Genomic DNA, 56,364 nt, shown 5'->3' on the forward strand with positions numbered 1-56,364 from the left:
CATAAAAGTGACAAAATTGTTAGAAGGTGTTCCGCCTTCGTTTATATTTCCACTATTTGTGATGTGTTTCACTTTTTTATTCTTTTGGCTGCTATATAGTGAAGGAAAGCAGAGGAATGAAGGAGTGGAAAAAATGAAGTTATTCTTACCGAAACAACATGGCGCGTGGGCAATGACCATTATCCCGTTCTGGCTTGGTGTAATCGATGGAGGATTTTTGTGGCAGCATATTCCATTTTTTATTGGCTGGATATTCCTATACTTAGCCACCTATCCCATGCTCCTGTTATTTAAAAAGAAAAAAATTCAATTTTATAAAAAGTGGACGATCATTTATCTGGTACCTGCTTTATTATTTCTGCTATTTCCGCTTTTAAAAATGCCTTCGATTATCATGTTCGGACTAGTAATGGTTCCGTTTTTTGCAATGAATGCTTACTATACTTCAATTAATAAAACCATGATTCGTGAGAAAATGAATCTTCAATTTAAATGGATCTCATGGGGATATCATACGTTATTGATTATCATCTGCTTAGTTTTTGGCTGCTCGATCTTGGCCATCGCATTCCTGCCAAGTATAATTAGAGCGATCATTTTTTATGGAAAACCCCTATCCCCTATGAAGATTGGCATTTACGAAATCATAAATTCAGCTATATTTTTCACACTGATGATTATACAAATCATTTTATTTAGTCTATTTTACAGATCTCTGGAGAACAGTCTTCACAATCAATTTCATTCTTTAGATAATCTAAGTCATGTATCGTAATGGAGCCTTTATCAATAGAGATAATTCCAGCTTTTCTTAAATCACTTAGCAATCGGTTGACTACCTCACGTGAAGTCCCGCAAAAATTAGCCAGTTCTTGATTCGTTAACGGTAATTCAATAAGAATTCCTTGGTTGGTTTTTATACCGTAGCTGTTAGTAATTCGAATGAGCGTAGAATATAATGCACCTTTCTTACCATGAAGAACCAAGTCTCGAAATTTGGTTTGGGTTTTCCGATACTGCTGGCTCATCCATTTCATGAATTCAAGTGACAGTTCATGGTTCTTTGCAAGCTTCTCCTCGAGAACATCCTTCATAATAACTGCTGCTTCGCCGCTTTCAGCCACGCGGGCGCTTAACAAATACTTAGGTGCAGGAGAAAACAGATCCAGTTCCCCAATAAAGTCTCCACTTGAACACATTCTTAATGTAAGCTCCCGGCCATCTGGAATAATCTTGCTGATTTGAATGATTCCGCTTTGGATAATATATAATTCATTTGCAGTTGAACCTTCCTGGAATAGAAAAGTGCCTTTTTCAATTTTCTTGATATGGTGAACGGTATCAAACAGTTGTGTTAACTTTACAGGTATTTCTTTTATTGACTGCATAAGAATAACCACCTTAAAGGGGCGAAATCAATCGCTAATTTGCTTTCCTAAATAAATGACAGTCAAGGTTTGATTTACTAGATAATATTATAATTATATTGTTAACAACGCTTATATATCAATAATTGTGGCATAAGTTCATACAATCGTCAAAATATATCCTCATCACTCATAGGCTGATTTTATTACATAATAATTCCTTAAATGTCCCTAGAGCAAATGGAAATAATAAAATCGTACAGGAAAAGGAGGGACAGAAAAAATGGGCCAAAGTCGTCATTTTAAATCTGGACAAAAAGCACCAAATAATGGTGTATATGTAGAAATTGGTGATACAGAGTCAAACGTCAATAATCCAAAGAAGATAAAGCTTAAAGCAGGAGACAGGTTTCCTGAAACGTCAAATGATGAACGTGTTTGGACTTACCAGCATAAACCTTAATCATTCGAAAAAGTCATCCCCGAGGATGGCTTTTATTTTATATTTCATTACATATTCGTATATAATAAAATCAAATAGGTCAAAAATGGTCAAAGGGGTGAAAAAGATGGATTTAAATCGAATGACAGAGAGGCTTCAAAAGGGTATTTTAGATGCCCAGTCTTTAGCAGTAAAAAGTAATCATCAAGAGGTAGATGAACCCCATTTATTCTTAACACTACTTCGTCAAGAGGATAGTTTATTAAAAGCGATTTTAACGAAAGCAGATATCCGTACGGAAAGCGTTGAAAGAGCATTGCAGTCTGTCCTTGAAAAAAAACCACAAGTGACAGGAAGTGGTGCTGAGCAAGGGAAGTTATATATTACATCCAAGCTGCAGCGGCTTTTTGTTAGTGCTGAGGATTTTGCTTCCAAGTTTACTGATGACTTTATTTCAATAGAGCATATATTATTAGCTGCTTCCTACGCAAAAGATTCTGAAATGCAAAAGATACTTAAGTCAAATGGAAAAACTGCTGAGTATATTTTAGCGGCAATAAAGGAAATAAGGGGGAACCAGAGAGTGACATCACAAAATCCAGAAGCCGTTTACGATGCGCTTAATAAATATGGAAGAGATCTTGTAGCCGAAGTGAAAGCAGGCAGACTCGACCCTGTTATTGGCAGGGACACTGAAATACGTCATGTCATTAGAATTCTTTCTAGAAAGACCAAAAATAATCCTGTATTAATTGGTGAACCGGGAGTAGGGAAAACGGCAATTGTTGAGGGGCTTGCGCAGCGGATTGTCAGGAAAGATGTTCCAGAAGGTTTAAAAGATAAAACGATTTTCTCGTTAGATATGAGTGCATTGATTGCAGGGGCTAAGTTCAGAGGTGAATTCGAGGAAAGATTAAAGGCAGTATTGAATGAAGTGAAAAAAAGTGAAGGACGGATCTTGATATTTATTGATGAGCTTCACACCATTGTCGGGGCAGGAAAAACGGATGGAGCTATGGATGCAGGGAATATGCTGAAACCTATGCTCGCTCGTGGAGAGCTTCATTGTATTGGGGCAACAACCCTCGATGAACATCGTAAATATATTGAAAAGGACCCTGCTCTAGAACGAAGATTTCAGCAGGTACTTGTTCAAGAGCCTAATGTCGAGGACACAATTTCCATCTTACGTGGGTTAAAAGAGAGATTTGAGGTTCACCATGGGGTAAAAATCCATGATCATGCTCTCGTAGCAGCTACCACGTTATCTGACCGGTATATCACTGATCGCTTCCTGCCGGACAAAGCCATTGATCTCGTCGATGAAGCATGTGCCCTTATTCGAACTGAAATTGATTCTATGCCTACAGAGCTTGATGAGGTAACGCGTCGAGTAATGCAGTTGGAAATAGAAGAAGCAGCCCTGAGAAAGGAACAAGATGAGGCAAGTAAAAAAAGGCTTGAGTCCCTGTTAAAGGAGCTCGCAGAATTAAAAGACCAAGCAAACAGCATGAAAGCTCAGTGGCTTCATGAAAAACAAGGAATCCAAAAATTGCAGGAGAAAAGGGAACAACTTGAGAAACTTCGAAGAGAATTACAGCAAGCTGAGGATAAATATGATTTAAACCGTGCTGCAGAGCTGCGTCATGGTCAGATTCCATTGGCCGAAAAAGAGTTGAAAGAGCTTGAATCTCAAACAGCGAAAAATGAACGGTTACTTCGAGAGGAAGTTACAGGAGAGGAGATATCAAATATTGTCTCAAGGTGGACAGGTATTCCACTAGCTAAGCTGGTTGAAGGTGAAAGGGAGAAACTTCTCAGATTAGAAACATTGCTGCAAGAACGAGTAATCGGGCAAAATGAAGCCGTACAATTAGTTGCCGACGCGGTATTACGAGCACGTGCCGGAATCAAGGATCCCAACAGACCGATCGGATCATTCCTGTTTTTAGGACCAACAGGTGTAGGAAAGACTGAACTTGCTAAAGCACTTGCAGAGGCGTTGTTTGATAGTGAAGAGCAAATGATTCGAATCGATATGTCGGAGTATATGGAGAAGCATGCCGTTTCAAGGCTGATTGGAGCCCCTCCAGGGTATGTCGGCTATGAAGAAGGCGGCCAGCTAACAGAAGCTGTCAAAAGAAGGCCATATTCGGTTATCCTGATGGATGAAATTGAAAAAGCGCATCCAGAGGTATTTAATATTCTCCTGCAGGCACTTGATGATGGCAGAATAACGGATTCACAAGGACGAATAGTCGATTTTAAAAATACAGTCATTATCATGACCTCCAATATTGGTTCCCATTACTTATTGGAACGAAATGAGGATGAAATTGAAATTTCAGAGACCACAAGGGAAAAGGTTCTAGGACAATTAAAGAGTCATTTCCGGCCTGAATTTTTAAATAGAATAGATGAAACGATTCTTTTTAAACCGTTATCGTTAACAGAAATAAAAAATATTGTTGTAAAAATGATGAAGGAGCTTCAAAGCAGGCTGAAGGAACAGGATATTGAGGTAACTATTACGGACAATGCGAAAGAGTTCATCGCAGTAAATGGCTTCGACCCTATATATGGTGCAAGACCATTAAAACGGTTTATTCAACGTAATATCGAGACAAAACTTGCAAGGGCCATTATTGCGGGTAATGTTCACGACCATTCCGTCATCAGCGTAACAACTGAAAATGGGGAATTAACCATCTCTATTGAGTAAGGAAACCAAAAAGGTCACCCAGTTTTAATGGATGACCTTTCTTCACTTTATTTAGTGTTTTTCAACAGGATCATTAGGAAGTACTGCCGTCGCAATAACAATCAAAATGAAAACGCCCACTGAAACAATGGCGCCAGACTGGAAGTTGAAAACTCCGCCTTCTGTCATTGAACTAACTACATATGAAAGCATTTGCACTAAAACAAACACCCAAAAAAAAGTCCAAAAGTATCGCACTATCTTTCACCTCTACCCTATTTATCATCTCTAATAATATTACCATATGCTATTGAAATAATAAAAGTAAAAATTGAAATCCCCCGCAGATAGCGAAGCGCGCCTGAGTGGAAAGACTCCACTTCTAACAATAAAAACACTGGTGTATGACTGTCCAATAGGCTATATTCCCTTTCATCTTATGTGAAATCACATACAATATTTTGAGGAAATATGTAAAAGGAGATTTAGCGATGGAGAACCGGAATTTTCAGATGGATACCCAGTGGAATATCATCCATTACCCTGAAAAGCCCACAGGTTTTGGAATTTTAATAATTGGAGATGAAAGGCATTTTGTTGACGAAAGCAAATGCTTTTGGACTCAGAATGAAGGTAAACTGTCCATTATCAACCAATTGAAAGAATCAGGATATACTATTTTTTCCTCAAATTTGTATGGGCGAAACTGGGGAAGTGACCATGCTGTAGAGCTTGCGCAAAGGCTTTACCAGCAAGTAATAAGAAGTGAAATCCTTAATAATAAAGTTCATCTAATAGCTGAGGGCATGGGGGCTCTTGTCGCTGTTAGATTAATGGAAAAAATGCAGGGGCAATTAAGATCAGTGGTTTTATTAAATCCCATTCTTTCTTTAAAAAAACATATCGAACTTGAAAAGGAACACAAGTTTTTCTATAAAAAGCTAATGAGAGAATTGACTGCTGCCCATAAGATGGATCAAATCACACTTGAGCATAAGCTTCAAGGTATGGAAGATGAAGTTAAATTGGATAGGGGTATTCCAATAAAGATTATCCATGTTATGTCCAGTGGTAAATCCTATAACCAATCTAAACAGCTGCAACAATTACTCGCTAATACGAATATTAGTCCCACATATATTGTTCCAGAAAAGAAGCAGCAGCTCGGAAATATGATGAAAAAGTTTTTCAATCAGTTTGAAAAGGTACTATAAATACCTTCCTCTCCCTATAGATAGATATAATTCTTCATGAATTCGCATAGGATTCACTAATGAAGCTTGGGGAGGAAGGAATTGTAATGGACAAGGTCGTTATTGTCGGCGTATTTGACTTTGTGAATTTTCATGTATGCAAAGCATTTCTTGATAAAGGGATTGAGGTAAGGGGAGTACAGCTTGAGACTGAAGAAAACGAGGATATGGTAATCGAAAAAAGATTAGAAATTGGGAGAAACGCTAACTTTTCTGAGGTTTCATTAGGGGATATATCAAATCAATCTTCCGATAATGATACAATTGTACTCTCTGTTTTTGACCTATATATGCGATATAAGGAAGATTACTTACTTAAAGAGGATTTGATCAGCAATCTAAACAGTCTGAACAAATGGGAAAACATTGTCATACTGGTGCCAAGTCAATTGTTAAAAAATATGATTGATTTAAAAGCTCAAGTTGTCATCGAGGACTTCCTAAAAAGAATTAAAGCTCAAAATATAAGTCTCCAGTTACTCTATTTACCAACTGTATTTGGACCGTGGCAGCCAGAAACTTTTATATTTCAATCCTCTATTTTAACGGATTTGAATAGAGGAAAACCGTTTAAAGGGATGCGGGAGGAGACGAATGACGCCCTGTTTGTCGATGATACTGTGAAGGCCATTATAGAAATAATTGAAAACAAGGAGCCAGGAAGATACCTGTTCCAAAGTGGAAAGAGCAATCAATGGGATTTATGTGCAGCACTGCTTCAAATAAACGAACATGGTTTAAACAATCGAAAAGAAGAAATAAACGAAGAGGATTTATCCAAAATAATCGTTCAAAGTAACGTTCCATTATCTGTTGCGTTGACTAGGCAGATAGAACATGCTCACCGTATAAATACAAATGAATAAAAGAGCTGCCGTATAGCACGGCAGCTTATTTTTTCTTTAAAAAACTTTCTACAAAGGGATAAACCATTTGAAGTAATGGTTTTAGGTTTTGGGAGGAATCCCTTAATTTGCTTATGTTTTCTATTATTGATTCAATATCAAGTGAAGATGGATTCGACTGAGGAAAACTATGATGTTTGCCCCGTATACTTTCTCTTCGATCCCCAAACATCATTCTTGAAAATGGATCTTCCCGATGACTTTCTTTTCCCATCTTTCTGTACCCCCTGCTTATTGTTAGATTCTCTTTTAGATTATGAAGTCTATGAACAATTGGTATGGACAAAAGCGGGGATGGTTTATTTAATTGTTGCTTAACTATACTTTTATTTGATAAAATTAGTACCAAGTCATAATAATTGATAATAATAAAGGCTTTTTTCGTAGAGATTGTTGTTAAAATCCTAGATTAATTATATAAGGGGATGATTCCTTGAACGCTGGAATTGTTGGAATTGGAAGGTATTTGCCAGAAAAGATTGTTACCAATGCAGATTTAGAAAAAATAATGGATACATCAGATGAATGGATTCGAACACGAACAGGCATTGAAGAACGCCGTATCGCAGATGATAACACTAACACTTCTGATATGGGGTTTGCCGCTGCTCAGAAAGCTATCCAAGATGCAGGAATCACACCAGAGGATATCGATTTAATTTTGGTTGCGACTGTAACGCCAGATCAGCCATTCCCCTCTGTTGCATGTATGCTTCAAGAACGGTTAGGTGCCAAAAAAGCTGCTGCAATGGACGTTAGTGCAGCTTGTGCTGGCTTTATGTACGGTATTGTTACGGGGAAGCAGTTTGTTGAAGCCGGAGTTTATAAGCATGTTTTGGTAGTGGGTGTTGAGAAACTATCAAAGATAACCGACTGGAATGATCGAAACACTGCAGTCCTTTTTGGCGACGGTGCAGGTGCAGTAATCATTGGAGAGGTATCTGAAAATAGAGGGATTCTTTCGTTTGAATTGGGTGCAGATGGCACTGGTGCTAAGCATTTATATCAAGATGAGTATATTATCATGAATGGACGGGAAGTCTTTAAGTTTGCTGTGCGCCAGATGGGTGAAAGCTGTATTAATGTTCTCGAAAAAGCTGGGCTGACAAAAGAGGATGTAGATTTTCTTATCCCTCATCAAGCCAATATCCGTATTATGGAGGCTTCTAGACAAAGACTTGAGCTTCCGGTAGAAAAAATGTCCAAGACGGTTCAAAAATACGGGAATACTTCAGCGGCATCTATTCCGATTTCTATTGTTGAAGAAATAGAGGCAGGAAGAATTAAAGACGATGACCTTATTGTTATGGTTGGTTTCGGTGGCGGACTAACGTGGGGCGCCATTGCGATTAGATGGGGTAAATAAAGGGAATTAGTTAAATATATAACGAAGTGTATTAAAGGAGATGTCTTATATGGATAAGCGCAGGGTTGTGGTTACAGGTTTAGGAGCGGTTACCCCGCTTGGAAACGATGTTGAAACAACATGGAAAGGGATTATTGAAGGAAAGTCTGGGATCGGCCCTTTAACAAGAGTGAATGCAGAAGAGTATCCTGCAAAAGTTGCCGCACAGATTAATGATTTTAATCCTGAATCCTTTATGGATAGAAAAGATGCAAGAAAAATGGACCGTTTTACTCAGTATGCCGTTGCATCAGCATTAATGGCTGTTGAGGATGCAAAACTTACCATTACTGATGAAAATGCGCACCGTATTGGAGTGTGGATTGGTTCTGGTATTGGCGGAATGGAAACATTTGAAGAACAATATGAAATCTTTCAAAAAAGAGGTTACCGCAGGGTAAGCCCATTCTTTGTACCAATGCTGATTCCTGATATGGCAACTGGTCAAGTTTCCATTACACTGGGTGCAAAAGGATTTAATTCTTGTACCGTCACAGCATGTGCAACGGGTACGAATTCAATTGGTGACGCCTTTAAAGTCATTCAGCGTGGTGACGCTGATGCGATGATTACAGGTGGAGCAGAAGCGCCGATTACAAAAATGTCGGTAGCTGGCTTCTGTGCGAATACAGCTCTTTCGACAAATCCCGATCCAAAGACTGCCAGCCGACCTTTTGATAAAAATCGTGATGGCTTTGTTATCGGTGAAGGTGCTGGTATCATTGTTTTAGAAGAATTAGAATACGCATTAGCACGCGGTGCAAAAATATATGCTGAGATTGTTGGCTATGGTGCGACCGGTGATGCGTATCATATTACAGCACCAGCCCCTGGTGGTGAAGGCGGTGCGCGCGCGATGAAAATGGCCATTAACGACGCCGGACTAAATATTGAAGAGATCGATTATATTAATGCTCATGGAACTAGTACTGAGTATAACGATAAATTTGAGACGCTTGCAGTAAAAGAGGTTTTTGGGGTCCATGCATACAAGCTGGCGATCAGTTCAACCAAATCAATGACTGGTCATCTTCTTGGCGCAGCAGGCGGGGTTGAAGCAATCTTTACTGTACTTGCGATGAAAGACAGCATTCTCCCTCCAACTATTAATTACGAAACGGCAGACCCAGAATGTGATTTAGACTATGTCCCGAATAAGGCGCGTCAAAAAGAAATAAAAGCCGCAATGAGTAACTCTCTCGGCTTTGGCGGCCACAATGCAACAATTGTCTTCAAAAAATATGAAAAATAAGAGCCTGACCAGGATCCCACCTGGTCGGCTTTTTCTTTTATGAGGACAACCAACACCCGAACCACTTTTCATACCATTCATAAAATGTAACTAAAAGATATGGTATGGAGTGAGGAAATGGGCATCATTCGAACAGATAAGTGGCTGGAGGAAGAGTTTAATCGTCCAATAAAACTATGCGAAAAGCTGCTCCACGTTTTCAAGGGGCAAAGTGCTTCAAAAGTCTATAATCAATTAACTGATTTCGGGATGTACCGAGCCTCTCGGAGGACCGAGGAAATTTTTTATTCGATGAAGGAAAAAATGGTTTGGGAAGAAGTGGAAGGTTTTTTTCAGGAATATAAAAGGAAATGGGGAGGACCAGATATACCTATCTACCTGTTTCCAATTGGACAAAATAGAAGCTTCTTTTTTAGACAAGAAGAAAAGATAAAGGGTGGGGTCTCCTATCCGGATAAAATGTTTTTATTTCTTTCCGACAGAATAACTTCAAAAGAGTTGGAAGCTCTATTTGTCCATGAATACCATCACATTTGCAGGTTAAATAAACAAACTAAAAGATTTAATGATTATACCTTGCTGGATTCAATCATTATTGAAGGGCTCGCAGAATACGCTGTTCTCGTTCATTGCGGGAGAAACTATTTAGCCGATTGGTGTACGATGTATTCAGGAGCTGAATTAGATGATTATTGGGAGGAATTTATAGAAGGCAATTTAGACATAAAAAAGAGCGAAAGCAGACATGATGATTTACTGTATGGAACAGGAAGAATTCCCAAATTACTTGGATACGCGGCTGGCTTTAAAATGGTTGAAGATTATTATCGCCATAATCATTATTCTACAAAACTATCCTTTACTCTGCCTGCTAAGAAGTATTTATTAACTGACCATAGCTATACTAAAAAAGGCCGAAAAAAATAGGCTTTTTTTTGTGTGCTCATCAAAGAGTATTTGGTTCTTCAGGAATAAATTAACTTATGTCTGCCCATACTGATTGACAAACAGTTTCTTGAAGTGAGGGGTTGTACAATGTTGTATCTTCATGATGTTTGGGTAAATTGGTTTGAAGGTGAAGAAAACGGATATAATGTGTGCCACTTTCATGAATGGCGCAAAGATGACGGTGTAGAGCTGTTAGACCAAGCTCCTTTGTTAAAAGTAGAACCGATTCTCTTTAACTATATCGAGAACGATCTCTCAGAATTACCTCAACAGCTTCTAGATGATATTTTTCAAAAGGCTTATTTAAGAAAAAACCATGAAAGAGTGCAGCTTGATTATTGCTTTGTGGTTACAGATGGGGTTGGAATATTAGCAGTTGATACAATCGGTTATTCCATACCGATTAGAAAGAGCAGGCTCATACCGAGACAGGAGCAGCTTGTCTACGAAATGATTGCAAATCATGATGCAAAAAACTATCATTTTCAACAGAATTCAGTGGATAAGGATTTTCATATTTTATCACCTGAGCCTGAATTAATGACTGGATTAACCCGAAAAGAGCGTCAGCTAAAACAGTTATTATTTATGGCCCTTGATCAATTACATACATCTAAGAACGAAGCAGAAGTGCGTTATTGGTTCACTGAATGGTGTCCAGAGCGATACTCGGCGATACAGGAATTGAATTTTGAGAAAGCATGGGAGCAGTTGTTTGAGGAAACGAAATACGGTTGGTCTAAACGGCATGAAACATTTTGTGAGAATCTAATAAAAGGTCAGCCATTTTTTGAAAAGCTATGGGAAATGGAGCACGGTCCAAAAGTAAATTAAAAAACAGGTCACGTAAAGTTAAAAACTTTCGTGACCTGTTTATTTGTTGGCTGTGTTAAATTTGTCTGTTGATTTGCGCTCCACTAAGGAATGCTTCTTGGAATAATCATCGCAGGGACAGGCGGTCTCTGCCTGTCCCGAGGCACTTCGCTTTCCGCGGGCGGTTCGGGGAGCCTCCTCGGCGCTGAAGCGCCTGCGGGGTCTCCCCTGTCCCGTCCTCCCGCAGGAGTCTTCGTGCCTTCCGCGCAAATCAACAGAGTGCAAATTTCCATTTAGCGTTACACAGCCTTGTCATTTTATCTTCTTTTTCTGCCTAATCCCATTGCATTTTCCATTTTCTTGAGGGTTTTGCTGGCTACTTGGTTTGCTTTTTCTGCGCCTTCGTCCAAGATTCTGTCTAGTTCCGTTGATTCCATTAGGTTATTATATTTTTCTTGAATTGGTTCAAATACGTCTACTACTACTTGTGCTAAATCGCCTTTGAAGTCGCCATATCCTTTACCATGATACATTTCTTCAAGCTCTGGTATGGTTTTGTTACTGAGAATGGAATAAATAGAGAGCAAGTTAGAGATTCCAGGCTTGTTGATTTTGTCAAATTTAACAATCCCCTCAGAATCGGTAACCGCACTTTTTATTTTCTTCACAATTTGTTTTGGATCATCTAAAGGTGTGATAAACGCTTTATTATTAGGGTCGGATTTGCTCATTTTCTTTGTAGGTTCCTGTAATGACATAATCCGTGCTCCAACTTCAGGAATACGAATATCGGGGATGGTTAAAACCTCCCCATATTTTTTATTAAATCTTTCAGCTAAGTCACGCGTTAATTCCATATGCTGCTTCTGATCTTCCCCAACCGGAACAAGATCAGTATTGTATAAAAGGATGTCAGCGGCCATTAATGGCGGGTAAGTTAATAAGCTTGCAGAAACCGCGTCTTTACCAGCTGACTTATCTTTAAATTGAGTCATTCTTTCCAATTCACCAATATAAGAAATACATTGCATCATCCATCCTGCTTGAGCGTGGGCGGGAACTTCTGACTGGATAAATAAGGTTGCTTTCTCTGGATCAATCCCAACAGCTAGGTAAAGGGCCGCTAAGCTGCGGGTATTTTTTCGAAGCTCTAAGCGATCCTGCGGGACCGTTATCGCATGTTGGTCGACGATGCAAAAGTAGCAATTATAATCATTTTGCAGCTCAACAAATTGCATCATTGCCCCAATATAGTTTCCAAGTGTAATGGTGCCACTTGGCTGAATTCCTGAAAAAATTGTTTTCATGACCGAAATCCTCCTAATTATATATATAAATAAAAAAAACCATTCATCCCCAAAAACGATAGGGACGAATGGTTCGCGGTACCACCCTAAATTACTCAAAAGAGTCACTCAATTCCAGAACTATCTTGAATGGATAGTCTGGTATCCTTTTAACGCAAGGTAAACGTCTTTTCCTACTGATCATTAAGAAGTTCAGAAAGAAGCTCAAAAGTCCATTCGGTATTTTTCCGTGTTTGTTTTCACCAGCCACAAACTCTCTGAATCGGTTAAAAATACGTACTACTCTTTGTCATCGCTAAAGCAAATAATTTAATTATTCCTATTATAAATAAATGTATATGGAGAATCAAGTCAAGGAAGGATTACTTCTTTTTCCCGCCAACGCTTTTCCATCCTGTTTGGAATCTCGCGCTTTGGTCAACGAATTCAGAACGTTTTTTTCCTCCGAAAACCTTTTCACCGAAACCATTTGTCATTACACCCATAAATGCAGTAATTCCAATAATTAAAATAGCAACCATCGATAAATCAGCTATGTATCCAGCCATGAAAATACCTCCATATTTCAATTCAAAAGTTATAATCAACTGTTTGTATTGTGTAAATCCCCTCATGTATATTTTAAAAGAACTTGGGTGTTATTGAAAGAGGTAAAGCAATAAAAACATTAAAAGTTGCACAAAAATGAAGGCGTTTTCATTAATTGAGGTTTAATTGAGAATATTTCCGGGTATAGAAAGGATGAAACCTTTTCCTAATTGATTCGTCTAATATAATGAAAAGAAAAAAATAGGCTAAAAGTTTGACATTCAATAAATTTTGAAAAAGGGATACCTTTTTTAGAAACAGTGGTGTATAATTAATGATATAAATTACTTATTTATAATAATTTTAATCAAGAAACATAAATTTTGATAGATTTACTATAGAACTGGATAGTAATTAAAAGAGGAGTGTGGAGACGAATGGTAACATTATACACTTCACCAAGTTGTACATCATGCCGGAAAGCAAAATCATGGTTAGAAGAACATGAAATTCCATATACTGAACGAAATATTTTTTCTGAGCCATTATCAATCGAAGAAATTAAAGAAATTCTTCGAATGACTGAGGATGGTACGGATGAGATTATCTCTACAAGATCAAAGACTTTCCAAAAATTAGATGTTAATTTAGATACAATGCCGCTTCAGGATTTATTTGAATTAATTAAAGCAAATCCTGGATTATTACGTCGTCCTATCATTATTGACGAAAAGCGTCTGCAGGTTGGATATAATGAGGACGAAATTCGTCGGTTTCTACCGAGAAGAGTGCGTACCTTCCAATTAAGAGAAGCACAGCGTATGGTAAATTAAACTAATAAGACAAAGCCTTCAAACTGAAGGCTTTTTTTGCACCTCTTTTAGTTTGAGATTTCGGTGTCATTTTGTTACAATGTAAGGAATATCTAATTAATAGGCAAATTAATGGTTTTTGCAATTAGGGGTAAATTTATTTCCCAATTTAATACTTTTGTCATAAAATGAAAGTACAAGGATTATATTCTTTTTTTACATTACAATAATAGATCCTTTATACTTGGGTAATTGCTAAAAAGCATTGTCTGCTGGGGGTATTTTGTCCCTTCAATAAGGAAACGGAAGGGAGAGGTAACGATGGAAATCGAACGAATTAATGAGAATACAGTAAAGTTTTACATCTCTTATGGTGATATAGAAGAACGAGGCTTTGATCGCGAAGAAATTTGGTACAATCGGGAGCGAAGTGAGGAGCTTTTCTGGGAAATGATGGATGAAGTTCATCAAGAGGAAGAGTTTGTTGTTGAAGGTCCGCTATGGATTCAAGTGCAGGCGTTAGAGAAAGGGCTAGAGATTCTTGTAACCAAAGCACAGGTATCAAAAGATGGACAAAAGTTTGAGCTGCCAATTCCAAATGAGAAATTAAAGGATCTGCCTGTTGATGGCAATATTGAAGATATCTTGGATCACCATTTCAACCCTGGACATCGCGATGATGATGATCTTTTACTTGAAGAAGAGTCTTTAGAGTTTTTGATTGCTTTTAAAGATTTTGAAGATGTCATTATGCTGTCAAATCGGGGCGGACTTGATGATTTAATCACTGTGTTGTACAACTTTGATAATAAATATTATTTATATACTGAGTTTCCTGAAGATTTGTTTGAAGAGGACGAAATTGATGATATTCTAAGTATCCTGCTCGAATATGGTTATGAAACACAGTTAACTATCCATCGTATTCAGGAGTATGGTAAAAAGATAATTTCTGAGAATGTTTTTTCTGAAATAAGAAAACATTTTAAATAAACGTGCCGATTTCGAAATTGAAATCGGTATTTTTTACATAGGTTAATCTTTGTTTGAGGGTGATGAGACTGAAAAACACAGTAAGGGTTGTCTTGTTTTTACTGGTTCTATCCGTACTTATGTTTTTCTTTAAGGAGTATTTAAATGATGGGATCTTTGGTTTTCTCAGCCTTTTAATAACGTTGTCTGTTATTTTTATTGGATTCGTTATTTTTTTGGAGAACCGGCATCCAACACAAACTATTACCTGGCTGGTTGTTTTGGGGAGCTTTCCACTAGTTGGTTTCTTTTTCTATTTACTTTTCGGAAGAAATTATCGTAAGGAGAAAATGTATCGGAAGAAATATTTTCTTGATAAACAAGCTTTTTTGGCAGTGGAGGGTGAAAATGACCCGCGAAGTGAAGAGAAACTTGGACTAATGGCCGAGCACCAGGCAAGGCTATTTACTTTGGCACAAAAATTGGGTAATAGTCCGATTTCCTTTGATACTGCTACGAAGGTACTAACCAACGGGGAGGAAACCTTTCATCATATTCTAGAGCAATTGAATAGAGCCAGGCATCACATCCATATCGAGTATTATATTGTCCGCGATGATAGGATTGGACAAGAAATTAAAGAGATATTAATTGATAAGGCTGCACAAGGGGTTAAAATCCGATTCCTATATGACGCAGTAGGTTCTTGGAAGTTATCCAAAAAGTATATCAACGACCTAAAAAACGCTGGTGTAGAAACGGTTTGTTTCGGTCCTGTTAAGCTGCCATTTTTAAATAATAAATTTAATTTTAGAAATCACCGTAAAATTATTGTCATTGATGGGATGATAGGGTTTGTGGGCGGCCTAAATATTGGTGATGAATATTTAGGAAGAAATCACACATATGGCTTTTGGCGGGACACCCACTTAATGTTACGTGGAGAGGCTGTAAGGTCGCTGCAGTTAATTTTTTTACAAGATTGGTATTATATGACGAACCATAGCTTTTTAACAGCAGAATATTTGTCACCGCAGATCGATGAAAAAAATCATGGCGGCGTTCAATTAATTGCCGGCGGTCCGGACAATGAATGGAGCGTTATTAAGAATATCTTTTTCTCGATGATTACGTCGGCAAAGGAATCTGTTTGGATTGCTTCACCATACTTTATCCCTGATGAAGATATATTTTCAGCGATAAAAGTGGCGGCTCTTAGCGGCATTGATGTAAGATTACTTGTGCCTAACCGCCCAGATAAGCGTATAGTCTTTCATGCTTCAAGATCCTATTTTCCTGAGCTTTTGGAAGCTGGTGTAAAGGTCTATGAATATGAACGCGGGTTTATGCATAGTAAAATTGTGATTGTCGATCATGAACTTGCTTCAATTGGAACTTCAAACATGGATATGCGCAGTTTTCATTTGAATTTTGAGGTAAATGCTTTTTTATTTCGTACAAAAAGTACTCAAAAACTAGTGGAAGAGTATCTTAATGATCTAGAATATGCCAAACAGTTGGAATTAATCTCTTTTGGGAAAAGACATATTGGATTACGGCTCATTGAGTCTACTGCAAGGTTACTATCACCGATGCTTTAAGTTCACAAACTCGTCATAATGGCGGGTTTTCTTTTTATTTAATAAAGGATTTTTTATAAGGTAACACGAATGTATGGAAGAAAAGGAGGTAGATAACCATTGCTGACAGCACAAACAAAATCAGGTACCATATTTAGCTTAGGTAAGGAATATAAGAAGGAGACGCTAGTATTTATAAGGAAAAATGAGGAATTTTTCTGTCCAGCTTGTGGGGAGCGAGTCTCTCTTAAATTGGGAACTCAAAGAATTAACCATTTTGCCCATCGAAGCGGTACGGTTTGCAGGGATTTCTATGAAGGTGAAACGCTTTATCATATGGAAGGAAAACTTCAGCTTTATCAATGGCTTGAAAAACAAGGAATTCCTGCAGTGTTAGAATATTATGATTCTGTAATAAAACAACGCCCTGATATCGTGTTTCTTTACGGCGGAAACAAATACGCTTTGGAATACCAGTGTTCGCCGATTTCAGAAGAAATATTTTTCAAGCGAACAGCGGCCTATTATCAACAGAATTACATTCCTCTCTGGATAATGGGCAGTAAACGTTTGAAAGCAAAAAGGAGTAATGTCATCTCTTTGTCGAACTTTGATTATTTCTTTTTCAGAAAAACAAAGGACAACCACTTGATACTCCCTTCTTATTGCCCCGATGAAAAACAATTTAAAATCCTCAGTTCGGTTTATCCTTATTCAATAAAAAATGCAATCGCAAACATCACCCATCATTCTATCCAAAAAACTGGAATTGAAGAAATTTTAGCACCCAAAATAAACCATTACTTAAGCTTTGCTAAATGGTCAATGGAATTGGAGAAATTCACAATGAACTGGTCACTCCATCCGAGTCCCGACCTAAATCGATTTCTTCGTGAGATTTATCACCATAACCTCAACTTATATTTGCTTCCTCCAGAAATCGGATTACCTGTCGGTCATTCACTATTCATTCAAACACCTTCAATTATTTGGCAGACTTATTTGTATTTAGATGTTTTGCAGGATAAAACACCTAAAGACCTAATTGACTTGAGGGAAGTAGAAAGACATTACAATAAGAGATTAATGAAAAACGAAATTATCAACAGGAATATACCGCAGCTTCCAAGTGAAAAACCCTTTCATTCGGTGAAGGAATATTTTTTCCAGTTAGAGAGACTTGGAATACTCATGAAAAAAAGCGAAACTGTTTTTCAACTCCAAACTAAAATTTTCATCCCAAAATCTAATCGGGAAAAGGAAGAACGCAGGAATGAATTTTGTCAAAAAAATAAGTTCATCCTGGCAAAAAAATAAATGAAATAAAACTTTAGGGCATAATATATTGGGTAAAACAAAAAAATTAAAGGAAATAACATGAAAAAAGGAGAATAATTAACAGGGTTAAAAATTTTTTCGTAATCCGAATATTTTTTGAATGGAGGAAGAAAAATGGCAAACGAAGCTGCGGTAAAGGCGTTGCCTTCAAGAAGTGAAATACCTGTTGAAGATACATGGAGATTGGAAGATATCTTTGCTAGTGATAAAGAGTGGGAAAATGAATTTCAAGATGTGAAAAGCCAAATATCTGGAATCAAAGAGTTTGAAGGGAAACTTGGGGAAAGTGCCGATACTCTTTATAATGCTCTCCAATTTCAAGATAAGCTGCTTGAAAGAATTGGCAAGCTTTATACATACGCGCATATGCGTTATGACCAGGATACAACGAATTCCTTTTACCAGGGATTAGACGACAGGATGAAAAATCTATATTCACAGGCTGGAAGTCAATTAGCTTTTATTGTTCCTGAAATTCTTTCATTAGAGGAAAGTAAGGTTAATGGATTTATAAATGAAAAACCTGAATTAAAGCTATATGAACATGCAATTGAGGAGATTAATCTTCAGAGACCACACGTTTTGTCAGCAGAAGCGGAAGCGTTATTAGCAGAAGCTGGCGAAGTAATGGACGCTTCCAGCAATACCTTCGGAATGTTAAATAATGCAGATTTAAAGTTCCCTTCCGTAAAAAATGAAAATGGTGAAGAGGTTGAGATTACTCACGGCCGATATATCCGTTTTCTCGAAAGTGTCGATCAAAGAGTTCGCCGTGATGCCTTTAAAGCGGTTTACGACACGTATGGAAAGTTCCGCAATACTTTTGCAAGCACAATCAGCGGGAATGTAAAAAAGGATAATTTTAATGCAAGAATCAGAAAATATGATTCTGCCAGGCATGCAGCACTGTCTGCCAATAATATTCCTGAAAGCGTGTATGATAATTTAGTAAACACGGTAAATGATCACTTACACTTATTGCACCGTTACGTGAAACTCCGTAAAAAAGTTTTAGGGGTAGACGAACTGCATATGTACGATCTTTACACTCCTCTTGTAAAAGATGTCAAGATGGAAATTCCTTATAAGCAAGCAGAAGAGCTTGTGATAAAAGGGCTTGCACCATTAGGGGAGGAATATTCACAGATTCTAAAAGAGGGCTTTGAGAATCGCTGGGTAGATGTACACGAAAATAAAGGAAAGCGAAGCGGGGCTTATTCTTCAGGAGCATATGGAACAAATCCTTATATTCTTATGAATTGGCAGGATAATGTGAATAACTTATTTACTTTGGCTCATGAATTTGGCCACTCCGTCCATAGCTACTATACAAGAAAAAATCAGCCTTATCCTTACGGGAACTATTCTATCTTCGTAGCGGAAGTGGCCTCAACTTGTAATGAAGCACTATTAAACGATTATTTATTAAAAACGATTGACGATGAGCAAAAAAGAATCTATTTATTAAATCATTATTTAGAAGGCTTCAGGGGCACTGTATTCCGTCAAACGATGTTTGCTGAATATGAACATTTAATTCATCAAAAAGCTCAAAATAATGAGGCCTTAACAGCAGATTCATTAACCAGTGAATACTATGCTCTAAATAAGAAGTATTTTGGTGAAGAAGATATCGTAATCGATGAGGAAATCGGCTTAGAATGGGCTAGAATTCCACATTTCTATTACAATTATTATGTATATCAATATGCAACCGGCTTTAGTGCAGCAACTGCGTTAAGCAAACAGATTCTAGAGGAAGGCGAGCCGGCGGTTAAACGCTATATCGATTTCTTAAGCTCTGGAAGCTCTGATTACCCAATTGAAGTACTAAAGAAAGCCGGTGTAGATATGACAAGCGCCGACCCAATCAGAGACGCATGTAAAGTATTTGAAGAGAAACTAAATGAATTAGAGCAATTATTAACTTAAAGGGATGTGTAAAGCTAATTTCTGATATTAGCACTCTGTTGATTGGAGCGGAAGGCACGAAGACTCCTGCGGGAGGACGGGGCAGGGGAGACCCCGCAGGCGCTTAAGCGCCGAGGAGGTCCCCGGACCGCCCGCGGAAAGCGAAGTGCCTCGTGACAGGCAGAAACCGCCTGTCCCTGCGGTGATTATTCGAAGAAGCTTTCCTTAGTGGAGAGGAAATCAACAGACAACATTAACACAGCCAAATAGTTAAAGGGAGAGTATCGAATTGTACTCTCCCTTTAAAACCCTTTAAATCTTTTTCTATCATTCAGGTAAAAAAGAAACATAAAAATTCCAATAAAAAAAATTGGAATACTAATGATCAAAGGAAAGACCTTCATTAACGCAAGGATATGGAGAGAAAATCCGAAAAAAAGAAAGAGAATCATTAAGATAACAGGTAAATTCTTCATTGGACATGCCACCTTATTTTTGGTATCAACTAGTACTAGTGTATTGTCCAAAATAGAATAATATGATATTTTGACAATTATGTGAAATAACGCACAATCACATTGTCAATTGGTTCCCTCGCATGGTATATTCTATACGTGAAGTTAATCACAACAAACATATACCCCTTTGTTTGACCGTGAAAAATTTCTCCCATCCCCTTTGTTCGTATTAATAGAAAAAGACCTTGCAGTTATAAGCTGCAAGGTCTTTTCATGTTCAATCTTCAACATACCGCCAAAAGGTCCCGTATTTAGCTGGAAGCTGTTCAACCTTTTGAAGTAATAGCAATTTTTTCATTTCCCGTTCAACCTGAGAAATGGACATGTTATAAACGACTGCAATTTCCTTAGAGGCCACTAGTTTAAAATACTTCAAAAATGTCTCTAATGGCGGGGGTTGATTTTTTACGGGCTGTTCAGATAGCATTTCTTCAAGAATTTGCACATAGACTTCATACGGATAGGAACCAGTAATTTTTATCCCTTCATCTTCTACATTCTCGTTAAAAAATACAAGAGTCGGAATTTCTTGTACCTCCATTTCGGTAGTGATTTTTAAGTCACACTGAAAGGCTTTAGCTGAACTTTCAGAATGGAAATCAGAAATGAATTCCTCGACATCTAATCCCGCACTCTTAGCACAAGATTTTAATACCTCAAAATGGGAGATGTTTTGTTTATCAATAAAGAGTTTTTCTTGTACCTTGCGGAGAAACCGTATACCTGCTCGTCTGCCTTGCAGTTCTGCTGCTTTTATTGCAACAGAAGCAATGTACGGGGAAGCTACAGGGTTTTCTAACCAAAGGCTCCCATCACAGGACATTCCTGATCTGCTTGCTGTCTTTTCCCATAATTCTGCAATCACTTCATAATTTTTCTTTTTGCTTACATTTAAATTTGCGATGCGCCCGCTTAAAACGTGTTTAATGGAAAAATAACGGCCATATTCAATGTGCAGTTTTTTTAAGATTGGCTCGAGTGCCCAGCACTCTGGGCATAAAGGATCGATGAACATATATATTTCAAGTGGCTTCTTGTCATTATTGTAGACTTGCTGCTTTGAAGTGAACCAAGGGTTACTCACGAATTTTCACCTGTTATCTCATTTTCATCTGGCTTATTAATCATATGTTGTGCTGTAAGATAGAGCCTAGAATAAAATTCATCCCTTATCGGACCCTCTATTCCAGTCTTGTCCATTGCTTGTTTCATGCAAGATAACCATGCTTTTGCACGGATAGGAGTAATAGGAAAAGGCAAATGACGTGCACGCATCATCGGATGACCATGCTCTTCAGAATACAATGCTGGTCCCCCTAAATATTGTGTTAAAAATTGCTTTTGTTTCCGGGCAATTTCAGAAAATTCATTTGGAAAGATAGGTGCAAGATCAGGATGTTGTGCAACTAGACCATAAAAAGTATCCACTAGGCGGTGTAAAGTATCTTCGCCAATGGCCTCATATGGAGTAGGCTTTTTCTCATTCATGTTGACAACTCCTTTAAATATGTTTGTATTATTATTTTATCAATGCATTTTTCATATCTCAAATAAACCGCTTATATTTTTTTCTGATAAAACCGTGCAATCTTATTTGGTGTTTTTCGTAAGGGTATACGATATTGTTCGAGCAGCTCCTTGAATGCAAGCTGACCACGTTGAAAATCTTCCACTTCGTATTCTACCTCGTAGTCTTCAGTATCTAGATATAAGCTATGATCCAATACTAGGAGACCTTCCTTGTAAGCAAATTCAGCCCTTTTGGTTGTGAGAGAACCGAAATATTCTAAAAGGACAAACGATATATCTAATTGTTCCAATCGCTCGTGTACGATTCCTTTAGGGAGAATTCCATTTTTTATCGCAGCCAGGAATTCATCTTTAGATAAATATTGTGTGGTTTCTAACAGACCAACATCAGCTGGCTGCTTTAATGTCATTTCATAGTGATCATTTTTTTCCCTGATCCTTAAAGCTGAACCTAAATCCTTTAATGTAAAACCGGGTGTGTCAAAATAATGATTTCTTTGGCTGATGATTTGTTCATCCTTTACTTTAAATGCATGAAGCAGTTTTTCATACTCCGCTTTTGTGAGCAGGTTTTTAAATTCTATTTCAATAGTCTCTGACATCCTTAGTCCATTCCTTTCTTTTCGTCCTTTTATTTTATCTTATCATTTGACCGAACCGCAATTCTTGGGAGAAATGGATAGATTATGCTAAAATAGTAGGCATGTGGAGGTAAAAATGATGAATAAAAGAATATTAATTAGCAAGGCAGACATTACGAATAATAAAGTAAGATTACAAGCAAATGAGCCAATTACCGGGTTGACCCCAGCAGAACAAATTCTTGTTGATTCTAAGCAATTTTCTTTTGTTTATTTAATGGAGAATCAAGAGGGATATACATATATCGACATTCCTGAACCCATTTGGCCATTATTAAAAGACACATTAACAAAACATATTCCAGTATGGATTCACTTTGAAGAGGAAGAATTGGAGTTAACTAATTTTAATGAGGAATTTGTTGAACTTATCAACAACATAAGAGGAAATAGTAATTATGGTGAAGAAATGGTCACAAAAGTAGAAGGGATCTTTTGAACAAATTATAGTTTCTTATTGAGGTGGAATCATGAAGCATTGGGACCAATTCTTAGCTCCATATAAACAAGCAGTATCAGAGTTGAAAATAAAATTAAAGGGCATGAGAGGACAATTTGAGTTAGACTCCAGCCATTCACCGATTGAATTTGTGACTGGCCGAGTGAAGCCGATTGCAAGTATCCTTGATAAGGCAAATCAAAAAGGTATTCCACTTGATAAATTGGAAGAGGAAATGCAGGACATTGCCGGTATGCGTATCATGTGTCAATTTGTCGATGATATACATCATGTTGTCAGCTTATTAAGGAATCGAAATGACCTTGAAATTGTCGAGGAAAGGGATTATATTTCACATAAAAAGACGAGCGGATATCGTTCTTACCATGTTGTGATACGTTATCCGGTACAAACGATCCATGGAGAAAAGAAAATACTGGCTGAAATTCAAATCAGGACATTGGCAATGAACTTCTGGGCGACAATAGAACACACGTTAAATTATAAATACAAAGGAATTTTCCCTGCTGATATTAAAATGAGGCTGCAAAGTGCAGCAGAGGCAGCGTTTCGTCTTGATGAGGAAATGTCCTTAATCCGTGGTGAGATTCAAGAGGCTCAAGCTTTTTTTACAAGAAATAAGGAGTTTAAGCAAGAAGAGAAAAGCTGATAAAGGCATTGTAAGTATTTCAGTACAAGGAGAAAACATTTATGAAATTTGCGATTACATCCAAAGGAGATCAAAAATCGAATATCTTAATGCATAAAATGCGCACTTATTTACTTGATTTTGATCTTATATACGATGAGGATCAACCGGATATTGTCGTTTCGATTGGCGGAGACGGAACACTTCTTTATGCTTTTCACCGTTACAGCAGCCGCTTGGATAAAACTGCCTTCGTCGGAATACATACAGGCCATCTTGGCTTTTATGCGGACTGGACACCTGATGAAATAGAAAAACTGGTGATTGCAATCGCCAAAACTCCCTATCAGGTTGTTGAATATCCTTTAATAGAAGTCATCATTCGTTATCAGCATGCTGGAAAGGAATCTCGATATCTAGCGCTAAATGAATCAACCGTCAAAAGTGTCGAGGGCACATTGGTTATGGATGTCGAAATCCGCGGACAGCATTTTGAACGCTTTCGGGGTGATGGTCTATGTGTCTCCACACCCTCCGGCAGTACGGCATACAATAAAGCGCTTGGCGGGGCGATTATCCATCCTTCGATATCGGCACTACAGGTTGCGGAGATGGCTTCGATTAATAACCGAGTCTTTCGTACAGTTGGTTCACCGCTCATTCTGCCGTCCCATCATACTTGTATGTTAAAACCCGTTAATCGCCTGGATTTTCAGGTAACCGTAGATCATCTAACTTTACTTCATAAGGATGTAAAATCGATTCAATTTAGGGTTCCAGATGAAAAAATTCGCTTTGCTCGTTTCCGGCCATTTCCTTTCTGGAAGAGAGTTCACGACTCCTTTATATCAGATTCGGACTAATCATCATGCGGAGGACGCCACGTGAAACCAAATTTTGAATTGCAATGGACTATTAATGAAGATCATGAAGGTCGAATGATCAAGGAGTTCCTGAAAGAAAAGGAAATATCTAGGATTGCTTTAACGGATATAAAATTCAAAGGCGGTAAAATTCTGGTTAATAACATGGAAGTGAATGTCCGCTATATGTTAAAAGCAGATGATATCGTAACCGTTATTTTTCCTCCTGAATACCCAAGCGAAGGTGTTATCGGGGAAAAAATCAAATTAGAAATCCTTTTTGAAGATCCATTTATCCTGGTTGTTAATAAACCAGCGAGGATGAGTACCATTCCATCTAGGGAACATCCTAATGGAAGTTTGGCAAATGCTTTGGTTGGATACTACGAAGAAATTGGTATTAGAGCCACCTCCCATATTGTTACCCGTTTAGACCGGGATACCTCAGGGATTGTTTTAATTGCAAAACATAGGCATGTCCATCATTTATTAAGTAAGCAACAGCAAAACGGTCATGTTAAAAGAACGTATGAAGCATTTGCTGAGGGTAGTTTAAAGCTTGAAAGGGGCTCAATTGAAGAACCGATTGGCAGGAAGACTGACAGTATAATAGAGAGAGAAGTCCGTAATGATGGACAATATGCCTGCACCCATTACAAAGTGTTAAAAAGGTATAAAAAGTTCAGCCATGTTGAGCTGCAGCTAGAGACTGGCAGAACTCATCAAATACGGGTGCATATGTCATATATTGGTCACCCGTTACTGGGAGATGATTTATATGGGGGAGATCTTTTTCTAATTGAGCGACAGGCCCTGCATTGTAAAAAAATCCACTTCATACACCCTTTTAACGGCATGGAAATGAATTTCACTACACCTCTTCCTTTAGATATGGAAGAAATAAAAAAGGCTGCCCTATAAAAGGGCAGTCTTTATTGCGTTTTTTGATGATTTCCTAGGAAATTTGTCGATGTACTTAGGATTATTTTCCCTATTTTTAACTAAAGTCTTTAAACTTCTCTTTAACATATGGCATAGTAGACTCTACAGAAACCATTTCCAACTCAGGGTAACGAAGGGCTGTTAACTTACCGCCAAAAACAGCACCAGTATCAATATTATATGTATTATTGATTACTCTTGGTTCTTTTACTGGGGTATGCCCATATACGATAATTGCATTACCTGTATATTGTTTGGCCCAATCTCTTCTAACTGGGGAACCATCAGGATGTTTTTCACCCGTTATATCTCCATAAAGGACAAAGGTCTTAACTTTAGAATTTGTTTTTCCGATAAATTCTTCTTTTATTCCAGCGTGAGCGATAACTAACTGTTTTTGATCTAATACTAAATGAAGCGGTGATTTTTCATAAAGGTCGACGAATTTATTTCGAATGGACTGCTGATCTTTTTTAGGTAGTGACTTATATTCTGCTACGGTGGTTTCAAGTCCATGTGTTTCCTGGACCTTATTCCCAATGAAGTAACGGTAAAGCTTATTGCAATGGTTCCCTGGCGTATAAAATGCCTGTTTCTGTTCGATTACAAGGCGCCAGACTATTTCTGCAACTTTTAAGGAAGCTGGACCTCGGTCCGTTAAATCCCCAACAAAGGCTAAGCGCCTGTCTTCTGGGTGTACTGGGATTCCTTGCTTCCATTCGTAACCGCATTTTCTTGTTAAGGCTTCAAATTCGGGTAAACACCCATGTATATCACCGATGATATCAATTTTCATTGAAATGATTCCCCCTTTATATTATTTTTTGTAGATTTGGTGATTTTTATAAAAGAAACGAAGGAGGACGTCTTATGGAACAGCATGCGTCTGTAATTTCTTTATTAGTGGTCGTGACAGTTGCCTTTGTAACCCCTATTTTACTCCACAGGTTAAGAATAAATTTTATCCCTGTTGTAGTTGCAGAAATAATTATGGGGCTGGTGATTGGGAAAAGCGGTTTTAATGTGGTCCATGAGGATATGTGGCTATCTACTCTTTCTACACTGGGATTTATTTTCTTGATGTTTCTTAGCGGATTAGAGATTGATTTTACTGTTTTCACTGGGAGCAAGAAACCTGCCACACTTCCGAGTGGTAAAAAAGAACCGAATACCTTCATAGTCTCATCTTTGATTTTTACAGGAATATTTATCTTTTCATTAGGTTTATCCTTTTTGTTTATCATTGCAGGTTTTATTGAAAATGCCTTTTTAATGACACTCATTATTTCAACGATTTCTTTAGGAGTCGTTGTTCCAACCTTAAAAGAAGCACACCTAATGAAGACAAATATAGGTCAAATTATTTTATTGGTCGCCGTTGTGGCGGATTTAGTGACCATGATTCTCTTGGCCATCTTTGTGTCTATCTATGACCCAGGACAGGGGAATACATGGCTGTTACTAATATTGTTTGCAGCCGGTGTTGTTTTGTATTTTGTGGGCAAACGGTTTAAGAATCGTCCTTTACTAGAGTCACTGTCAAAAGGGACCGTACAAATTGGGACTCGTGCGGTTTTTATGCTCATTATCGTGTTAGTCGGGCTCTCTGAAACGGTAGGGGCGGAAAATATTCTAGGAGCCTTCCTTGCCGGTGTATTAGTTTCTCTTCTTTCACCAAACCAGGAACTGGTCCATAAACTAGATTCCTTCGGCTATGGATTCTTAATACCAATCTTTTTTGTAATGATTGGTGTGGAACTAGATATTTGGTCACTTTTTGCAGATAAAAAGCTATTGTTATTAATCCCATTATTATTATTGGGCCTTTTACTTTCAAAGGTTGTCCCGGTTTATTTACTTAAAATCTGGTACGATACCAAGACCGTACTAGCTTCGGGCTTTTTACTCACATCTACCCTATCCTTAGTAATTGCTGCAGCTGCCATTGGGGAGCGGATGGAGGTTATTACTCCGGAGATGAGTGGGACACTGATTCTAGTTGCCGTCATAACTTCTATTTTTACACCGATTGCATTTAAAAAATTATTCCCATTAGAAGTGGCGGCGGACCCAAAAGTAAGAATTGCCTTTTTAGGGGCAAACCAAGTAACACTGCCTGTTTCACGAGAACTTAAGTCGGGTCTATACGAACCGGTATTATATCATACGAAAATGGAAAAATCCGATATAATGATATCAAATTCATTGTTTGATATAGTCGAAATCGTTGATTATTCGTTGGAAACAATTGAAAAAAATAAAATTTTTCAAAATGAAATCATTGTTATTTCTACCGGTCATGAACAGACAAACGCAGATTTAGCTATAAAAGCCAAGGAAATGGGTGTATCGAGGGTAATAGCGCGTATTGAAGGTCCCGAACTTGAGCAAAGCTTGAGAGAAAAGGATATTGAGGTTTTCTCATCCTTCATGTCAACCAAAACACTGCTCCGGGCCTTAATTGAAACACCTAGTGTTATTAACATTTTAACAAATCAAGAAACATCACTACATGAAATAAGAATGCAAAATGAACAGTTTGATGGTATGACATTAAGGAGATTCCCGTTTACAGGTGATGTAATCTTTGTACGAATTTTCCGGGGCAAAGACTCCATTGTTCCTCATGGGGACACTGACTTGCTCTTAAATGACCGTTTGATCGTTACTGGATCAAAGGAATATGTGGATGAATTGAAGAGGGAGCTCGAGTTCTAGATGTTATTAACTTTTCATTTTTTAGTAAATAGTGTAATATTAGTACCAAGTACTAATAACTAATATAAATGTTTAAGTAGGGGGACTATTTCTATATGAATCTTTCTTTAGCAGGAAAAACATATGTTGTAATGGGTGTTGCAAATAAACGTAGTATCGCATGGGGAATTGCGCGTTCGCTGAACAATGCAGGAGCTCGATTAATCTTTACCTATGCAGGTCAAAGACTTGAAAGCAGTGTAAGAGAATTGGCGGAATCATTAGAAGCAGAAGGTACACTTGTACTGCCATGTGATGTAACAAAGGATGAGGAAGTGGCGAAGTGCTTCACTGAAATTAAGGAAGCCGTAGGTACCATCCACGGTGTTGCACACTGTATTGCTTTTGCTAATAAAGAAGAATTAAGCGGAGAATATTTGAACACAACAAGAGAAGGCTTCTTGCTGGCGCATAATATTAGCTCTTATTCTTTAACTGCTGTGGCAAAAGAGGCTAGAGGGTTAATGACAGAAGGTGGAAGTATTGTCACATTAACCTATTTAGGCGGCGAAAGAGTCATTCAGAATTATAATGTCATGGGTGTTGCAAAGGCTTCTCTTGATGCCAGTGTTCGTTATTTGGCTGAAGACCTTGGAAAAGAAGGTATTCGTGTCAATTCAATCTCTGCTGGTCCAATTAGGACATTGTCAGCAAAAGGTATTAGTGATTTTAATCTTATTACAAAGGTGATTGAAGAAAAAGCACCTTTACGTAGAGCTACAACTCCAGAAGAAGTCGGTGATACCGCACTATTCCTATTCAGCGATCTGTCTCGTGGTATTACGGGAGAAAACATTCACGTCGATTCAGGTTTTCACATTTTATAATTGTCATTAGCCCGCTATCTAAATAGCGGGCTTTTACTATGTATATTTTTTAAGAACGAGTATAGGCAATTTGCATACATATAGAGTGTAGGGCTAGGTAAATGGAGGTGAATTGGATGGAGAAAAAGGCAAAACGTGGACCGTTACTTTACGTCTCACAGACCTTTTTAAATACACCTGTAAAAAACATGCAGGAAATTTTTACAAACCGGCAGGAGGTTCAACTGCCGATTGAGGAACTACAGCTAGAGGAGGAAAGCAGCAAGAAAGGCCTTGAGGTCTCACTGGCTAAGACTGACTTACCAAAACAGTCCAAAGTAAAAGAAGTGAAGCAGGAGGAAAAATCCCAAAATAATCAGGAAAAAAAACGTACATTTAATCGTGTAAAAGGCTTTAAGGAAATGAATCTTATTGAGCGGCTAGAATACCTGGACAATTTCCCTAAAGCATTACCACCTGTTCCATGTGTCTTTTATACCGAAGAAAAGAACTACCAAGGCTATTTAGTCGAGTATAACGAACAAGATGTAACCATTCGATTTCCAGATCAAACAACTGAAACTATACCTTTCGAGAGTCTGAAAAATGTCATGATGATAGGAATAAAACGATAAACAAAAAAGCCAGCCGGGTTTAATCGACTGGCTCATTTTATTACAAAGTATTAGTCACAAATACCAAGATCTACATCGGCAATACACTGTATCGCACAGAAACAATTTAAATCAACTGTAATACAGTCATTGGTTGCTCTGAAGCGATTAACCTGACAGACTCTTTCAAGGTTAATACAGCATCTGTCTCCGCCTGCAACGAGATTAACCGGCATAAATCTACCATCATCGCTGCGTCCTGGAATGAGGACACGAAGTGTTGCACAACAGTTATCAAATACGTCTTCCACGCGGAAGAAGATTGATACGCAAGCATTGTTTTCACCGCTAAAGAACGCGTGGAATGGCGAGCCATCAGCGTTTTTTAATACAAATACACGAGTATCAGCACGATCTCTCCTTGCCGGTGAAACTAATGAACCAAGCGGCTCCAAGAAACAACTTGGACAATCTACGCACTCATCATCTAATACCGCATTATCCTGGATGTCTTTAATTGCACGTACTACATCGCATACGCAGCCGCTATTACTGCGAGAGTCACTATTTCTGCCACAACCCATTAATTACTCCTCCTTAATCCGTGATATTTATCTTACATTACTAACATATTTAAACAGGACCATTTGGGTAACGGACAAACGCCTTTTTGAAGAAAATTAGGCTATTATATGGAAAGGACGGAAAAGATGAACATTGATTTATTAAATTTTACTATATTGGCATTGGCCTCATTCCGATTAACCCGGCTCATTGTATTTGATAAAATCACAGAATTTCTCCGTGATCCGTTCTTTGATGAGGTCGAAGAAGAAAATGAAGAAGGGACAATGGAGGTATATTACCTTCCGAAGGGAACGCCAATAAAAAAATTTATTGGGGAGCTGCTTAGCTGTTATTGGTGTACAGGAGTTTGGGTTTCAGCGGCAGTGGTCGTTGGATACCTGCTTTTACCTATTGTTTTCGTGCCATTTATTCTCGTGTTTGCTGTTGCAGGTTTAGCGGCCATACTGGAATCCATTGTTTAGCTTTGGATTTAGGATAAATAAGCTAAAATAGTTGTCCGCCCGAGACAAGTTCTTAACTTCTTTCATATCTTATAAGTAGGACTAAGTATGGGAGTGGTGAAAAGTGAATCAGGGGAATAAGAAAACACAATCCACAAAAAAATCTCAAACAAAAAAATCTGCAAAGAAAAAAGGCTGTGGCTGCGGCAAAAAAACTCAAAGATAATCGTTAAACTGCCCGTTTTATGACGGCAGTTTTTTTGTCCAATTAGGAACTAAATACAAAAATTATCCTAACCTTGTCATAATTTCCGATAATCTCGAAAAAACTACTATGTAGTGAAATCTATAATTTGAAAAAGGGAAGGGAAAGAAATGGTCTACATAATTCGAGTAATAACAATAGTTTGCGTAACATTATTGGTCTCGTGCAGTCAGGAGCAAACAGAAAAGAAAAGCCAATTGGCTCTCATGAAAACGACCAATCCTAACCCGACTGTGACTGAAAAAAATAACGGCCAGGACAAAGTTGAAGGTATTGAGCGGGAAGTTGAGAGTATGGATGAGATTTATGATGTGGCTGTTGTGAAGGGGAAAAAAGCAACACTTGTTGTCTACAAAGTAAAGCATATGCAGCGTTTTAGAATGAAACAAATTGAAAAGGACCTAAACAAAAAGTTGGAAGAGAAATACCCAAAAGAAAAATTCACAGTTTCGAGCGACTATAAGATTTTTCTAGAAGCAGTACGGCTTGTTGAAAGAAGAGATAATGGAAGCCTCTCGGACAAGCAGGCTGAGAAACGGTTAAACGAAATTGTAAAAATGACATCAGATATGAAGTAAGGAAGGGATGGACACCAAATGGCGAGCAAGCAGAAAAAAATGACGCCTCAACAGCAAAAGTATCAACAGCTTCAACAGAAGCATGAACTAAAAAGACCTGTATTAAAGAATTGTATTAAGGCGTTTTGGGTCGGCGGATTGATTTGTGCTATTGGTCAAGCAATAAGTTACTTTTATATATATTTTTTCCATTTTACTGAACAGAATGTTGGTAATCCTACCGTTGCGACAATGGTGTTTTTATCCATGCTGCTAACAGGATTCGGTGTTTATGACCGTCTAGGACAATTTGCAGGTGCAGGAAGCGCTGTGCCTGTCACTGGCTTTGGAAATGCTGTGATATCGGCGGCCATCGAGCACAGAACAGAAGGATTCGTATTAGGCGTTGGCGGAAATATGTTTAAACTTGCTGGCTCAGTTATACTATTCGGGGTGTTCTCTGCTTTTGTTGTTGCGCTAATAAAAACGCTACTTGGAATGTGGGGGGTTTTGTAATTGTTAAAAGGGCAGCAATCCTGGATCTTTCAGAACAGACCAATGATCATGGCAACGGGTGTCTCCGGCGGACCCTTTGAGGCAAATGGCAACTTAGCAGACGACTTTGATATTTTACATGAAGATTTATGGATGGGACAGGATTCCTACGAGAAAGCACAAAAAGTTTTACTTGAAGAGGCTATAACGACTACATTAGAAAAAGCAAGGATGGAAAAGGAACAAATTGAATTTTTATTTGCTGGGGATTTGATCAACCAAATCACTCCATCTAGCTTTGCAGCGAGGACGGTGCAAATCCCTTATTTTGGACTGTTTGGTGCATGCTCTACCTCGATGGAGGGGTTGGCGTTAGCCTCTTTTGTGGTCAATTACAAAGGTGCCCGCAACGTGTTAACAGGGGCCTCAAGCCATAACGCAGCAACAGAAAAACAATTCCGTTATCCAACTGAGTATGGAGGACAGAAGCCGCCTACAGCACAATGGACTGTAACAGGTGCAGGGGTTGCAATGTTGACTGAAAATATCCCTGGACAGCAGCACCCCGTTACCACATCTGCAACTATTGGAAAGGTCATTGACATGGGATTATCAGATCCTTATAACATGGGAGGTGCCATGGCACCTGCGGCAGCGGATACTATTATGGCCCATTTTCGGGATTTGGAACTAGATCCTTCCTACTATGATTTGATTATTACCGGTGATTTAGGAAGAATCGGACAGGAAACAACCTTCGAATTAATGACGAAAAACGGTCTTAAAATAAAACGGAAACAATTTCAAGATTGTGGGCTATTACTATATAAAGATGACCAGCCTGTTCAAGCTGGAGCGAGCGGTGCAGGATGTTCGGCAACGGTTTTATATGGTCATTTGTTAAATCAGATGAAAAAGGGAGTATTTAAGCGAATATTAGTGGTTGCAACGGGTGCATTGTTATCGCCCCTTAGTTTTCAGCAAAAAGAGTCGATTCCTTGTATTGCACATGCGGTGAGCATTGAAATGAATGAAGTGGGAGGGTAAGTTATGTTAGCAATGTATTTTTGGGCATTTGTGGTTGGCGGTTTAATTTGCGTTATCGGACAGCTTTTATTTGATGTCGCCAAGCTTACACCTGGACATACCCTAAGCTTATTAGTTGTAATAGGAGCCATTTTAGATGGTTTCGGTCTCTATGAGCCACTCATTAACTTTGCTGGTGCAGGAGCCACCATTCCAATAACAAGCTTTGGTAACTCATTGGTGCACGGTGCACTACAGGATGCAGAAAAGCATGGCCTGATTGGAGTTTTGACTGGCATGTTCCAGGTTACCAGTTCTGGAATTTCAGCGGCGATTATTTTTGGATTTATCGGCGCATTAATCTTTAAACCAAAGGGTTAAAAAATTTCACAGGTTGTCTGTAGAGTGCCGCCCAGTACACTTTAAAGCTATATCTCATATGTTATTAATGAGACTACAAAGTGAGGTGACACTCTATGTTCTGTGGATATGGCGGCTATGGCCACGGCGGTGGATATGGCGGCGGTTCAACTTTTGTTTTAATCGTCGTATTATTCATTCTTTTAATCATCGTCGGTGCAAGCTTTTATTAAGAAACTGCATAAACGTGCAGGCAAAGAAAAGGTTGGCCATATCAGTAGGCCAGCCTTTTCTTTTATCTATTTTTTTCACGATTTATAGCCTTCCTTCATACACTATCAGTAGCCTATGAAGGAGCGTGATATTTACCATGGATAATGGTTTTTTTAAAAATGTCGAAAAGAAAACTGGCGTAAATATGAAAGATATTTTTGATTTAGCGAATTCCTTACAAAATGCAGACTTTAAAGATGAAAAAACGGTTCGTAATGTAATCCGCCGTGTTTCACAAATTGCTAACAAACCCGTAGATAAGGCCACAGAAGATAAAATTGTACAGTCTATTATTAACGATGGAAAACAGCTTGATTTTAATACGATTTCAAAAATGATCAATAAGAAATAAGTGATTCTAGACAGATTGTCGTGAACATTTTTGGGCTGCAAAAAGTTTTGTACATTTTTCATGGGGTTTTGTACACTTTTCAGTGAGTTTTGTACACTTTTTCGGGGGTTTTGTACATTTAGACAATATTTGGAAAAAATTACACGAAAAAACTGAGCATCACAAAAAGTAAAGACCTCTTTCCTTGATGGAAACAGGTCTTTTTGTTATTTTTTCTGTCGTTTCAACAAAGGTGTTAAAAAACGCGAAGGATTAGCCTTCTTGCCTCTTCGATTTTGGGGAACAGACATAAGAAGCTCATGCTTTGCCCGTGTCATCGCCACATAAAAAAGTCTTCTTTCCTCTTCAAGGGCAGCAAAGTCGCCATTTCTAGAGCTGTCTAGTGCGTAATCATGAGGCAGACTGCCATCAACTGCTCCAATGATATATACATTGCTGTATTCTAATCCCTTTGCCCGGTGGATGGTACTTAGACTAATGGCATCGGGAAAATGCTTGCTTAAATTTTTGATTTCCTTGTTCATGGCAGACATATGCTCGGCATGAGACAAGAAAGCTTGGATACTGGTAAAGCTTTTTGCTGCAACTTTTAGATCCTTTAAATCATCAGAACCTTTATCTTGCTGATTCGATTCATTGCCGCGTTTTTTCAAAAAGTCTAGAAAACCCAGTTCCTTTTCAATCGTTTCAATTGACTTTAAGGGGGCGGTAAATTTCAACGAGCGAATAAGCTGTACTGCCTTTTTTAATTTCTTTTCTTGAAAAGCATGTTTCGTTTTTAAATGGGATAGGGCCTCTAGATAGGTACAATCTTTCAGTATGCTTTCAGCCTTTATATCCTTAAGCACAGTCTGACTCAAAAAAAGACTTGGTAAAATATCAGATAATGCCTGATTGTCATCTTCATCCAAGCTTATCTTTAGAAATGAAAGGACACTTTTTACAATGTGCCGCTCATAAAAAGCCTCTGAATCTAAATCTATTTTAAAAGGCAGGTTCGAACTTGCCAAACGTTCAAATACAGCCCGAGAACCTGCATTCGTCCGATATATAATCGCAAAATCAGATGGTTTTGCTCCTTGAACGATTTTTTCCTGGATGTCTGTTACAATCATCGTTGCTTCTTCCTCTTCATCATAAGGGAAAAAGAGGATCGGAGAAGTACCAGATTCAAATTGTGCTTTCATTTTCTTTACTCTTCTAACTTTATTCTTTGAAATCATCTCATTGGCTGCAGAGACGATTTCATGAGAGGAGCGGTAGTTTTGTTCAAGTGAAACCAATTTTGCAGATGGAAAATCTTTTTCAAATTCTAACAGATAAACTGGGTCACTTCCTCTAAAGGAATAGATGGCTTGATCATCATCTCCGACAGCACAAACATTTTTATATTTACCTGAAAGCAGTTTTATTAGTTCATATTGAACCTTATTAATATCTTGAAATTCATCAATTAGAAAATACTGAAAGCGGTTCTGGTAAAGTTCAAGTAATGACGGGGAATTGCTCAATAGCTGATAGCAGCCAATCAGCATATCGTCAAAATCAAATAAACCTTTTTGTGCTTTATATTCTTCATATTTCTTATAAAGGTAAGCAGCTTTTTCCTCCCAATCAGTAAGCGGCTTCACTTCATGAGGAAATAGAAGAGAATTCTTCCAAAATCCAATTTGCTGAAGGGCTAAATCATAAGCAAATTCCTTTTCAGATAAATCGATTTCCCTGCCTGCCTCTTTCAAAATCTTATCGCGCTGCCATTCTTTCTTCAGTAGACGCTCTGACGACCAATTGCTTCCTTCATGGAACATAAGAATACGATAGAAAATACTGTGAAAGGTGCCTGTCACCAGCTTGCTTATTTGTTCCTTCTTAATCTGAGGATAGGATAGCAGACGATTTTTCATTTCACCAGCAGCTTTTGAGGTAAAGGTGACGAGCATAATAGTGCGCGGGTCAATTTTTTTAACATCCAGCATGTAAGCAGTACGTGCTGTAAGTACTCGTGTTTTACCGCTGCCCGCACCAGCAAGGACTAATAATGCTCCTTCTGTTTCCACAACTGCAGCGGCTTGACTTTTATCAAGGATGACTCCATTTGCTGCTAGTGCCTTTAAATAGGAGTCGCGTTCAAGATGGTTTACACCTTCCGATTTTTTAAATGGAATAGAGCATTCAATCGTTTTTGCTGGACGGAATAAGCTTGTATTTTTTGTTGTTTCAATAATCGTTCTTCCTTGGGGGATACGAAATCCATTTCGTTCCACAATGACCGGTTCCAATTCTTCCTTGATGACTGGGTCTGGGCATTTATGTTCAGGAGATTTAATATGGTAAAAATAAGGTTCTTCCTGGATGCCGAGAAATAACCGGACTTTTTCATTGCAAACAGGACAGGATAATTCGCCATTTTTTCCGTGCATATATAGTAGTTGATATTGTTCCCTCGCGGATTGGTCAAGAACAATCCTTTGGTTTTGGTGCATAGCAGTTTTCATTTTTTAGCCTCTTTTTTCAAAAATACGACAAACTCTATGATAACAAAACCTGCTAATATCGAAAAGTGCCCTTGTATTCAAGAAATGAAAAAAGCACTGCCGCTAAAAGGGCAAGTGCTTGGAATTAAATTTTTTTTATCATTGTCTTATGTGGAATTCCTGCGTCTAAAAATTCCTCTGAAACTACCTCATATCCAAGGTTAGCATAGAAAGGGATAGCATGTGTTTGAGCGTTTAACTTTAACTTATGCAGCCCATTTTTTTGAGCATAAGCTTCGATTTCTTTCATTATTGCTTTTCCAGAACCAGTATTTCTAGCTTCCTTTAACACACAGATTCGTTCTACCTTACCGAAACCATCCATAACACGAAAGCGGCCAGCTGCCACGGGTTCACCTTCATGGTAAGTAACGAAATGTACTGCGTCTTCCTCAAAGTGATCAATTTCTTCTTCTTCAGGGACATTTTGTTCGTCGACAAAAACGGTTCTTCTGACAGAGAAAGCATCTTGTATTTCTTTTTCATTTTCACAAACCTTTACATTCACAGTTGTTTATTCCTTTCCTAGGCGAAATGTTTCATAAACCGTCCATGAACCATTTTCTAATTGATATAGTAAATGGAAGCGGTCAATAGTCTCTTCATGGTCAAATCTCTTCATCCTTAGTGAGCCATAAACATCTGAATGCTCATCATTCGATAACTTTTGACCAATGGTAATATGCGGAACGAAAGCATATTCTAAATTTTGCTCGCTAAATTCTTGATTGATTTCATGGTGCAATTGGTTTAACTCTTCAGTTGGCTCTACTTTAAAGTAGATCACATTATTTACCGGCTGAAAAGAGCTGATTTTTGTTGTTTTTAAGGTAAAGGCATTGGAATTACTTGCAATTTGGCGCAATTTATCTGCAAAATGGACAACTTCTTGTTCAGTTGCCTCAAAAGCATTCTTCAACGTTAAATGCGGAGTAATTAGTGAATAATGCGGGTCATAACGCTTACGATAGGAATTCGCTAAATCTTGTAGTTTTTTTGATGGAAAAATAACAACCCCAAATTTCATATGTCTAACCTCCAGATTTACAAGAATTTTTCTGTGATTAATCGGTGCAGTCATGGACCTTCCTGATATTATAGCAAATATTCAAAAAATATGAAATCACATTTAAAACATCATCTTAAGGGCTCTCTTTAAATCTGGCTGCCAATGTGTCCAAGTATGGCTGCCATCAAATTCATCGTAGAAGTATGTAAATGACTTGCTGGAAAAGATAGATGAAAGCTTGCGATTTGGAATAAGGAAGTCACTTGTTTCACCATTAGTGGTTTGGACCTGTGTTTCTAGATTTCCAACGATGTGATATATTTCTAAAAGTTCAGTTTCTGTAAAGCTGTTAACCATTTCCAAGACCTTTTCATTTACATATGGTGATTGTAAAAGAACTTTTCCAAAACTGTGCGGGTATTGGAGGGCGGTCATTAAAGATACGGTTGCTCCAAGTGAGTCACCAATTAGCGCTCTGGTAGAGCCCATATGGTAGGTTGGAAACTCTTGATCCAGGAACGGAACTAATTCGTGTGCTAAAAAACGAATGTACTTTTGATGTTGATCACCATCGGGGTGGTATTTCCTGCGGCGATCACCTGCCTCTTTATAGGGTATCCCAACAATGATTAAATTTTCAATTTCTCGTTCAAAAAGGTACTCATCTGCTAATCGACCGATTTTACCAAGTTGAAAATAGTCTCGGCCATCTTGGGCAATTAACAGTGAGTACTTATATAATGGTGAGTAATTTGCTGGCAAATAGATGAGAAGAAGGATTTCTTCCCCCAGCTCATTACTTTTAATAGTATGTTCTTTTATCGTGCCTTTTGGTATCTCCATGCGACAATTCCCCCAATGTTCGATAGATACAAATGCATTTTATCATAATTATGTTGGAAATGCTCAAGTGGAGAGAAGAGAATAGGAGGAGGGTGGATTAGTGTAGAAAACGATCAATGGGGCGAGTATTTGGCATTAAAGATAAGATATTTTCCCGGCGGAAGGTGCGAACCTGTTTACGGAGCAGACAATAAGCGCGAATGTACTCCTCATTCACTTCCTTCACAATTAATTTTCGTTGTGAAATTTGCTGGTCTTGTGATAGATAAATCATTTCTAACGGAATATTTTCCTCTATAGAACGTAACAAAAGTCCATCCATGTCTTTCCCGCCTTTCTTGATGTTTTATACTATTATTATATCCGAACATTCGTTCCTTATTCGAGGTATTTTGGAACATGTGTTTTTTTAAAAAACTATTGACTTTTTAAGAATTTTTACTATAATAATATTTGTAGCTTAATTAGAGATCTGTTAGCTCAGCTGGGAGAGCGCAACCTTGACAGGGTTGAGGTCGGGGGTTCGAACCCCTCACAGGTCATCGATACAGAGCCTTGGTAACCGTTGTGTTATCAAGGTTTTTTCTATATAACAGGAATTTTAGTTTGAAGTAATACAGATGAATTGGTGGCAAATTGGTGGCAAATTTAAAAAGTTTAAATCAGTAATAAACAACTAGAACGTATATTATGCTTGTTCTTTTTTATTTGTTGTAAAAAATTGGTCAAATTGACTTGCTGCTGCTTCATCGGCACTTTCAAGTGCGTGGCCGTAAAGATCCATTGTTGTACCAATCTTTGAATGTCCTAATCTAGCACTAATTGTCTTCATATGGATACCTTGGTTAATTAGCAATGTTGCTGAAGTATGCCTAAGTTCATGAAACGTAATATACGGTAGTTCAAATTTATTTAATCTTCTTCTCCACCATGTGGTTTGGCGGCTTTTTTCTTGTTGTACTAACGAAGCAGGTTACTTCAATAAGAATCTTATTTTAAATGGACTGAAAATTAAAAATTTATTCGGAAAAACAATCAGGTAAAGACTTTTCCAGACCTGTTTATCGTGAAATGAGACCTAAAATGAGGTTCGGTGATGTGATTTATCGTTCATGAACTAAGCCGATTCGGAAGAAATAAACAAGAAATCCGTAACGAGTGAACAATGATGATCGATGCAGACATAGACATTGTGGTCCTGAATATGCCGATTTTGGATACAAGAAAATATAAGGAGCTTGAGGGTGTTGGTCAGCTGGTTTCCGATCTAGTTTTAACGCTTTTGTCTTGGAGGGTGGATGAAGAAGAAATCGGATCAAGACCGCACAGCGTGAAGGGATTCAAATTGCAAAAGAAAAAGGAGTGTCTACCGGAAAGAAAAGAAAATATCATGAAGCTGCAACAGGTAAAGATAAAATTATTTATGAAGAAGTTGTAAGGTTATTAACTGCCGGTATAAGCGTGATGAACATACATCACCAAACTGGTCTTTCCAGTAATACTATATATAGTATTAAAAGGGAAAATGATAATTTATTGTGAATATTAATTAGAGATCACATGAAAAGTGAAATTACAACTCAGGGTTATTGCTTAAATTTTCTTTAACAATGTCTAGTTGGGGGAGAAGTATCATCCATTGATTTCATCGCCATTTGTTCAGAAAAGAAAGCCTGTTTTCTTAATACACTGAAACAGTTAATACTCTTAGCTTTTAATGCGTCTAGTGACTCATAATTTAAATGATCTTAAAATAGCGCCCTTAATGTCACAATTATTTATCCGCTCTAACGTGCAGTAAGACCCCCGCCTCAAAGCTAGAGGAAACAAAGAGGCTTAGGTGGGGGACAACTGCCTATAAGAACCCGAACAAAGGAACACAGACTAAGACCGCTACATCCTGGGGCCTACTAACCATCAGTGGGGGATGAAAAAAGCCCATACTGATTGAAGGTTTACTATATATAACATATTATTCCACCAGCTGTCTCGCTTCCATAAACAACGCTTGGATAAATTTTTTCATGTTAATGCGGCTCTGGTTGCTTGCTTTTTCGCTTTTGTCATCTAGCTCCAGCATTTTTTTGCGGACTTCCGAGAATTCAAAAAATGTTGAAGAATAGGCTTCGAATTTTGGATTCGCATAATCTGTCAATCCTAATGAAGCGATATGGATGAGTGCCTGGTAAAGAGCACGACGGACACGCTGCTCTGAAGCTTTCATTTCTTTCTGGATGTCGGCCTCTTTCGCTTGATCTCCGAGCTTTTCAGCAGCGATGCCTGCAAAAATTTCCTTTAAAGATGGAAACGTGTAGGCAGAACCGAGTCTTTGCTTTTCATTTTGGAGGAATTCTAAAATTTTTAGTAAATCCTCGCTTCCCCCTTCGCCAATCATGCCTAAATCGGAAATTAAGGGACGTCCGGCTTCCATAATATTTTTTGTATGATAGGAGGACACGAACGGAGACTGCGGTTGTTCTGTAAATACGTTCAACGATTCTTGAATGCCCCGAATCGATTGTTCCAACAGCACCCGCTTGTTTACTTTTTTTAATATGCCAGTAATTTCAAGATGGTTCAGCGGTTTTGTAATGTAGTATTCCGCCCCTAAACGATACGCCTCTCCAATTAGTTCCTTCGTTTCTACTTGAGAAATCATCACAAACTTTCCTTGAAATCCATCAGCAAGAGCCCGGATCGTTTCAATTCCGTCCCTTATTGGCATGAGCAAATCAATTAAGACAACGTCTGCTTTTTTTAATGACAACAAGCCATTATCCACTAACGATCCGTCCTCCGCTTCTCCCACCACGGTTCCTAAATCTTCGTCTTCAATCATTTCTATCAGCATTGCTCGAATGGCAATATCGTCATCTATAATGAAATAATTCATCTCGCTAACCCTTTCTCGATCATCGCATTCATTGGAAGTTCTAAGATGAATACGGTTTCTTTATAGTTATCCATAAGCCTGATATGTCCTCCCCATTTTTCAACCGTTTGTTTCACATACGATAAACCGATACCCGTCGAAGGGTTTCCAGCCGCATCAAATTTCTTTGTAAAGCCTTCTGTAAAAATGACTTCCTTCAGTCTAGGTGCAATGCCGGGGCCATTGTCACTGACGCAAAACTCCACGAATTGATCTTTCCTTTTCACATGCAGCGATACATATCCCTCTTCTTTAATGGCTTCCACGGCATTGGCCAACAAATTATTGATTAATGATAATACCATATATACATGGTAGGGCGGATGGTCCCCATCTACATGCAAGGAAAATGAAACATCTTTGCGAAGGGACTCTGCATATCGTCTATTGGACACGATCATAATGTTACCAAGCTCTTCGATTGTCATATAATCTTGCAGGTTTTTGGAAGACATGAGTTCCGACAACCCTGCATAAATCCGCTGGTTATCTTTTTTGATCTCATGGACGAGACTGGCAATCTGCAGAGCCGTTTGCGCATCATGGCCATTGGTCTCCCGTGATTTTAACCGGCGATAAAAATCATAACACATGCTGGTGATTTCTTCTGCATTTAGCATCGTTTTCTTTAGTTGAACCGACTCTTCATACAAATTTGAAATGAAAAGCAGCATTTGCTCCTTTTGCCTGCGTTGCTCTTCTTCTGCGAATTTTGCTTCTCTCAACTTGAAAATATTAAAAAAGCCGAGAACGAAAAAGCTTCGAATAAAGGCAATGAAAACGAGTTGTTCAATGGTCAGCAAGGATATGTCTTGATTTGCCAGGAAAGAACGGATCGCCATTTCCGATACGCTTGCAAAAAGCTCGATCAATACCCCTAAAAGCCCGATCATAAACGGCTGATCATGCCGTTCGTTCAATTTCGTCCAATGGAATACGAACGCGTACATGACGTAATAGAAAAAGGCGGGAAAATGTAGATACATCGCTTCCTCAACAGATATGTCTCGTATCCCAACAGCCAGCAAAAAACGTAAAACAAACACACTCAACCCCGTTAAAACGCCTGCAATATTGGGATGAATCCCCCTCCCCCACAGCAAAAACAAGAAAAAGACAGGCGTCCCCAAACTGACTCTGAATGTATCGTCGAATGGATAAAACTTGAATTCACCCGCAAGAGGCACCGCAATCATCATTAATAGTAAAATCCTTATACGCTCTTTCAATACAGTCCCTCCCCAGTCACTATATAAAAACATAACACATTGTACTAATGGTAAAAAAGAGGAAAGGGTTTTGACTAAGATTTTTAATTTTCCTATTTTCCCTTGTGGGTTTCAGTAGGTTTTAGTTGGTTTTAGTGGGGTTGAGTATAAACTAAGATTAATAATAATGAAAGCGTTAACAAAAAAACAACTAATATAAGGGGGAATTTATTTGAAAAAGTTTGGATTAGCTACACAAATTTTTGTTGCACTTATACTAGGTATCTCTGTCGGTGCAGTATTTCACGGGAATGAAACAGCCATGGCCATTATGGCGCCAATTGGAGACATTTTTATTCATTTAATTAAGATGATTGTCGTTCCGATTGTCATTGCTGCATTAGTAGTCTCAATCGCAGGAGTCGGCGATATGAAAAAACTAGGAAAATTAGGCGGGAAGACCATTCTCTATTTTGAAATTGTCACCACAATCGCCATTGCTATTGGATTACTGGCGGCAAACTTGTTCCACCCGGGTTCTGGTTTAGATACAAGCAATCTTGAAAAAAGTGATATTTCAAATTATGAAGAAACGACGAAAACAGCTGAAAGCCAGGGTTTTGCGGAATCCATTGTTCATATTGTTCCGAAAAACATATTTGAATCCATGGCCCAGGGTGACTTGTTGCCGATTATTTTCTTCTCTGTGCTTTTTGGTTTAGGAATTGCGGCAATAGGAGAAAAAGGAAAACCTGTCCTTGGCTTTTTTGAAGGTGTATTAGAAGCAATGTTTTGGGTGACAAACCAAGTGATGAAGTTTGCCCCGTTTGGTGTGTTTGCACTGATCGGTGTAACCGTTGCTAAATTTGGCATTGTAACATTAATTCCATTAGGGAAATTAGTGCTTGCTGTTTATGTGACGATGGTATTCTTTGTGTTCGTCGTCCTTGGGATTATTGCGAAAATGTCCGGGACAAGCATTTTTGTTCTCTTGAAAGTGTTAAAAGACGAACTGATTTTGGCATTTACAACGGCAAGCTCAGAGGCCGTATTACCAAGGTTAATGGACAAAATGGAGAAATTTGGCTGTCCAAAATCAATTACTTCTTTTGTTATTCCAACAGGCTATACGTTTAATTTAGACGGTTCATCGATTTATCAAGCAATAGCTTCACTTTTCGTGGCACAAATGTATGGTATTGATCTATCAATTACACAACAGATAACGTTATTACTAGTATTAATGGTAACGTCAAAAGGAATGGCCGGCGTTCCGGGTGCGTCATTTGTTGTCATTTTAACAACACTTGGTTCTATGGGACTGCCACTGGAAGGGGTTGCGTTTATTGCAGGTATCGACCGTATTTTAGATATGGTACGAACAGCGGTTAATGTCGTAGGGAACTCATTAGCGGCGATTGTCATGTCAAAGTGGGAAGGAGAATTTAACCAAGAAAAAGCAAACCATTACGTTGATTCAATTAAACAGTCAGACGTAGCATAAACTTGCCTAAGGATAAAGGAGGAAACACGATGTCAACAATCAATATAGATCATAACGTACGCATTGAAAAAGATTTCTTAGGTTCAAAAGAAGTACCTGTAGATGCATACTATGGGGTCCAAACATTGCGTGCGGTCGAAAATTTTCCGATTACAGGCTATCGTATTCATGAAGAATTAATTAAAGCGTTGGCTATCGTGAAAAAAGCAGCAGCTTTAGCAAATATGGATACGAAACGTTTGTATGAAGGACTTGGTAACGTGATCGTTCAGGCAGCAGACGAAGTGATCGAAGGTAAATGGCATGATCATTTTATCGTGGATCCAATCCAGGGCGGTGCAGGTACATCAATGAATATGAATGCGAACGAAGTCATTGCTAACCGTGCACTCGAATTGCTTGGAAAAGGGAAAGGGGACTATGTTCTTCATTTAAGTCCAAACACCCATGTGAACATGTCACAATCAACAAACGATGTGTTCCCAACCGCAATTCATATCGCCACCCTTCGTTTACTCGAAAAATTGTTACCTACGATGCAGTATATGCTTGATGTCTTTAAGAAAAAGGCACAACAATTCGACCATGTGATTAAAATGGGACGGACACATCTTCAAGATGCGGTGCCAATCCGACTTGGTCAAGAGTTTGAAGCATATAGCCGAGTAGTAGAGCGTGATATTAAACGCATTAAACAATCACGCCAACATTTATATGAAATAAATATGGGAGCAACAGCTGTGGGAACAGGATTAAATGCAGACCCTCGCTACATCGAAAGAGTGGTTAAGCATTTGGCGGATATTAGTGGCCTTCCACTAGTTGGGGCAGAGCATCTTGTTGATGCGACACAAAATACAGATGCTTATACAGAAGTCTCTGCAGCGTTGAAGGTATGTATGATGAATATGTCCAAAATCGCGAATGACCTACGTTTAATGGCCTCAGGTCCTCGTGCGGGTCTTGCGGAAATTAGCTTGCCGGCCCGTCAGCCAGGCTCATCCATTATGCCGGGAAAAGTCAATCCGGTTATGCCTGAAATGATCAATCAAGTTGCGTTTCAGGTCATTGGCAATGACCATACTATTTGCCTGGCATCTGAAGCGGGTCAGCTTGAACTGAACGTGATGGAACCAGTGCTTGTGTTCAACTTGCTTCAATCCATCAGCATCATGAACAATGCATTCCGTGCCTTTACAGACTACTGTCTCGCAGGAATTGAAGCAAACGAAAACCGTCTAAAAGAGTATGTGGAACAAAGTGTCGGAATTATTACGGCTGTTAATCCGCATATTGGGTATGAAGTGGCAGCTCGTATCGCAAGAGAAGCGATTTTAAAAGGTAAATCCGTACGTGAACTATGCCTGCAGTATGATGTGTTAACAGTGGAAGAGCTTGATCTTATTTTAAATCCTTTTGAGATGACAAAACCAGGAATTTCTGGGGCAGCTCTATTTGACAGAGATTAAATAAGTTTTTATAAGTATGAATCTTAGAAAATTGGCAACGGTAATTGGTTTGCGGGAGTAGATATAGGTGACATAAAGGGGAGAAAACTAGAGTAAAACCGAATTAGGTAATAGTACAGAAATTAATCAAGCTTTGACAAAGAAATGACTGCAACACAATAGAGAGTAGATTCAGTATGATGTTAAAGAATATGTTGCTTTTGAAATTATCTATCAGTCTATGAGAAAAGAGGAAAAGTAATCTTTTATTGGGGGGATTTTTTATGTGGGTGATCACTCTCTATTCAGAGGAAAATACTACGATGTTTGAATTTGACACAGAAAAAGAAGCAAGGGAAGCTTTTGAGAATATTCGAGGATGCAAGATACTTTCCGAGATTGTTTACTTTAATGATCATTGTTTGCTTTAGCTACCTTTTAAGATCCTGACCATGATAACTAGAAGGAAAATGGGCTGAAATCCAAAGTTTTATAGCTTTTCGATTAGTCCATTTTCCTCACTTATTATAAGTTAGCGATAAGGAAAAAGATAACCTTTACTTTATTTGCAAATTATATTTTTAGAAAAATATATTTATTTAAATAAAAGGTTTCGATAAAGAAATCGTGTTGATGTTCAGTTGCAGAAAAACGGAGTATATAAACTAATATTAATTCTATGAAATTCACTTAAGGATTTGCAGATTAACAAAATTTTATAACTGATAGTAGGGAGATGAGGTTCATGATTCTAAAAAATGCCCTGGACTTAAGTAAGTGTATCAATGACTATCGCAAGGACATGTACGAACATCTTCAACTTATTCTGTAAAAAAATGGATATGTATATGCTAGTGCCCAAGGCGCAAACTAAGCAATGGATTACCAGGATCTTGTAGCGGTGATCGTACAGTAGGTACACCTAGTAGGATTTCCAATACCACTGGAAAATACGGTGTAATTATGGGGCAATGTGAGTATATGTCGTATAATGGAACTGCTACAGCTGGTACGGCAGGTAGTTTCACAAGAGCAGATATTTACAGTGGTAGTTCTAAGATTTATTCGCAGTTAAAAACGACTGATATACCTTAAAGAAGTTGGTTGCTTTGTCATTCTTCAAAAAAATATTAAATAGCATTTACAATTTTGACAAAGCACTTGTTTATAGAGTAAAGAAATAATTTCACTCTTAAACAAACGGGCGCGTTAGTTTAATAAATAAGCAAGAAAACCATCTTATCTAAGGTGGTTTTTTAACTTTGTGTTATTTAATTTGAAGGATTAAAACAAAAAGGTAATTTAAGATCGGTATCAGGAGCCAGCCTTTTTTTAGTTTTTATATTTCGACATTTTTCTGCATTCTAAGAAGTGTAACAAAATACATAAGAGATTAGAATCATAAAAAGTTTGTTGATTTTATTGACTTTGCCAGTCATTACCGTTGCTAGTGAGTATATTAATTTTTGTTAAGTTGAGAATTTGTCAAATCTTGACCTTTTTTTTAGCTTTAATAACTTTCGCATTATTTGTAAAATATAAAAAAGTCAAAAAACATTTGTAGGAATAACTAAATGAAATTGGATTTATTAGTGAAGTGAGAATTATAAAAAGGGGAAAGAACAAAATGTACAAGTATACAATCTATGTAACACATAAAGGTAAAGTTTATCAAACCAACGTAATAGCTACAAAAAACCAAACAGAAGAAGAAGTTTATCGTATAGCAAAAGAACAAGTTCTTAAACAATGGGAAAATTAAATAAGGTATCCTGGGATTAAAAGGATTTCGAATGGAACTTCCGCTTGAAGAATAGATTTTGGATAGCTTCCTTTACTTGAATATCCCGTTGCCAATAGCGACTTTGAAGGATTTTATGAAAAATACTAATTATATATAAATTATAATAAGAGGAGTTGGTGGGTTTATGAAGAATATTAATAACCTTACTATAGAGGAGTTGGAAAGACGTATTGCTCATTTTGAGGATCGTCTTACGGATTTTATTATTACCGAGGAACAAAGAGAGTTAATCAAAGAAAGCTTAAGGGAACTAAAGAACGCTAAAGAGCGGAAGGCTTCCTAAACTTTTTAAATAAAATAATACATATAAATTAAAGAGCATTATCTGTGGAACATATATAGATTTTTATTAATTTTTCCACCATTTGGAGAGAAAAATGTATAAAGTTCTTATTAAGCTAACTGGGGGCTTTACTTGAATAAGAACAACATAAGAATCGAAAACCAGATATGAAAATTAAGGAGTGGCAAAAATGGTTGTGTTTATGTCTTCTTGTAAATACTTTTGAAAAATGTTAAACTTTAGAAGAATTATTTTTGTTCGGTGTAAAGGATAGTCTAGGATTAAATTTTCGTCTTGATAATCACTGAGTGCAAGGATAGTAACACATTGTGTGCAAGGCACACAGCAGGAGGAAACAAAATGGAACAAGGTAAAGTAAAATGGTTTAACGCAGAAAAAGGTTTCGGATTTATCGAGCGTGAAGGCGGAGAAGACGTATTCGTTCATTTCTCAGCTATCCAAGGCGAAGGTTTCAAATCTTTAGACGAAGGTCAAGCAGTTAGTTTTGACGTTGAGCAAGGTCAACGTGGAGCTCAAGCAGCTAACGTGCGTAAAGCTTAATAATAAAACCAAACTCAAGCAGGCTCTTTATAGAGTCTGTTTTTTTATTTATCTTAAAAGCAAGGAACCCTACTCACGAATGAGTAGGGCACATTTAAACAGTAAATCAAATGGTAGACAATGTGTATCACATAATCACGAATTCTCCTAATTACCTTTGAATAAACATTTTAGAGTGGCTAAAATTGTCAATCTTTTTTGGTGTAATTCAATTAAGCGGGTGCTTGAATTTAAGAGGATTGGCTTCTGCGGCAGCCTTTTCTTATTGGACTATCGGGCAGGTTAATTGAAAAATTGAATAATAACCTAACAACTATGTGTTAAGATATAAGGCAGAATTAATGAAAGGGTTGAAAGAAAATGTCAAGAGGGGAACACTTACTGCAAGAACAACATGAGACTATAAAGAAAGCATCCTCTTTTTATGAGAACCAAATGCTTAATTACCTAAATGATAAGATGATAGATTTTATAGTTAAGCAAGGTATGATGTTTATTGCAACAGCTGATTCTAGTGGAAACTGTGACTCCTCTTTTAGAGCTGGCTCAGTAGGTTTTGTAAGGGTTATTAATGATAAAACATTAATATATCCTGAATACAAGGGGAATGGTGTTATGGCAAGTTTAGGAAACATCGTTGAAAATCCCCATATCGGATTAATGTTTATCGATTTTTTTGAGCATTCCATTGGGTTACATGTAAATGGTACAGCCTCTATTATAGAAAATGGACAATTAGCCTCATTAAAGATGACAGAAAAGATAATGAATGATATTAAAGAAAAAGAAGGTAATAGACCAGAACGTTGGGTTATTATAAAAGTTGATGAAGCTTATATTCATTGTTCAAAACATATCCCAAAGCTAAAACAGATTGACAAAAAAATATATTGGGGAACTGATGATGAGAAACAAAAGGGTGGGGATTTTTTCAAAGCAAAACAAAGTAAAAAAGATTAAACATAATATAGCTAGCGGGTGGGATTGCTTAACAAAGTGGTCGCTTTTTTCTTATTCAAGTAACGAAGCAGTTTAGTTGCAGAAGGAATGTCACTGCCTTTCCAAGACACACTTAATAGGGTTTACAAAAAACGCCCAGAATTAGCTTCTGAGCGTCTGATTCGTTATCCTAAAAAATTTGCCATTAAAAATTGATGTAATTTAAAATAATATAGCATCCAGTGAATATTGTCCTGCACCTGTTAGTGCTACACCAATTGCAACAACTAAAATAGCAAGGCAGTATTCATATCCACCTTTTGTAAGCCAGTATCCATTTGGTCCATGAACTTTTAAAATCGCTACAACCATGCTTCCAGCAATTACAATGCCTGCAAGTGGTGTTAATAATCCTAAAGTGAACAAAGCACCACCTATAAATTCATTCCTCCACCACCAAATGAGCCGAATAACTTTTGGGCTCCATGAGCCATGAAGGATAATCCAATTACTAAACGTATTAACAATAAACCTAATCCTAACACCTTTTGTTCCTCTCCCTTAATTATCTTTATTTAATTTGTTCGTTGTTGAGTTACTCCAATACTTATAACTATGTCTTAAATCCCTTAATCTGCTGGAGTTTCAAATTTTCCCTCTTGATAATCTCGATAAGCCTGTCGTATTTCTTCTTCTGTATTCATTACAAAAGGTCCATATGCTACTACAGGCTCTTTGATAGGTTCACCTGCAAACAGAACAAGTCGTAAGTTTTCGTTTGCAGAAACATGCATACTACTCATATTCTCAGCATCTGCGGAACCTAGCCACATCGCTTGCCCTTTTTTCGCTTCGACTTGATTTTCTCCGAATGTGCCACTTCCTTCTAATACATAAATATAGCCGTTGTAGGTACCAGGAAGGTCTTGAATAACGGATGCACCTTTTTCCAAAATCATTTCTACAAATGTGACAGATGCGTAATTCAGTGTATTAGATACAATATCTCCTGACGAACCTGAATATACCCTAATTAAAGCACCATTCTCCTCACGAACAGGCATGTCTTTTGCGTGCATATTTTGATAACGGGGTTTTACCATTTTATATTGACGAGGTAGGTTAACCCAAAGCTGAAGAAGATGAACTGTTTCACCGTCTAGTGGTGATTCATTATGGATTACTCCTCTACCAGCAGTCATAAATTGAAGGTCCCCTTTTTCTAGGATTCCACCCGCCCCCGTAGCATTGTCATAATGATTAAGCCTTCCGTCAATGATAAATGTTAAGGTCTCTATACCACGATGAGGATGCTCACTAAATACTCCTTTTTGAAATTTATCTTCCATTAGTAATAAGAACGGGTCATAATCTACCCAGTTGCCAGGTGCAAGGATAGGACTTGCGGTATGAATATTGCTTATTTTTTGTTCGGTTACTGTCCATAATTTTTTTATTTCTCGACGTTTAATATTTTCGGTATTCATATTACTTGCCTCCTTTTCATAGTCATAATAAACTATTATAATTAATTTAGAAAGTATGCACTTTGAGGAGATATAGTATCCAAAAAGATACTATTGGAGGTTAAGATGAAAATAAAACCTGAATATTGTAAAGTACACGATGCACTTTCCATCTTGGTCGGGAAATGGAAGCCCATTATTTTATTGTATCTAATGTCGGAAGGCACAATGAGATATGGAGAATTAAAAAAAGCACTGGTAGGTATTACCCCCAAAATGCTAACAAATCAATTACGGGAATTAGAGGAGGAGGGGCTCATAAATCGAAAGTTATATCCTGAAGTCCCACCTAAAGTGGAATATTCTATAACTGAATATGGAATGACATTGAAGCCAATTTTAGATTCAATGCACGAATGGAGTATGCAACATAAAAAGAGGAAATTGGAAAATACTATGGATTAACATTTACTTCCTTCTTTTGCGATGTCATAGGAGCTACTGACGGTAGCTCTTTTTTATGAGGAAAGTTTGTGAAGAAGTGTACTTACACTATAGGGTGCAAGAGTTTAATAACGAGTTGCTGCGGCGACTCTTTTTTCTTGTTCCACTAACGGTGCAGGTTAGTTGAAGATTGGTTCTAGTTATTGATAGAAAATTGAACGAGCTGTTTCCTTGTACTAAGCAAAAAAACCTCTCCAAATTCCTGTTAGGAATTTCACGAGAGGTTTTTTTATATGTTGCTCTTCGAAAAATATTTCTGAGTACCTTCACGTATTTGTTTGGGTAAGACACGATCAAGCTCTTCATCTAACCATGACAGTGTTTTACTACGCAAGTAATCACGCATTTTTTCTTCTGCGGAGAGCATAACTAAATTGATGGTGCAAGAGGAGGGAGCTGAACAGCAGTTTTCTCTATACAAATATCCATTGTCTTTAATATTTTTGCATTGAAAAATAGGTTTAGGACCTTCAACTGCTTCAATTACATCCCAAAAGGAAATATCTTCTGGGGACTTAGATAACCTATATCCTCCCTTTACACCAGGTACAGAACTTACAATGCCAGCCTTAGATAATTTACCAAAAACTTTTGAAAGAAATGTCTCAGAAAGTCCTTGGAATTCTGCCAAATCCTTTATCCCAACACTTTCAATGGAAGGAACATCGATTAAATAGACCAGACAATGTAAAGCATATTCAACTCCGACACTATACTGCATATAAACTCACCTGCTTTTGATTTTAAGGGTTACCAAACTGTATCTTAGGAATATTTAGAGTGTTAGTCAAATAAAAGAAATCTCTTTTGGGTAAATCATATTCTATTTGACAAAGATAATTATAGCATATATTATAGACAATGTTAATCGTCGATTAATTTAATCTCTAATTGGAATCTAAAATTCATCTTAAAGGGGAAATAAAAATGAACAAAACACTTATTATTAACGCACATCCAAAAATAGATGATACTTCTTCAGTTAGCTTGCAGGTTTTTAACCACTTTTTCAAAGCATATAAAGGATTGATTCAAGATAGCGAAGTAATTGAACAGATTAACTTGTACAGTGATGTAGTACCGATGATAGATAAAACGGTTTTAAGTGCATGGGAAAAACAACGAAAAGAACAGGAGCTAACTAGCCAAGAACAAAAAGTAACGGAGCGTATGTCCGAAATCTTACAACAATTTAAAAGTGCAAATACGTATGTCATCGTTTTACCTTTGCACAATTTTAATATTCCATCAAAGTTAAAAGATTATATGGACAATATCATGATTGCACGTGAAACTTTTAAATATACAGAAAATGGCTCAGTTGGTCTACTTAAAGACGGACGAAGAATGCTTGTCATACAAGCAAGTGGATCAATCTATACCAATAATGATTGGTATTCAGAAGTTGATTACTCTAATAAATACCTGAAGTCAATGTTCAACTTCCTTGGTATTGAAGATTATCAAATTATTCGAGCACAAGGAACTGCTTTACTAGAAACAAATGAAATATTACAAAAAGCATATAAGGAAGCTGAGGAAGCTGCTTCAAGATTAGCACCTAAATTAATACGGTCTTAAAGGAAAAGAAGTATAAGGAGGTAATTGAATTGGAACAACGAGTTGATTATTACAATGTAGCACCAGAAGCACTTAAGATAATGATGGAAATGGAGAAGTATACGAAAACAACAGGTATAGATCGTAAACTTCGTGAACTTATAAAAATTCGGACTTCTCAAATAAATGGGTGTGCATATTGTATTAACATGCATACAGCCGATGCTAGAAAAATGGGAGAAACGGAACAACGTCTATATTGTATTAGTGCTTGGAAAGAGTGCGAATTCTATACAGAAGCAGAAAAAGTAGCTTTAGAGTTAACTGAACATGTGACATTGATTCCGACTAAGCGTGTACCTGATGTATTATATAATCGTGTACGTAGATTCTACACAGAAAAAGAATACGTGGACCTTGTTATTCTAATAAACCAAATAAATAGTTGGAACAGGATTTCAATTTCTATGGGAAATATTGCAACCTTAACGAAATGATATTAATTTTAAATGTCTTTTTAATAAAAATACCCTATCTATGAAGATGGGGTATTTTTATTGTATTAACGGGACTAATGTTAAGGTAGAGTGATTTCTGTTTGCCAAACAACGATATGTGAAGGAATGTACTTAAAGTAACGGGGTGCTTTAGTTTAACAATAGAAAATACTAAAAGTCAGTTCCTTTACAGGAATTCTACTTTTATATATTGAATTTACTAAGCGTTGTAAATCCGCATTTTCCTGACGCTACCCCTATATGGGGTTAAATCTTTCTTCATGTTTAAAAATCAGTAATAAATGGAAAATAAAGAAAGGAGGGATGAGTATGAAAGTACTTATTATTGGTGGAGATGCAGCAGGGATGAGTGCTGCAATGCAAATTGTACGAAACAGTTCTGGACATGAAATCACTGTTTTAGAAAAGGGTGGAGTGTATTCGTACGGACAATGTGGCCTACCTTATGTGATCAGTGGGAAGATTGAATCAACAGATAAGTTAATAGCACGTACACAGTCTACTTTTAAAGAGAAATATGGCATTGATGCACGAGTATATCATGAAGTCCAAAAGGTAGACACGGAAAATAAAATGGTAAGTGGAATAAACCATAGTAATGGTGAAACGTTTAGCTTTCCGTATGACCGCCTTCTTATCGCAACCGGCGTAGGCCCGGTCATTCCAAAGTGGGAGGGTGTTAAACTTCCAGGTGTTTTCACATTAAAGGCAATTCCTGATGCAAAGACAATCATGGATTATCTTGAGAAAGATATAAAAAATGTGACAGTTATTGGTGGCGGATACATTGGACTCGAAATGGCTGAAAGTTTTGCGGAGCTCGGCAAGAAGGTAACGATCATTGAAAGAAATGAGCAATTAGCAAAAATATTTGATAAAGAAATGGCAGAACTTATCCATGAAGAAGCAGTGAAGCAAAACATTGTGTTAAAAATGGGTGAATCTGTTGAAGCATTCCGTGGTAGTGAGCATGTTGAATATGTGAAAACCGATAAAGGGAAGTATGAAACAGATTTAATATTAGTCGCTATAGGTGTGAAGCCAAATATTTTATTTTTAGAAGGGACTGGAATCAAAACAAGTGTTAATGGTTCTATTCAAGTAAATGCGTATATGCAAACAAGTATTAAAGATATCTATGCTGCAGGAGATTGTGCAACACAATATCATCGAGTAAAAGAAATGGATGATCATGTCCCATTGGGAACACATGCCAATAAGCAAGGTCAAATCGCAGGATTAAACATCGTTAATATACATAAAACATTTAAAGGTGTTGTAGGCACTTCAATCATAAAATTTTTCGATTTAACTTTGGGGAGAACAGGAATAACAGAAACAGAGGCAAAAATGCTGAACATCCCATGTGGTTCTGTAACAATTAAATCAACAGATATCGCTGGATATTATCCTAATAATAAAAAAATGAAATTGAAACTTGTCTATCATAAAGAAACATATAAAGTTCTTGGTGGGCAAATTATTGGGGAAAATGGGATCGACAAACGAATCGATGTTCTAGCAACTGCAATATTCCATTCGATGACAACCGATGAGCTGCTTGATTTAGATCTTGCGTACGCACCTCCATATAATGGTGTATGGGATCCTATTCAGCAAGCAGCTAGAAGAGTAAAGTAGCTTTAATACTAACTATTAACTATATAATGTACTATCGGGGTGCTTTTCCTTAATAACAATCTTCAGCAGCCAGGCGCATTTCCTAATAAGGAATGTGTCTCCTTTTTTCAGATTTAGAGGATATTAAGTAGACCAGGAAGGATACGACAAGAATTATGTAAAATATTATACTTAAAGTAACGGGGCAGTTTAGTTGAAGAAGGATTAGGAACTTATCGTATTGAAATAGTAAATATAATAAGGATTAGAAATGCAAAGGAGAAAAAAATAATGGATTACAAAGTTATTATAAACCTTCCAGTATCTAATAATGAGGTACCAGATTTAAGAGAGAGTGTTGGATGGGCAAGACGTGATAAAGATTATCCTGCTTTGTTTGAACGTTGTAATTTCTAGGCTGGGATGAGGGATGAAAATAATAAACTTATAGCATTTGGGTATGTTTGTGGAATGGGCTTGGAACACGGATATATGGAAGATATTATCGTACATCCTGAGTATCAAAAAAAGGGAATTGGAGTTAAATTGGTTAAAGAATTGTTGCGAGAAGCAGAACGCTTTGGATTGGGAATTGTAACTGTATCCTATGAGGAATGTAATACAAACTTCTACAAAACTTGTGGTTTTTTACCTGGTTCAGGGGGAGTATGGCAATCAAATAAGTAAAAAATCTTACTCAACTACCATGAAAATTAACTTCTGTGAGATCCGAAAAATGGCAATACTTAAATAGACGCAGCTCATTCATCTTTTTAAAAGGGGAGGAGCGTCTGATCTTTGGTGTTTATATACTTGTGTTAATGGATTAGGAAGCTTCTGTTATTGTAACCGTATAACCTAAGTTTTCTAGTCTTCGAACCGAATGACGTACAATAGATACCTGTCTTCGTTTATCAAAGTAGTCTTCGCCTAAGTCTACATACATCTCTTTTCTAGTTAACAGGTAATATGCGATTCGCAATATCGCATGTGCAACTACAATTGCTGCTCTTTTGTTGCCTTTTCGTCCAGCTGTTCGTCGATACAATGCACCAAGATAGTTTTTTGAACCCCTGACTGATTGAGCTGCTTCAGTTAATGCTGATCTTAAATACTTATTTCCTTTTTTAGATTTAGTTGATTTTCGTTTTCCAGCACTTTCATTATGTCCAGGTACGAGAGCTGCCCATGAACAAAGATGTGCCGCAGTTGGGAATTGGTTTTTAACATCAGTACCGATTTCAGCTAGGATTTGTTCAGCCATTCTTCTGGCGATTCCAGGAATTGAATCTAGTCTTTCAATATCTTCTTCATAAGAGTTAACTCGATCAGCTATTTCTTGATCTAACATTTCGATTTGCTCAGTTAGAAAATCAATATGAGTTAAAATTGTTTTAAGCATCAATCGTTGATGTGGGTTAACATAGCCTTTAAGTGCCAATTCAAGTTCCTCTTTTTTCTTTTTCAATGTACGACGAGCAAAGTTTGCTAGCTTTTCAGGATCATCTTCGCCATCTGCAATTGCTCGAAGCATATCTTTGGCTGAAACCCCCATAATATCAGAAACAACAGACCCTAGTTTGATATTGGCCCCTTCTAAAACTTTTTGAATCCGATTATGCTGTCTTGCACGTTCTTCTATAATACTACGTCGATAGCGAACTAGTTCTCGCCATTCTCTTTGAGTCCGATTTGGAATGAAACTCGCTTTAAGTAAACCATGGCGAAGAAGTTGTGCAATCCATTCGGCATCTTTAACGTCGGTCTTACGACCTGGGAGTGCCTTCATGTGTTTAGTTTACAACTAGAAACTCAATCCCTTCAGATTCTAGTAGGTTGACAATAGGTTTCCAATAAACACTGGTGCTTTCCATTGCGACATGGGTACAACCATGTTCCTTAACCCAGTCGATTAACTTAAGTAGAAACACTGTTTTAGTAGAAAACGTTTGAATCTCCTTTCCATCAGGTGTCATAATACA

Annotated in this window: 62 protein-coding genes, 1 tRNA gene, 3 pseudogenes and 1 other annotated feature (1 of these 67 cut by a window edge); of the genes and pseudogenes, 44 read left to right on the top strand and 22 right to left on the bottom strand. The window is 37.6% G+C overall.

What is annotated here, in order from left to right:
- The first annotated feature begins 133 nt into the window (after nucleotides 1-133).
- Nucleotides 134-775: a YwiC-like family protein gene (locus ACIQAA_RS13440; protein WP_402620089.1), complete on the top strand. Its 642-nt coding sequence runs from the start codon at nucleotides 134-136 to the stop codon at nucleotides 773-775.
- Here ACIQAA_RS13440 and ACIQAA_RS13445 read toward each other — a convergent pair.
- Nucleotides 696-1,388 (bottom strand): Crp/Fnr family transcriptional regulator, encoded by a 693-nt coding sequence (locus ACIQAA_RS13445; protein ID WP_402620092.1) that lies wholly within the window; start codon nucleotides 1,386-1,388, stop codon nucleotides 696-698. The two genes, ACIQAA_RS13440 and ACIQAA_RS13445, sit on opposite strands and share 80 nt — an antisense overlap.
- Nucleotides 1,389-1,650: 262 nt before the next feature.
- On the opposite strand from ACIQAA_RS13445, the gene ACIQAA_RS13450 reads away from it, so the two are divergent.
- Both ACIQAA_RS13450 and clpB read left to right on the top strand, forming a co-directional pair.
- The gene (locus ACIQAA_RS13450) at nucleotides 1,651-1,830 is read left to right on the top strand and encodes a YjzC family protein (protein ID WP_179597720.1); all 180 of its coding nucleotides are present in this window, start codon (nucleotides 1,651-1,653) and stop codon (nucleotides 1,828-1,830) included.
- A 106-nt stretch (nucleotides 1,831-1,936) separates the two neighbouring features.
- The gene (gene clpB / locus ACIQAA_RS13455) at nucleotides 1,937-4,531 is read left to right on the top strand and encodes an ATP-dependent chaperone ClpB (RefSeq protein WP_402620095.1); all 2,595 of its coding nucleotides are present in this window, start codon (nucleotides 1,937-1,939) and stop codon (nucleotides 4,529-4,531) included.
- A 51-nt stretch (nucleotides 4,532-4,582) separates the two neighbouring features.
- Here the strand turns inward: clpB and ACIQAA_RS13460 are convergent, their stop codons facing one another.
- A complete protein-coding gene (locus tag ACIQAA_RS13460) occupies nucleotides 4,583-4,768 on the bottom strand; it encodes a YjzD family protein (RefSeq protein WP_402620098.1) in 186 nt (61 codons plus the stop codon).
- Nucleotides 4,769-5,001: 233 nt separating this feature from the next.
- Here ACIQAA_RS13460 and ACIQAA_RS13465 point away from each other — a divergent pair, with 233 nt between their 5' ends.
- Nucleotides 5,002-5,724 carry a lipase family protein gene (locus tag ACIQAA_RS13465; protein WP_402620100.1) on the top strand — a complete coding sequence of 241 codons (723 nt, stop codon included), beginning with the start codon at nucleotides 5,002-5,004 and terminating at the stop codon, nucleotides 5,722-5,724.
- Nucleotides 5,725-5,810: 86 nt separating this feature from the next.
- Nucleotides 5,811-6,629, top strand: a complete 819-nt coding sequence (locus tag ACIQAA_RS13470; protein WP_402620103.1) for a Rossmann-fold NAD(P)-binding domain-containing protein — start codon at nucleotides 5,811-5,813, stop codon at nucleotides 6,627-6,629.
- A 25-nt stretch (nucleotides 6,630-6,654) separates the two neighbouring features.
- On the opposite strand, the gene ACIQAA_RS13475 is transcribed toward ACIQAA_RS13470, so the two are convergent.
- A complete protein-coding gene (locus tag ACIQAA_RS13475) occupies nucleotides 6,655-6,882 on the bottom strand; it encodes a hypothetical protein (RefSeq protein WP_402620106.1) in 228 nt (75 codons plus the stop codon).
- Nucleotides 6,883-7,101: 219 nt separating this feature from the next.
- Between ACIQAA_RS13475 and ACIQAA_RS13480 the strand changes: the two genes are divergently transcribed.
- The 4 genes from ACIQAA_RS13480 to ACIQAA_RS13495 all read left to right on the top strand — a co-directional run bounded on the left by ACIQAA_RS13480 (nucleotide 7,102) and on the right by ACIQAA_RS13495 (nucleotide 11,107).
- Entirely contained in the window at nucleotides 7,102-8,034 is a 933-nt protein-coding gene (locus tag ACIQAA_RS13480; protein WP_402620108.1) for a beta-ketoacyl-ACP synthase III, read from the top strand.
- Between the two features lie 49 nt (nucleotides 8,035-8,083).
- Complete coding sequence (gene fabF / locus ACIQAA_RS13485; RefSeq protein WP_402620111.1) at nucleotides 8,084-9,325, top strand: beta-ketoacyl-ACP synthase II; 1,242 nt, start codon at nucleotides 8,084-8,086, stop codon at nucleotides 9,323-9,325.
- Between the two features lie 117 nt (nucleotides 9,326-9,442).
- The gene (locus ACIQAA_RS13490; RefSeq protein ID WP_402620114.1) at nucleotides 9,443-10,252 is read left to right on the top strand and encodes a DUF2268 domain-containing putative Zn-dependent protease; all 810 of its coding nucleotides are present in this window, start codon (nucleotides 9,443-9,445) and stop codon (nucleotides 10,250-10,252) included.
- A 108-nt stretch (nucleotides 10,253-10,360) separates the two neighbouring features.
- A complete protein-coding gene (locus ACIQAA_RS13495; protein WP_402620117.1) occupies nucleotides 10,361-11,107 on the top strand; it encodes a YjbA family protein in 747 nt (248 codons plus the stop codon).
- 296 nt (nucleotides 11,108-11,403) lie between these two features.
- On the opposite strand, the gene trpS is transcribed toward ACIQAA_RS13495, so the two are convergent.
- The gene (gene trpS / locus ACIQAA_RS13500; protein ID WP_402620120.1) at nucleotides 11,404-12,393 is read right to left on the bottom strand and encodes a tryptophan--tRNA ligase; all 990 of its coding nucleotides are present in this window, start codon (nucleotides 12,391-12,393) and stop codon (nucleotides 11,404-11,406) included.
- Between the two features lie 57 nt (nucleotides 12,394-12,450).
- Nucleotides 12,451-12,695 (bottom strand) — a binding site (T-box leader).
- A 60-nt stretch (nucleotides 12,696-12,755) separates the two neighbouring features.
- Nucleotides 12,756-12,941 carry a hypothetical protein gene (locus ACIQAA_RS13505; RefSeq protein WP_402620123.1) on the bottom strand — a complete coding sequence of 62 codons (186 nt, stop codon included), beginning with the start codon at nucleotides 12,939-12,941 and terminating at the stop codon, nucleotides 12,756-12,758.
- A 417-nt stretch (nucleotides 12,942-13,358) separates the two neighbouring features.
- Here ACIQAA_RS13505 and spxA point away from each other — a divergent pair, with 417 nt between their 5' ends.
- From spxA to pepF, 5 genes are all read left to right on the top strand, one after another.
- Nucleotides 13,359-13,754, top strand: a complete 396-nt coding sequence (spxA, locus tag ACIQAA_RS13510) for a transcriptional regulator SpxA (RefSeq protein ID WP_045519743.1) — start codon at nucleotides 13,359-13,361, stop codon at nucleotides 13,752-13,754.
- A gap of 300 nt (nucleotides 13,755-14,054) precedes the next feature.
- Nucleotides 14,055-14,726 carry an adaptor protein MecA gene (gene mecA, locus ACIQAA_RS13515; protein WP_402620126.1) on the top strand — a complete coding sequence of 224 codons (672 nt, stop codon included), beginning with the start codon at nucleotides 14,055-14,057 and terminating at the stop codon, nucleotides 14,724-14,726.
- Nucleotides 14,727-14,794: 68 nt separating this feature from the next.
- Nucleotides 14,795-16,306 carry a cardiolipin synthase gene (gene cls, locus ACIQAA_RS13520; protein ID WP_402620282.1) on the top strand — a complete coding sequence of 504 codons (1,512 nt, stop codon included), beginning with the start codon at nucleotides 14,795-14,797 and terminating at the stop codon, nucleotides 16,304-16,306.
- Between the two features lie 99 nt (nucleotides 16,307-16,405).
- Nucleotides 16,406-17,602, top strand: a complete 1,197-nt coding sequence (locus tag ACIQAA_RS13525; protein ID WP_402620129.1) for a competence protein CoiA — start codon at nucleotides 16,406-16,408, stop codon at nucleotides 17,600-17,602.
- Nucleotides 17,603-17,737: 135 nt separating this feature from the next.
- On the top strand, nucleotides 17,738-19,555 hold the full coding sequence (gene pepF / locus ACIQAA_RS13530) for an oligoendopeptidase F (RefSeq protein WP_402620132.1): 1,818 nt from the start codon (nucleotides 17,738-17,740) through the stop codon (nucleotides 19,553-19,555).
- Nucleotides 19,556-20,269: 714 nt separating this feature from the next.
- Here the strand turns inward: pepF and ACIQAA_RS13535 are convergent.
- The 3 genes from ACIQAA_RS13535 to ACIQAA_RS13545 form a co-directional block, all read right to left on the bottom strand.
- A complete protein-coding gene (locus tag ACIQAA_RS13535) occupies nucleotides 20,270-21,067 on the bottom strand; it encodes a ClpXP adapter SpxH family protein (protein ID WP_402620285.1) in 798 nt (265 codons plus the stop codon).
- A 65-nt stretch (nucleotides 21,068-21,132) separates the two neighbouring features.
- On the bottom strand, nucleotides 21,133-21,540 hold the full coding sequence (locus ACIQAA_RS13540; protein ID WP_402620135.1) for a globin domain-containing protein: 408 nt from the start codon (nucleotides 21,538-21,540) through the stop codon (nucleotides 21,133-21,135).
- Nucleotides 21,541-21,611: 71 nt separating this feature from the next.
- On the bottom strand, nucleotides 21,612-22,184 hold the full coding sequence (locus ACIQAA_RS13545) for a CYTH domain-containing protein (protein WP_402620137.1): 573 nt from the start codon (nucleotides 22,182-22,184) through the stop codon (nucleotides 21,612-21,614).
- Nucleotides 22,185-22,302: 118 nt separating this feature from the next.
- Between ACIQAA_RS13545 and ACIQAA_RS13550 the strand changes: the two genes are divergently transcribed.
- From ACIQAA_RS13550 to ACIQAA_RS13565, 4 genes are read left to right on the top strand one after another with little or no spacing between them, the layout of a single operon-like run.
- Nucleotides 22,303-22,662 (top strand): UPF0738 family protein, encoded by a 360-nt coding sequence (locus ACIQAA_RS13550; protein WP_402620139.1) that lies wholly within the window; start codon nucleotides 22,303-22,305, stop codon nucleotides 22,660-22,662.
- A 31-nt stretch (nucleotides 22,663-22,693) separates the two neighbouring features.
- The gene (gene yjbM / locus ACIQAA_RS13555; protein WP_402620142.1) at nucleotides 22,694-23,332 is read left to right on the top strand and encodes a GTP diphosphokinase; all 639 of its coding nucleotides are present in this window, start codon (nucleotides 22,694-22,696) and stop codon (nucleotides 23,330-23,332) included.
- Nucleotides 23,333-23,373: 41 nt separating this feature from the next.
- The gene (locus tag ACIQAA_RS13560) at nucleotides 23,374-24,174 is read left to right on the top strand and encodes an NAD kinase (RefSeq protein ID WP_179597683.1); all 801 of its coding nucleotides are present in this window, start codon (nucleotides 23,374-23,376) and stop codon (nucleotides 24,172-24,174) included.
- A gap of 21 nt (nucleotides 24,175-24,195) precedes the next feature.
- Entirely contained in the window at nucleotides 24,196-25,095 is a 900-nt protein-coding gene (locus tag ACIQAA_RS13565) for an RluA family pseudouridine synthase (RefSeq protein WP_402620145.1), read from the top strand.
- Between the two features lie 76 nt (nucleotides 25,096-25,171).
- Here ACIQAA_RS13565 and prpE read toward each other — a convergent pair whose 3' ends face one another.
- Complete coding sequence (prpE, locus tag ACIQAA_RS13570) at nucleotides 25,172-25,912, bottom strand: bis(5'-nucleosyl)-tetraphosphatase PrpE (protein WP_402620148.1); 741 nt, start codon at nucleotides 25,910-25,912, stop codon at nucleotides 25,172-25,174.
- 74 nt (nucleotides 25,913-25,986) lie between these two features.
- Here prpE and ACIQAA_RS13575 point away from each other — a divergent pair, with 74 nt between their 5' ends.
- From ACIQAA_RS13575 to ACIQAA_RS13585, 3 genes are all read left to right on the top strand, one after another.
- Nucleotides 25,987-27,834, top strand: a complete 1,848-nt coding sequence (locus ACIQAA_RS13575) for a monovalent cation:proton antiporter family protein (protein WP_402620151.1) — start codon at nucleotides 25,987-25,989, stop codon at nucleotides 27,832-27,834.
- Nucleotides 27,835-27,929: 95 nt separating this feature from the next.
- A complete protein-coding gene (fabI, locus tag ACIQAA_RS13580; RefSeq protein WP_402620153.1) occupies nucleotides 27,930-28,700 on the top strand; it encodes an enoyl-ACP reductase FabI in 771 nt (256 codons plus the stop codon).
- 116 nt (nucleotides 28,701-28,816) lie between these two features.
- Nucleotides 28,817-29,314 carry a CotO family spore coat protein gene (locus tag ACIQAA_RS13585; RefSeq protein ID WP_402620156.1) on the top strand — a complete coding sequence of 166 codons (498 nt, stop codon included), beginning with the start codon at nucleotides 28,817-28,819 and terminating at the stop codon, nucleotides 29,312-29,314.
- A gap of 50 nt (nucleotides 29,315-29,364) precedes the next feature.
- Here ACIQAA_RS13585 and ACIQAA_RS13590 read toward each other — a convergent pair whose 3' ends face one another.
- Nucleotides 29,365-29,877: a CotY/CotZ family spore coat protein gene (locus ACIQAA_RS13590; RefSeq protein WP_402620159.1), complete on the bottom strand. Its 513-nt coding sequence runs from the start codon at nucleotides 29,875-29,877 to the stop codon at nucleotides 29,365-29,367.
- Nucleotides 29,878-30,003: 126 nt separating this feature from the next.
- Between ACIQAA_RS13590 and ACIQAA_RS13595 the strand changes: the two genes are divergently transcribed.
- The 7 genes from ACIQAA_RS13595 to spoVIF all read left to right on the top strand — a co-directional run bounded on the left by ACIQAA_RS13595 (nucleotide 30,004) and on the right by spoVIF (nucleotide 33,649).
- Nucleotides 30,004-30,342: a DUF1360 domain-containing protein gene (locus tag ACIQAA_RS13595; protein WP_402620162.1), complete on the top strand. Its 339-nt coding sequence runs from the start codon at nucleotides 30,004-30,006 to the stop codon at nucleotides 30,340-30,342.
- 354 nt (nucleotides 30,343-30,696) lie between these two features.
- Nucleotides 30,697-31,164: a sporulation protein gene (locus ACIQAA_RS13600; RefSeq protein WP_402620164.1), complete on the top strand. Its 468-nt coding sequence runs from the start codon at nucleotides 30,697-30,699 to the stop codon at nucleotides 31,162-31,164.
- Nucleotides 31,165-31,182: 18 nt separating this feature from the next.
- A complete protein-coding gene (gene spoVAC / locus ACIQAA_RS13605; protein ID WP_402620167.1) occupies nucleotides 31,183-31,659 on the top strand; it encodes a stage V sporulation protein AC in 477 nt (158 codons plus the stop codon).
- The gene (gene spoVAD, locus ACIQAA_RS13610) at nucleotides 31,660-32,685 is read left to right on the top strand and encodes a stage V sporulation protein AD (protein WP_402620170.1); all 1,026 of its coding nucleotides are present in this window, start codon (nucleotides 31,660-31,662) and stop codon (nucleotides 32,683-32,685) included. It abuts the gene before it with no gap.
- 3 nt (nucleotides 32,686-32,688) lie between these two features.
- Complete coding sequence (spoVAE, locus tag ACIQAA_RS13615; RefSeq protein WP_307196710.1) at nucleotides 32,689-33,045, top strand: stage V sporulation protein AE; 357 nt, start codon at nucleotides 32,689-32,691, stop codon at nucleotides 33,043-33,045.
- A gap of 95 nt (nucleotides 33,046-33,140) precedes the next feature.
- Nucleotides 33,141-33,257: a YjcZ family sporulation protein gene (locus tag ACIQAA_RS13620; RefSeq protein WP_402620172.1), complete on the top strand. Its 117-nt coding sequence runs from the start codon at nucleotides 33,141-33,143 to the stop codon at nucleotides 33,255-33,257.
- 137 nt (nucleotides 33,258-33,394) lie between these two features.
- Entirely contained in the window at nucleotides 33,395-33,649 is a 255-nt protein-coding gene (gene spoVIF, locus ACIQAA_RS13625) for a sporulation-specific transcription regulator SpoVIF (RefSeq protein ID WP_402620175.1), read from the top strand.
- A 206-nt stretch (nucleotides 33,650-33,855) separates the two neighbouring features.
- On the opposite strand, the gene ACIQAA_RS13630 is transcribed toward spoVIF, so the two are convergent.
- The 5 genes from ACIQAA_RS13630 to ACIQAA_RS13650 form a co-directional block, all read right to left on the bottom strand.
- On the bottom strand, nucleotides 33,856-36,144 hold the full coding sequence (locus tag ACIQAA_RS13630; protein ID WP_402620178.1) for a UvrD-helicase domain-containing protein: 2,289 nt from the start codon (nucleotides 36,142-36,144) through the stop codon (nucleotides 33,856-33,858).
- Between the two features lie 124 nt (nucleotides 36,145-36,268).
- The gene (locus tag ACIQAA_RS13635; RefSeq protein WP_402620181.1) at nucleotides 36,269-36,691 is read right to left on the bottom strand and encodes a GNAT family N-acetyltransferase; all 423 of its coding nucleotides are present in this window, start codon (nucleotides 36,689-36,691) and stop codon (nucleotides 36,269-36,271) included.
- Between the two features lie 6 nt (nucleotides 36,692-36,697).
- Nucleotides 36,698-37,210, bottom strand: a complete 513-nt coding sequence (locus ACIQAA_RS13640; RefSeq protein ID WP_402620183.1) for a YjcG family protein — start codon at nucleotides 37,208-37,210, stop codon at nucleotides 36,698-36,700.
- 102 nt (nucleotides 37,211-37,312) lie between these two features.
- Nucleotides 37,313-38,035, bottom strand: a complete 723-nt coding sequence (locus ACIQAA_RS13645) for an alpha/beta hydrolase (RefSeq protein WP_402620186.1) — start codon at nucleotides 38,033-38,035, stop codon at nucleotides 37,313-37,315.
- 97 nt (nucleotides 38,036-38,132) lie between these two features.
- A complete protein-coding gene (locus ACIQAA_RS13650) occupies nucleotides 38,133-38,357 on the bottom strand; it encodes a hypothetical protein (RefSeq protein WP_402620189.1) in 225 nt (74 codons plus the stop codon).
- Between the two features lie 147 nt (nucleotides 38,358-38,504).
- Here ACIQAA_RS13650 and ACIQAA_RS13655 point away from each other — a divergent pair.
- Nucleotides 38,505-38,577, top strand: a tRNA-Val gene (locus ACIQAA_RS13655).
- A 146-nt stretch (nucleotides 38,578-38,723) separates the two neighbouring features.
- Here ACIQAA_RS13655 and ACIQAA_RS13660 read toward each other — a convergent pair.
- Nucleotides 38,724-38,951: pseudogene (locus tag ACIQAA_RS13660) on the bottom strand (tyrosine-type recombinase/integrase); the annotation flags it as partial.
- A 249-nt stretch (nucleotides 38,952-39,200) separates the two neighbouring features.
- Here ACIQAA_RS13660 and ACIQAA_RS13665 point away from each other — a divergent pair.
- Together ACIQAA_RS13665 and ACIQAA_RS13670 are read left to right on the top strand one after the other, a co-directional pair.
- A complete protein-coding gene (locus tag ACIQAA_RS13665; protein WP_402620291.1) occupies nucleotides 39,201-39,473 on the top strand; it encodes a hypothetical protein in 273 nt (90 codons plus the stop codon).
- A complete protein-coding gene (locus tag ACIQAA_RS13670; RefSeq protein WP_402620192.1) occupies nucleotides 39,398-39,577 on the top strand; it encodes a helix-turn-helix domain-containing protein in 180 nt (59 codons plus the stop codon). The genes ACIQAA_RS13665 and ACIQAA_RS13670 overlap by 76 nt, the downstream gene beginning before the upstream one ends.
- 430 nt (nucleotides 39,578-40,007) lie before the next feature.
- Here ACIQAA_RS13670 and ACIQAA_RS13675 read toward each other — a convergent pair whose 3' ends face one another.
- Both ACIQAA_RS13675 and ACIQAA_RS13680 read right to left on the bottom strand, forming a co-directional pair.
- Nucleotides 40,008-40,928: a response regulator gene (locus ACIQAA_RS13675; protein ID WP_402620194.1), complete on the bottom strand. Its 921-nt coding sequence runs from the start codon at nucleotides 40,926-40,928 to the stop codon at nucleotides 40,008-40,010.
- The gene (locus ACIQAA_RS13680) at nucleotides 40,925-42,196 is read right to left on the bottom strand and encodes a sensor histidine kinase (protein WP_402620196.1); all 1,272 of its coding nucleotides are present in this window, start codon (nucleotides 42,194-42,196) and stop codon (nucleotides 40,925-40,927) included. The genes ACIQAA_RS13675 and ACIQAA_RS13680 overlap by 4 nt, the downstream gene beginning before the upstream one ends.
- 211 nt (nucleotides 42,197-42,407) lie before the next feature.
- Here ACIQAA_RS13680 and ACIQAA_RS13685 point away from each other — a divergent pair, with 211 nt between their 5' ends.
- From ACIQAA_RS13685 to ACIQAA_RS13715, 7 genes are all read left to right on the top strand, one after another.
- Nucleotides 42,408-43,679, top strand: coding sequence for a cation:dicarboxylate symporter family transporter (locus tag ACIQAA_RS13685; RefSeq protein ID WP_402620199.1), 1,272 nt, complete (start codon nucleotides 42,408-42,410; stop codon nucleotides 43,677-43,679).
- Nucleotides 43,680-43,708: 29 nt separating this feature from the next.
- Nucleotides 43,709-45,148, top strand: coding sequence for an aspartate ammonia-lyase (gene aspA, locus ACIQAA_RS13690; RefSeq protein WP_402620202.1), 1,440 nt, complete (start codon nucleotides 43,709-43,711; stop codon nucleotides 45,146-45,148).
- A gap of 263 nt (nucleotides 45,149-45,411) precedes the next feature.
- Nucleotides 45,412-45,558 carry a hypothetical protein gene (locus ACIQAA_RS13695; RefSeq protein ID WP_402620205.1) on the top strand — a complete coding sequence of 49 codons (147 nt, stop codon included), beginning with the start codon at nucleotides 45,412-45,414 and terminating at the stop codon, nucleotides 45,556-45,558.
- A 1,196-nt stretch (nucleotides 45,559-46,754) separates the two neighbouring features.
- Complete coding sequence (locus tag ACIQAA_RS13700) at nucleotides 46,755-46,889, top strand: BA3454 family stress response protein (RefSeq protein WP_144555969.1); 135 nt, start codon at nucleotides 46,755-46,757, stop codon at nucleotides 46,887-46,889.
- A 166-nt stretch (nucleotides 46,890-47,055) separates the two neighbouring features.
- Nucleotides 47,056-47,214: a hypothetical protein gene (locus tag ACIQAA_RS13705; RefSeq protein WP_307195395.1), complete on the top strand. Its 159-nt coding sequence runs from the start codon at nucleotides 47,056-47,058 to the stop codon at nucleotides 47,212-47,214.
- A gap of 360 nt (nucleotides 47,215-47,574) precedes the next feature.
- Nucleotides 47,575-47,775 (top strand): cold-shock protein, encoded by a 201-nt coding sequence (locus tag ACIQAA_RS13710; protein WP_402620209.1) that lies wholly within the window; start codon nucleotides 47,575-47,577, stop codon nucleotides 47,773-47,775.
- Nucleotides 47,776-48,135: 360 nt separating this feature from the next.
- Nucleotides 48,136-48,735: a pyridoxamine 5'-phosphate oxidase family protein gene (locus ACIQAA_RS13715; protein WP_402620212.1), complete on the top strand. Its 600-nt coding sequence runs from the start codon at nucleotides 48,136-48,138 to the stop codon at nucleotides 48,733-48,735.
- A gap of 201 nt (nucleotides 48,736-48,936) precedes the next feature.
- Here ACIQAA_RS13715 and ACIQAA_RS13720 read toward each other — a convergent pair.
- Both ACIQAA_RS13720 and ACIQAA_RS13725 read right to left on the bottom strand, forming a co-directional pair.
- Nucleotides 48,937-49,259: pseudogene (locus ACIQAA_RS13720) on the bottom strand (DoxX family protein).
- 84 nt (nucleotides 49,260-49,343) lie between these two features.
- Nucleotides 49,344-50,201, bottom strand: coding sequence for a pirin family protein (locus tag ACIQAA_RS13725; protein ID WP_402620215.1), 858 nt, complete (start codon nucleotides 50,199-50,201; stop codon nucleotides 49,344-49,346).
- Nucleotides 50,202-50,306: 105 nt separating this feature from the next.
- On the opposite strand from ACIQAA_RS13725, the gene ACIQAA_RS13730 reads away from it, so the two are divergent.
- Nucleotides 50,307-50,645: a winged helix-turn-helix transcriptional regulator gene (locus ACIQAA_RS13730; protein ID WP_402620218.1), complete on the top strand. Its 339-nt coding sequence runs from the start codon at nucleotides 50,307-50,309 to the stop codon at nucleotides 50,643-50,645.
- Nucleotides 50,646-50,913: 268 nt separating this feature from the next.
- On the opposite strand, the gene ACIQAA_RS13735 is transcribed toward ACIQAA_RS13730, so the two are convergent.
- On the bottom strand, nucleotides 50,914-51,405 hold the full coding sequence (locus ACIQAA_RS13735; RefSeq protein ID WP_402620221.1) for an Rrf2 family transcriptional regulator: 492 nt from the start codon (nucleotides 51,403-51,405) through the stop codon (nucleotides 50,914-50,916).
- Nucleotides 51,406-51,611: 206 nt separating this feature from the next.
- Here ACIQAA_RS13735 and ACIQAA_RS13740 point away from each other — a divergent pair, with 206 nt between their 5' ends.
- From ACIQAA_RS13740 to ACIQAA_RS13760, 5 genes are all read left to right on the top strand, one after another.
- Entirely contained in the window at nucleotides 51,612-52,265 is a 654-nt protein-coding gene (locus tag ACIQAA_RS13740; protein WP_402620224.1) for an FMN-dependent NADH-azoreductase, read from the top strand.
- Nucleotides 52,266-52,294: 29 nt separating this feature from the next.
- Complete coding sequence (locus ACIQAA_RS13745) at nucleotides 52,295-52,741, top strand: carboxymuconolactone decarboxylase family protein (protein WP_402620227.1); 447 nt, start codon at nucleotides 52,295-52,297, stop codon at nucleotides 52,739-52,741.
- A 330-nt stretch (nucleotides 52,742-53,071) separates the two neighbouring features.
- Nucleotides 53,072-54,403, top strand: coding sequence for a CoA-disulfide reductase (locus ACIQAA_RS13750; RefSeq protein WP_402620230.1), 1,332 nt, complete (start codon nucleotides 53,072-53,074; stop codon nucleotides 54,401-54,403).
- 270 nt (nucleotides 54,404-54,673) lie between these two features.
- Nucleotides 54,674-54,799 carry a hypothetical protein gene (locus tag ACIQAA_RS13755; RefSeq protein WP_402620233.1) on the top strand — a complete coding sequence of 42 codons (126 nt, stop codon included), beginning with the start codon at nucleotides 54,674-54,676 and terminating at the stop codon, nucleotides 54,797-54,799.
- Between the two features lie 6 nt (nucleotides 54,800-54,805).
- Complete coding sequence (locus ACIQAA_RS13760) at nucleotides 54,806-55,069, top strand: GNAT family N-acetyltransferase (RefSeq protein WP_402620236.1); 264 nt, start codon at nucleotides 54,806-54,808, stop codon at nucleotides 55,067-55,069.
- Nucleotides 55,070-55,208: 139 nt separating this feature from the next.
- On the opposite strand, the pseudogene ACIQAA_RS13765 reads toward ACIQAA_RS13760, so the two are convergent.
- Nucleotides 55,209-56,364: pseudogene (locus ACIQAA_RS13765) on the bottom strand (IS110 family RNA-guided transposase); it runs 60 nt beyond the window's last position.

Source organism: Neobacillus sp. NPDC093182 (genome assembly GCF_044754045.1).

Coding starts and splice junctions, on each gene's coding strand:
- ACIQAA_RS13440 (WP_402620089.1), top strand. CDS start 134: ATGAAGTTATTCTTACCGAAACAACATGGCGCGTGGGCAATGACCATT.
- ACIQAA_RS13445 (WP_402620092.1), bottom strand. CDS start 1,388: ATGCAGTCAATAAAAGAAATACCTGTAAAGTTAACACAACTGTTTGAT.
- ACIQAA_RS13450 (WP_179597720.1), top strand. CDS start 1,651: ATGGGCCAAAGTCGTCATTTTAAATCTGGACAAAAAGCACCAAATAAT.
- clpB (WP_402620095.1), top strand. CDS start 1,937: ATGGATTTAAATCGAATGACAGAGAGGCTTCAAAAGGGTATTTTAGAT.
- ACIQAA_RS13465 (WP_402620100.1), top strand. CDS start 5,002: ATGGAGAACCGGAATTTTCAGATGGATACCCAGTGGAATATCATCCAT.
- ACIQAA_RS13470 (WP_402620103.1), top strand. CDS start 5,811: ATGGACAAGGTCGTTATTGTCGGCGTATTTGACTTTGTGAATTTTCAT.
- ACIQAA_RS13475 (WP_402620106.1), bottom strand. CDS start 6,882: ATGGGAAAAGAAAGTCATCGGGAAGATCCATTTTCAAGAATGATGTTT.
- fabF (WP_402620111.1), top strand. CDS start 8,084: ATGGATAAGCGCAGGGTTGTGGTTACAGGTTTAGGAGCGGTTACCCCG.
- ACIQAA_RS13490 (WP_402620114.1), top strand. CDS start 9,443: ATGGGCATCATTCGAACAGATAAGTGGCTGGAGGAAGAGTTTAATCGT.
- ACIQAA_RS13495 (WP_402620117.1), top strand. CDS start 10,361: ATGTTGTATCTTCATGATGTTTGGGTAAATTGGTTTGAAGGTGAAGAA.
- trpS (WP_402620120.1), bottom strand. CDS start 12,393: ATGAAAACAATTTTTTCAGGAATTCAGCCAAGTGGCACCATTACACTT.
- ACIQAA_RS13505 (WP_402620123.1), bottom strand. CDS start 12,941: ATGGCTGGATACATAGCTGATTTATCGATGGTTGCTATTTTAATTATT.
- spxA (WP_045519743.1), top strand. CDS start 13,359: ATGGTAACATTATACACTTCACCAAGTTGTACATCATGCCGGAAAGCA.
- mecA (WP_402620126.1), top strand. CDS start 14,055: ATGGAAATCGAACGAATTAATGAGAATACAGTAAAGTTTTACATCTCT.
- pepF (WP_402620132.1), top strand. CDS start 17,738: ATGGCAAACGAAGCTGCGGTAAAGGCGTTGCCTTCAAGAAGTGAAATA.
- ACIQAA_RS13535 (WP_402620285.1), bottom strand. CDS start 21,067: ATGTTCATCGATCCTTTATGCCCAGAGTGCTGGGCACTCGAGCCAATC.
- ACIQAA_RS13540 (WP_402620135.1), bottom strand. CDS start 21,540: ATGAATGAGAAAAAGCCTACTCCATATGAGGCCATTGGCGAAGATACT.
- ACIQAA_RS13545 (WP_402620137.1), bottom strand. CDS start 22,184: ATGTCAGAGACTATTGAAATAGAATTTAAAAACCTGCTCACAAAAGCG.
- ACIQAA_RS13550 (WP_402620139.1), top strand. CDS start 22,303: ATGAATAAAAGAATATTAATTAGCAAGGCAGACATTACGAATAATAAA.
- yjbM (WP_402620142.1), top strand. CDS start 22,694: ATGAAGCATTGGGACCAATTCTTAGCTCCATATAAACAAGCAGTATCA.
- ACIQAA_RS13560 (WP_179597683.1), top strand. CDS start 23,374: ATGAAATTTGCGATTACATCCAAAGGAGATCAAAAATCGAATATCTTA.
- prpE (WP_402620148.1), bottom strand. CDS start 25,912: ATGAAAATTGATATCATCGGTGATATACATGGGTGTTTACCCGAATTT.
- ACIQAA_RS13575 (WP_402620151.1), top strand. CDS start 25,987: ATGGAACAGCATGCGTCTGTAATTTCTTTATTAGTGGTCGTGACAGTT.
- fabI (WP_402620153.1), top strand. CDS start 27,930: ATGAATCTTTCTTTAGCAGGAAAAACATATGTTGTAATGGGTGTTGCA.
- ACIQAA_RS13585 (WP_402620156.1), top strand. CDS start 28,817: ATGGAGAAAAAGGCAAAACGTGGACCGTTACTTTACGTCTCACAGACC.
- ACIQAA_RS13590 (WP_402620159.1), bottom strand. CDS start 29,877: ATGGGTTGTGGCAGAAATAGTGACTCTCGCAGTAATAGCGGCTGCGTA.
- ACIQAA_RS13595 (WP_402620162.1), top strand. CDS start 30,004: ATGAACATTGATTTATTAAATTTTACTATATTGGCATTGGCCTCATTC.
- ACIQAA_RS13600 (WP_402620164.1), top strand. CDS start 30,697: ATGGTCTACATAATTCGAGTAATAACAATAGTTTGCGTAACATTATTG.
- spoVAC (WP_402620167.1), top strand. CDS start 31,183: ATGGCGAGCAAGCAGAAAAAAATGACGCCTCAACAGCAAAAGTATCAA.
- spoVAE (WP_307196710.1), top strand. CDS start 32,689: ATGTTAGCAATGTATTTTTGGGCATTTGTGGTTGGCGGTTTAATTTGC.
- ACIQAA_RS13620 (WP_402620172.1), top strand. CDS start 33,141: ATGTTCTGTGGATATGGCGGCTATGGCCACGGCGGTGGATATGGCGGC.
- spoVIF (WP_402620175.1), top strand. CDS start 33,395: ATGGATAATGGTTTTTTTAAAAATGTCGAAAAGAAAACTGGCGTAAAT.
- ACIQAA_RS13630 (WP_402620178.1), bottom strand. CDS start 36,144: ATGAAAACTGCTATGCACCAAAACCAAAGGATTGTTCTTGACCAATCC.
- ACIQAA_RS13640 (WP_402620183.1), bottom strand. CDS start 37,210: ATGAAATTTGGGGTTGTTATTTTTCCATCAAAAAAACTACAAGATTTA.
- ACIQAA_RS13645 (WP_402620186.1), bottom strand. CDS start 38,035: ATGGAGATACCAAAAGGCACGATAAAAGAACATACTATTAAAAGTAAT.
- ACIQAA_RS13650 (WP_402620189.1), bottom strand. CDS start 38,357: ATGGATGGACTTTTGTTACGTTCTATAGAGGAAAATATTCCGTTAGAA.
- ACIQAA_RS13665 (WP_402620291.1), top strand. CDS start 39,201: ATGATGATCGATGCAGACATAGACATTGTGGTCCTGAATATGCCGATT.
- ACIQAA_RS13675 (WP_402620194.1), bottom strand. CDS start 40,928: ATGAATTATTTCATTATAGATGACGATATTGCCATTCGAGCAATGCTG.
- aspA (WP_402620202.1), top strand. CDS start 43,709: ATGTCAACAATCAATATAGATCATAACGTACGCATTGAAAAAGATTTC.
- ACIQAA_RS13695 (WP_402620205.1), top strand. CDS start 45,412: ATGTGGGTGATCACTCTCTATTCAGAGGAAAATACTACGATGTTTGAA.
- ACIQAA_RS13700 (WP_144555969.1), top strand. CDS start 46,755: ATGTACAAGTATACAATCTATGTAACACATAAAGGTAAAGTTTATCAA.
- ACIQAA_RS13705 (WP_307195395.1), top strand. CDS start 47,056: ATGAAGAATATTAATAACCTTACTATAGAGGAGTTGGAAAGACGTATT.
- ACIQAA_RS13710 (WP_402620209.1), top strand. CDS start 47,575: ATGGAACAAGGTAAAGTAAAATGGTTTAACGCAGAAAAAGGTTTCGGA.
- ACIQAA_RS13715 (WP_402620212.1), top strand. CDS start 48,136: ATGTCAAGAGGGGAACACTTACTGCAAGAACAACATGAGACTATAAAG.
- ACIQAA_RS13725 (WP_402620215.1), bottom strand. CDS start 50,201: ATGAATACCGAAAATATTAAACGTCGAGAAATAAAAAAATTATGGACA.
- ACIQAA_RS13730 (WP_402620218.1), top strand. CDS start 50,307: ATGAAAATAAAACCTGAATATTGTAAAGTACACGATGCACTTTCCATC.
- ACIQAA_RS13735 (WP_402620221.1), bottom strand. CDS start 51,405: ATGCAGTATAGTGTCGGAGTTGAATATGCTTTACATTGTCTGGTCTAT.
- ACIQAA_RS13740 (WP_402620224.1), top strand. CDS start 51,612: ATGAACAAAACACTTATTATTAACGCACATCCAAAAATAGATGATACT.
- ACIQAA_RS13750 (WP_402620230.1), top strand. CDS start 53,072: ATGAAAGTACTTATTATTGGTGGAGATGCAGCAGGGATGAGTGCTGCA.
- ACIQAA_RS13755 (WP_402620233.1), top strand. CDS start 54,674: ATGGATTACAAAGTTATTATAAACCTTCCAGTATCTAATAATGAGGTA.
- ACIQAA_RS13760 (WP_402620236.1), top strand. CDS start 54,806: ATGAGGGATGAAAATAATAAACTTATAGCATTTGGGTATGTTTGTGGA.